Here is a 55701-nt window from a genome sequence, read left to right on the forward strand (position 1 = left end):
AGGACCTGACCCCCGTTTCCACGCTCGTGTCGCTGCCCATCGTGCTGGTGGTGTCGCCCGATACCCAGATGCATACGCTGGCCGACGTGAAGGCATACCTCAAGCGCGACAAACCGGGCAGCTATGCGTCCCTGGGCGTGGGCAGCCCCCATCACCTGGCCATGGAGCTGTTCCTGGATACCGTCCAGGGCCGCGCCACGGCCATTCCCTACAAGGGCACGCCGCCCGCCCTGCAGGACGTGGCGTCCGGCGTGGTGCCGATGATGATGGCCGATCTGGCCGCCGCCCGCCCGCTGATCCAGGCGGGCAAGCTGCGCGCCATCGCGGTGCCGGCCGCGCAGCGCTCCGGGCAATTGCCCCAGGTGCCGACCTTCGCCGAGGCGGGCGGCCCGGCATTCGAGGCTGCTGCCTGGCAGGGCGTGGTGGCGCCCGCGGGCACGCCGGCGCCGGTGGTGGAGAAACTCAGCCAGGCCATCGAGCAGGCCTTGCGTTCGCCAGAGGTGGCCGAGCAATTGAAGCTGCAGGGCATGGAGCCCACGGGCAGCACGCCGCAGGCCTTCGCGGACTATGCGCGCAAGGAATACGAGCGTTGGGGCGCGGTGATCCGGAGCAAGAACATTTCCGCCAACTGACGGCGGACGGTAACAGCCGCCGCAAGGTGTAACCGGCGCGTTCGCGCCCGCGCCGCGGGCGTACGATAAAGACACGTATATCCTGCCCGGCAGCCCGGGCAAGGAGCACATCATGTCTCTGATCGTAGCAGCCCGGTTCGAGGGTTTCGAAGCGGCGAACGCCGCGGCCGAGCGCCTGTCCGCCAGCGGTTTTCCAGACTGGGACATCAATACCTTCTACGTCAATCCGGCCGGCGAGCACGGCCGCTACCCCTTGGGCGGCGACCGCCGTTCCGACCCGGACTCGGGACGCGCCGATATCGGCGCTTTTCTGGGGGCGGGCGGGGTGGGCGCAGGTTTCGCGGTGTTTGGCGGGTTCGTGATGTCCGAGATCAGCGATTCCACGCCACTGATCCTGGCCGCGGCCGGGGTCGGCGCCTATCTGGGATCGCTCTTCGGCGCGCTTTGGGTGACGGGCCACGGCAGCACCCAGCATGGCCACTTCAATCCTGATTCCCATGCCGAGATCCGGCAGGCCGGCGTGATGGTTGCCGTGCGCACGCGGCCGCAGCGCGAAATGCTGGCGTGCCGCATCCTGCGCGATGCCGGCGGCGCGGACGTGGAACACGCCAACGGCCGCTGGCGCAACAACCACTGGGAAGACTTCGATCCGCTGGCGCCGCCCCGCCGCGAGATCGGATTCGGCTGAAACGGCCTTGGGCGGCGGCGCGCGTCCGCGCTCAGTCCGGCGCGGGCGTGGGGGCGGTGTTTTGCCGGCGGGCGGTGGCCGCGCAGCCTGCGGACGCGACGATGATCCCGCAGATGGCCAGCCATTGCGTTTGCGACAGCTGCTCGTTCAGTACGATCACGCCGGCCAGCGCGCCCATGGCGGGCTCCATACTGAGCAGCACGCCGAAGGTCTTTTGCGGCAGGCGCCGTAACGCCACCATTTCCAGCGAATAGGGCAAGGCGCTGGATAGCACGCCCACCGCGATGCCGGCCAGGATCAGGGTCGGATCCAGCAGGGCGGCGCCGGCATGCGCTGCACCTATGGGCAGCGCCACCAGCGTCGCCGCGGTCAGCCCAAGCGACGTGGCCTGTCCGCCATGCACGTTGCCGGCCATCTTGCCGAAGATGATGTAGAGCGCCCAGCACACCGCCGCGCCCAGCGCAAAGGCGATGCCGACGGGATCCAGGTCGTGCACCGATTGTCCCGTGGGAATCAGCAGTACCAAGCCGGCGATGGCGCAACCGATCCAGACGAAGTCGATGGCGCGCCGCGACAGCGCTACGGCCAGGGTCAACGGGCCGATGAATTCGATGGCAATGGCCACGCCCAGAGGCAGCGTGCGCAAGGCCATGTAGAACAGCAGGTTCATGCAGGCCAGCGTCACGCCATACAGCGCGATCTTGGCCGCCGCCTGGCGCGTCAGCGGAAAGCGCCACGGGCGCCAGATCGCCACCAGGATCAGCGCGCCGATGGCGATGCGGTAGGCAGTCGTGCCCTGCGCGCCGACCATCGGGAAGAGGGACTTGGCGAACGAGGTGCCGACGCATAGCGAGGCCATCGCGCCGATCAACGACAGGATGGGGAGCAGGGTGGAGGACGACGCGTTGCGTCCGGTATTCAGGGTTGCGGCGGTCATGGCGATGGCGGAAAAGCGGAATGCGTAGGGAACGGCGGCAGGTTCAGGGCGTCAGGTGTGCGGCGGTGGAGTAAAGCACATACAGCGCCAGCCCAAGCATGACGGCGCCAAGCAGGCCTTGCTGCATGCGCAGGAACCAGGGATTGCGCCCCACCCAGCCGCGGATGCGCGAGGCGCCGTAGGCAAAGAAACTGCCGTAGGGCAGGCTCAACACTTTCATCGTCACGCCCAGCACAAGCATCTGCACCCAGACCGGCCCGTTGTCCGGCGTGGTGAACTGCGGCAGGAAGGCGATCATGAACAGCAACACCTTGGGGTTCAGCAGGTTGGTCGTGAATCCTTGCCAGAAGGCGTCGCGCGCATCCCCGGGGCGTGCGGCCAGCGATACGTCGGCCGAGCGCGCGCAGCGGACGATGGCCTTGATGCCCAGGTAGCCCAGGTACAGGCCGCCGGCCGCCTTGATGCCCATGAACAGTGACGGAAACGCCTGCAGCACCGAGGCCAGGCCCAGTACCACCGCCGGCACCTGGATGAATCCGGCGGCGACGTTGCCCAGGACGCTGTGGAAGGCGGGCCGGAAGCCCTGCGTCATGCCTCGGGACAGGGTCAGCGCCATGTCGGGGCCAGGCGTGAGCTTGAGCGCCGCGTCGGCGGCGAGGAACAGCAGGAAAAGCTGGAGTGACGGCATGATACGAGGGGCGGACGTACCCGCGGCGCGGGCAGAGGGCTCTCAGTGTAAGCAAGCCTGCTGAATAATTCCTGCATCGCGGGACGCGGAAATGAAGTTTCCCGTCAAAATGGGGCCGGATTCCGGCGCGGCCGGGCTTAGAATCTGTTGGCGAGTCCTTTCCAGCCCGTTTCCAGCCGTTCCGAGACCCTTATGGAACTAGACGATTTCGACCTCCAGATCCTGCAAAGCCTGCAGGAAGACAACCAGCGCACCAGCCAGGAAGTCGCGCAGCGCGTGAACCTGTCGCCGGTTTCCTGCCTGCGCCGCATGAAGCGGCTGCGCGAATCCAAGGTGGTGCTGGGTGACGTTTCCGTGGTCGATCCCGCCGCCGTGGGCCGCGGCATCATGATGGTCGTGCTGGTGACGCTGGAGAGCGAACGCGCCGACAAGCTCGACCAGTTCAAGCGCGCCATGCAGTCCGCGCCGGAAATCATGCAGTGCCTGTCGGTGACGGGCGAGGTGGATTTCGTCCTGACCATCACCATGCGCGACATGGCCGAATACGAGGCCTTCGCCCAGCGCAATTTCTGGGGCAATCCCAACGTCAAGCGCTTTTCCACGCTGGTGGTGCTGAACCGCGCCAAGTACGGCATGGCGGTGCCGGTGGGCTGATTTCTCCGTATGTTTTCTGCGCCGGAACGCGGCGCGTTTTCGCGACATCCAACCCCATAAGCAGGCAAGATTCCTGGCCATTCCGGCCGCGCCTGCATCCAGGGTTTGGGGGATGAGATGAAAGCGATTCAAGCAAGATGGTTCTATGCGCTGGCCCTGGTGAGCTGCGGGGTATTTGCCCATGGCAACGGGCCGACGGATCCGCAGATCGCGGCGATCGTGGTGGTGGCCAACCAGGTCGACATCGACGCCGGCAAGCTGGCGCAGGATAAGACCGGCAACAAGGATGTCCGCGAGTTCGCCACGCTGATGGTGACCGACCATGCCGCCGTCAACAAGTCGGCCGGCGAACTGGTGCAGAAGCTGAAGGTCACCCCCGAACCGAACCCGACCAGCGACAGCCTGCAGCAGGGCGGCGACAAGAACCTTGCCGCGCTCAAGGGCATGAGCGGCGCCGCCTTCGACAAGGCTTATGTGGACCACGAAGTGGCCTATCACGAGGCGGTGATCCAGGCGCTGGACACGACCCTGATTCCGGGCGCCCACAACGCGGAGTTGAAGGCCTTGCTGGTCAAGGTGCGGCCCGCGTTCATCGCGCACCTGGAGCATGCCAAATCCCTGCAAAAGAGGCTCAACGGTGGCTGAAAGAACGACCCCCGGAGCGCGCGGGTCCGGACGCGCAAGCCTGGCCGCGCTGGCTGCGGGCCTGTTGCTGGCGGGCGGGTTGGCCGCCGCCCAACAGAACCCAGCCGGCACCCGGCTGGCCGAACATGTGGTGACCATCGAAGGGATGCAGTTCACGCCCGCGACGCTGGCCGTCAAGCGGGGCGACAAGGTCACATGGATCAACAAGGACCCCGTCCCGCACACCGCCACCGCGGTTTCCAAGGCCTTCGACTCAGGGGTGATCGCAGCCGGCGTGTCCTGGACCTACACTGTCCGAGAGGAGGGCAGCAGCGCCTACTTCTGCCTGTTCCATCCGACGATGCAGGGCACCTTGATTGCGCAATGACGCATGGCGGAGGTCAGACTCATGACTGCACTTGCGGCGCTGGCGTTACGGCGGGCCGAGGATGAAGACCTGGCGCTCGCGCACCGTATCGCGGCAGGCGAGCAGACCGCATTCGAATTGATGATGCGGCGGCACAACCGGCGGCTCTACCGCCTGGCGCGCGCCACCCTGCGCAACGATGCCGACGCCGAAGATGCCTTGCAGGAAGCCTACCTGGCAGCCTATCGGAACATGGCCGCGTTCCGCGGCGAGTCGACGCTGTACACCTGGCTGACACGGCTCTTGCTCAACGAATGCTACGGCCGGCTGCGCAAGCACAGCCGCCGCGAGGCGCTGTTGCCCATCGCCGACGACATCGAGAAAGAGGTTGATGCGATGACCATCAACGACTTCAACCCGCCTTACCACGCCGCTGCCCGAGCCGAGCTCAGGGGCCTGCTCGAAGCGCGGCTGGACGCCTTGCCGGTCTCGTTCCGGACCGTGTTCGTGCTGCGCTCGGTCGAGGAACTGTCCGTCGAGGAAACGGCGCACTGCCTGGGCATTCCCGAGGCCACCGTCCGCAGCCGCCACTTTCGCGCCAACGCACTGCTGCGCGAAGCGCTGGTGCGGGATGTGGGGGTGATGGAGAAGAGTCTGTTTGAGTTCGATGGGGATGATTGCGACAGGGTGGTGGCGGGGACGCTGGCGCGGTTGGGTGAGTGTTCCAAAAGCTAGGTAAATTTTGATAAGTACCGACTTGTTGGAACAACTCGTAGGCGCGGACGAACGACGTCAAGTAAAGAGATTTCCCTGCAGTGTGGGGCGCTTATTTTTCGCCCCGCAACCTTAGCGCATTGAATATCACCGAAGCCGAACTCAAACTCATCGCCAGCGCCGCGATCATCGGCGACAGCAGCCAACCCGTGAACGGATACAGGACGCCCGCCGCTATCGGCACGCCGATGCCGTTGTAGACAAAGGCGAACATCAGGTTCTGCCGCATGTTGCGCACGGTGTCGATCGAGATCTGGCGCGAGGCGGCGATCCCGCGCAGGTCGCCCTTGACCAGGGTCACCTGGCCGCTGTTCATGGCTACATCGGTGCCCGTGCCCATGGCCACGCCCACGTCGGCGCGCGCCAGCGCGGGGGCGTCGTTGATGCCGTCGCCCGCCATCGCCACCACGTGGCCGTCCTTCTGCAGTTTTTCCACCAGCGCCAGCTTGTCGGCCGGCTTGACCTCGCCGTGCACCTCGTCGATGCGCAGCGCGGCGCCGACGGCGCGGGCGGTGGTCAGGCCGTCGCCTGTCGCCATCACGATGCGCAGGCCGCTGTCGTGCAGGTTCTGGATGGCTTCATGCGTGCTGGGCTTGATCGGGTCGGTCACCGCCAGGATGCCGGCGAACTGGCCGTCCACGGCCAAATGCATGATGCTGGCGCCTTCGCCGCGCAGGCGCTCGCCGTCCGCGCGCAGCGCGTCCACCCGCACGCCTTCCTGCTCCATCAGGGCGGTGTTGCCCAGCGCCAGGCGCTTGCCTTCCACCGTGCCGCGCACGCCTATGCCGCTGCCGGAATCGAAGTCCTCGGCCTTGGCCAGCGCCAGGCCCTGGGCGCGCGCCGCGCTGACGATGGCGTCGGCCAGCGGGTGTTCGCTGCCCTGGTCCAGGCTGGCCGCCAGGCGCAGCACTTCGTCGGGCGTATATCCGGGGGCGGCGATGGCGGTGTCGAAGGCTGGCTTGCCTTCGGTGAGCGTTCCGGTCTTGTCCACGATCAGCGTGTCCACCTCGCGCATTTTCTCGATCGCGCCAGCGTCGCGGAACAGCACGCCCTGCGCCGCGGCGCGGCCCGTGGCCACCATGACCGACATGGGCGTGGCCAGCCCCAGCGCGCAGGGGCAGGCGATGATCAGCACCGCGACCGCGTTGATCAGGCCGTACACCCAGCTAGGCTCCGGCCCGAAAAAGCCCCACACCAGCAGCGTGGAGATCGCCACCAGCACCACGGCAATGACGAACTTGCCCGCCACCACGTCCGCCATGCGCTGCATGGGCGCCTTGGAGCGCTGGGCGTTGGCGACCATCTGCACGATCTGCGCCAGCATGGTGGCCGCGCCGACCTTCTCCGATCGCATCACCAGGGTGCCGCTGGTGTTGAGGGTGGCGCCGATCAGCTTGTCGTTCTCGCGCTTGCTGACGGGCACGGGCTCGCCGGTAAGCATGGACTCGTCCACGGCGCTGCGGCCTTCGGTGACGACGCCGTCCACCGGGATCTTCTCGCCGGGCCGCACGCGCAGCAGGTCGCCCACATGCACATGGTTCAGCGGCACGTCTTCCTCGCTGCCGTCAGCGTTGATACGCCGCGCCGTCTTGGGCGCCAGGCCGAGCAAGGCCTTGATCGCGGCGGACGTCTGCGAACGCGCCTTCAGCTCCAGGATCTGTCCCAGCATGGTCAGCGAAATGATGACCACGGCGGCTTCGAAGTACACCGCCACGCGGCCCATCGATACAAAGGAATCCGGGAACACGCCCGGCGCCAGCGTGGCGACCACGCTGTAGATGAAAGCCGCCGCCGTGCCCAGGCTGATCAAGGTCCACATGTTCGGGCTGCGATGCACAAGGGATTGCCAGCCGCGCACGAAGAAGGGCCAACCCGTCCAGAACACCACCGGCAGGGATAGCGCCAGCTCCAGCCAGCTCTGGGTCGCCATGTCGAACCAGCCCAGACGATGGCCAAACATGGCCATCACGGCGACGATGAGGGTCAGGGGCAACGTCCACCAGAAGCGGCGCTGAAAGTCCTTGAGTTCGCTGTTGTCTTCCTCGTCCAGCGGGATGAGCGGTTCGAGCGTCATGCCGCATTTGGGGCAGTTCCCGGGGTGATCCTGGCGGATCTCCGGGTGCATGGGGCAGGTGTAGATCGTGCCCGCGGGGACATCGGTGGCGGCATCGGCGGGCGCGGCTGGGAGCGCGGTGGCATCGTCGTGGCCCGCGTGGCGCTTGCCGTGATCATGATGCTGGTGCGCATCATGGCCGCCGTATGCATGCGCAGCCTGATCCTCTGGCTGTCCCTGCGGCACCAGATGCATCTGGCACTTCGGACAGCGTCCCGGATGGTCCTGGCGGATTTCCGGGTGCATGGGACACACGTAGAGCGTGCCGTCTTTCGATGCCGCGTCGCCGTGACGAGAGTGATTCATACCCATCCCTTTCGAGTACTGGTGTGATCCTTCGTGCGCCTATTATGCCCAGGCTGGGGTGTTTGCGGCGCAACCGCTGGCCGCAGTGGTATCGCCGCGGAGCCGGCCGCAGCGATGGCCCATGGCGATCAGCCCTTGGCCGCCGGGGAAGTCGCGGGTTCCGCCGCCGAGGGTGCATCACCCGCCGGGTTCATCATCGATCCCATCATCTGGCGGCAACCTTGCATGTCGGCGCCATTGGCGGGCATGGACTTCATGTGGGCGGCCATCAAGGCCTGGCGCTCTTCGGGCGTCTGGGCGGCGGCCATTTTCTGGTGCATGCCGTTCATGGCCTGCATGTGCGCCTCCATGTTCTTCATCATGCCGGCGTCCGGCGCCATTTGCGGCTTCGTGGCCGATTCGCCCGCCGCAGGCGACGCGGGATGATGCGTGGCATGGTCGCCGTTCCCCGCCTGAGCGTGGGCCGCGCCGAGCAATCCCAGGCTCAACGCGCACGCGCTGAACAAGGTGGTCAGGGTCTTCATGGTCAGCTCCTTTCTGTGGTCTGGAAGTGCATTAACTCCAGTTTGGAGTGCTGACCGGGGCGAGGAGGTTACGCGCGGATTACTTTTTTGTAATGTTGCGGGGCAGGCGGGCGTACATCCGACACGATGTGGCGGTCATTGGTTATCAGGCCATCGCGTAAAAATCGCATCCTGCTCCAGCGCGCGCTTGCGCCAAGCATTGAGCAGGTCGGCCAAAGCTTCGTGGGTCAGCCCGTAAGTTTCACCCAGGCTGGAATTGCGGCCGACGAAATGCTTGTTGAGCCCGGCAGTGCCGCTGCGTTCGACCGCAGCATCGTCGAAGACAATCAGCTTGGGCACCGCGCGGCTGGCTCTGATCACGTTGAACTCGCTGGTGTCTTGCCAGCGTATTGTCCTGCCGTTCCACACCTGTCGCGCTTGAAAGCCGTCGCGCCCCAGGCGCAGGCCGATGTCGTCCTTGGCGGCGCGCACCAGCAGCATGACCGCGCCGAGCAGAAAGAATGCGGCGCCCGGCCAGAGGATCAATTGCTTGAGAGGCGGCAGCGATTCCTGCAGCAGCATCCACAGGATCACGCCACCGAAGCCCGCGGACAGCAGCGAGAACGCCAGCAGCTTGCCTTTCGCGGCCTTGAGTTCCAGGGGGCCTGGGTACCGCGCCAGCAGTGTTGCGGCCGAGCGCGAGTCGCGCTGCAGCAGTTGCGGCCAGATCTGCAGGACGGCAGTCGCGGCGCAGACGCCGAAGAACAGCGTGACGGGAATGCCTGCATCGGCGCCGTCCCGGATCATTTGCGAGCCCAGGTAGACGAACGTCAGGCTGATCGCCAGGCAGACATAGAAGAGCAGATTCGCGAGCCGTCGACTGGGCTGGCGCTGTGCAGTTGGGGTGGCGGGCGGCTGTGTCATGGATGCTGAGTGTAGACGCCTGGTCGGCAGAGGGAGTTCATCAAGGCTGATGCCGGGCCAGCACTTCGTCGCGGGGGCCCGCATCCACCACGCGTCCGGCTTCCATCACCACGATGGTATCGAAACGGCTGAGCAGGCTGGGCCGGTGCACCGAGGCCACGATGCAAGCGGTCGGAAACGCGGCGTACATGCGGTCGAACACCCGGCCTTCGGCTTGCGGGTCGAGCGCGCTGGTGGGCTCGTCCAGCAGCAGCAAGGAGCTGCCCTGCGCGGCCAGCGCCCCGCGCGACAGGGCCAGGCGTTGGCGTTGCCCGCCGGACAGGTTGCTGCCCCGTTCATTCATCGGACTGGCGAGACCCTCGGGCATGCGTTGCAGCACTTCGTCGAACACGCCGGTATGCACGGCGGCTTGCAGCGCGGCCGCGTCGGCGGGTTCGCCGAAGGTGAGGTTTTCCTGCACGCTGGCTTCGAAGACTTCGGCTTCCTGCGGAATCAGCGTGGCCAGCGTGCGCAGTTCTGCCCAGTCCACCGGCTTGCCGTCGCGCAGCAGTTCGCCGTGTTGCGGCGGATAGAGTCCGGCAAGGGTGCGCAGCAGCGTGCTCTTGCCGCCGCCGCTGGCGCCGATCAGCGCGACGCGCGAGCCGCGCCGCAGCACCAGGTCGACGCCATGCAGGCCGCCGCGTCCTTCGTCCGAATAGCGCCAGGTGGCGCCGCGCAACTCCAGGGTCTGCCAAGGCGCGTCGGCTTGGACCGCGGGGACGGCGGCATTGGGGTTGCCCGGGGCCTGCCAGATGGGTTCGGCGCTGCTGTAGTCGGTGTGCATGCGCGCGAAGCTCTGGAAGTTGGAGGCGATGGCGCTGACCACGGACGCGGCCTGCTGGGCATATTGGTAGATCATGAAGATGGTGCCTAGCAATAGCGCCTGCCCGGGCTCGCGGTGCCGCAGCACGTACTCCACGACGAGGATCCAGGTGAGGCACATGCCCGCCAGGTCCACCACGCACCATTTCACTTCGTTGATCCACAGGGCGCGGCGCAAGGGCTTCATGACCGCCTGCAGGCGGCGGCCCAGGATCTTGCGCGAGGCGGCTTGCAGCCGCAGGCCGATCACGGTGCCGGCGTTGCTGACGAAATCGAGCAGCGCCGCGACGTAGCGGCGTTCCTGGTCGTTTTCGTCGCGGGCCAGCCGCATCAGCGCGAGGTCGAAGCGCAAGGTGACCAGGGCGATGATCAGGTAACCGCTTACGGCGATGATGCCGCTGACGTGGGACAGCAAGGTCAGCGCCACCAGCGGGCCGATGAAGTTCAAGGCGCTGTGCAGGTAGCCGTACATGCTGCGGGCAAAAGCGGCCAGTGCGCGGCTGGATTGCAATACGCGATGCTGCAGGTCGCCGGAATGCCTGCCGTCGCGCCAGGTCAACGGGGCGGCAGCGATGCGGGCATAAAGATCGTCGGCCTGCCGTTCGCGGACATGCACGCCCACATTGCCTTCGAGGACGCGTCCGGGGCCGTGGAATACCCAGGACATCATGTAGCTGCCAACCAGGAACAGGATCCACAAGCCGGCGGTGGGCATGTCGTTCTGCTGCAAGGCATTGATGGCGTGCGAGGCCAGCCAGGGCAGGGTCAGCTTGACCAGTTGCGCGCCCGACAGCAGCGCGATGGCGCCCATCAGCTGCCGCCGCGCGCCGTCGGCATAGTGCCAGAGCGCGCGACACAGCACGATCGCCGCGCGGCCCATGCCGACGGAGGAAGAGGGGGAAGAAGAATCAGGCTTCATCGCGTGGAGGGGAAGTCAGGGGGGGCACGGCATGATTATGCTATCCGACAGGCGCCACCGCGCTCCAAAGCAAAAAGCCCCGCCAAAGGCGGGGCCAAGTGCTTGAATTCATTGGTGGCCTGGGGCGGAATCGAACCACCGACACAAGGATTTTCAATCCTCTGCTCTACCGACTGAGCTACCAGGCCAACGCGAAAGTCCGCCACTATACACAATATCCGCGTCATGTGGGCGGCGGCCCGCCATCGGGCGCCGCGCGGCGGGCTTGCGCGAGGACGGCGCCGGCTTCCGGGGAAATGCTGCGCAGGTGCAGGTCGGTCTGCGGATAGGGGATCTCGATGCCGGCCTGCGTCAGCGCCTCGTACATCCGCGACAGCATGTCGCTGCGGATGGACATCCACTGATCGAAATCCGGCGTCCAGGCGCGGATGCTGAAATCCAGCGTGCTGGCGCCAAATCCCATGAAGAGCGCGATCGGAGCCGGCTGGGTGGAGACCCCCAGGGTGCCGCGCGCCACCGAGCCCAGCAGTTCGATGGCCTGCGCCGGGTCCGTGCCGTAGGCCAGGCCCACGTTGATCTCGATGCGGCGATTGCGGTCCAGCATGGTCCAGTTGGTCAGTTTTTCCGACAGCAGGGTGCCGTTGGGGACCACCACGTCGGCGCCTTCGAAAGTCCTGATGCGGGTCGCGCGCATCCCGATCTCGCGTACCTGACCGGAGGTTTCGCCGATTTCCACCACATCGCCGGGCTGGATGGGGCGCTCGAACATCAGGATCAGGCCCGACACGAAGTTGTTGACCACGTTCTGCAGGCCGAAGCCGATGCCCACGCCCAGGGCGCCCAGCACCAGGGCCAATTGGCTGGTCCTGACTCCGGCGGCCGACAGCGCCACTGCCAGTCCCAGCAGCAGCACCGAGTAGTAGGTCAGCGAGGCGATGCTGTTGCCCACGCCGCGCGGCAGCGGCATGCGCGCCAGCACTTCGTCGTGCAGCACCAGGCGGATCGCGCGCGCGGCCCAGAACGCGATCAGCACCGAGATCGCGAACACCAGGATGTTGCCCAGGCTGATGGTGATGTCGCCGAGCGCCAGCGTGTACGAAAGCACCTTCGTGGTGAAGGCGTAGGTCGCGCGCAGGATGCGGAAACGGTCCATCGTGTAGATGGCCCACCCCGCGACCGCGCTGGCCATCACCAGGCGGATCAACAATTGCACCAGCGGAGGAGCATGCTCGCGCGCGATGCGAAAGCGCGACACGCCGGGCCGCGCCAGCATCAGTTGCAGCAGGGTGACGATGATGGTGACCCCGGCGTAGAGCATCAGCCCGAAATAGCCGCTGCTGATGACGGCGCTGGTCAGCATCTCGGCCATCGACAGGTTGCCGATCAGGTTGGCGACGCCGGCAATGGCCAGCAGCGCCACCGCGGCCCAGGCGCCGATGCGCACGGCCCGGTGCAGCCGGCCGGGAGCCTGAGCAGCGCTGCCGCGGCGCTTGGCCCGGGCATGCAGCCACAGCGCCGTGGCCAGGGCCAGCAGGGTGATGACGAGGTTGTGCAGCCGGTACAGCGTTTCGCTGGCCAGGAAGAAAATGCCCAGCCGCTCGGCCAGATACAGGCCGGTGATGGCATAGGGCCACAGGTCCAACTGCTCGCGCGCGGTTGGCGGCAGCAGGCGCAGTACCGGGACGACCGCCAGCAGCAGGGCGATCTGCAGCACGATCAGCGGCGCGTCCGACTCCAGCAGCTGCACGCCCATCATGGCCAGCAGCAGCCAGGCTGACAGCGGGCGCCCAAGCACCCGCGCGGCCGTCTCGCTCATTTCGCCGGCCCGGATCGCGTGGCGGCTGTGCCAGGCCAGCCATAGCAACAGGGGTAGCAGCACCACTTGCAGCACGTGCAGGGCGAGCTGGTTGCCGGTATCGGCCGCCGCGTACTGGCGGGCGAAGCGCAATTCCATGTCCAGGCCGCTGCGCAGGTAGGCCTTTGCATCGCTGCGGGCGGTGGGCGTGAAGGTGGCGGCCCACAGCGGCGGTCCGTCCAGTTCGAGCAGGCGGGCATCGATGTAACGGATGGCGTCGGCCACCGAGCGCTGTCCGGCCTGGATGCGCTCTTCGACGGAGTTGGCGCGTTGGCCCAGCGCAATCTGGCGGCCCAGCGGCACCGATAACGCCTGTTCGGCCCGAGCCAATTGCGCGATGACCGAGTCCATCCGCGCGGTCAGGGCCGGCGGCAGATCGGCGGCGCCGGGGGCTCCCTTGAGCGCCTGCCAGGCTTCGCGGCGGCGCGCCAGCTCGGCGGCATCGCTGGCGTAGGCGGCGGTCGCCTGGCGCATGTCCTCCTGCCAGTCGGCGAAACGTCTCGCATCGAACATCCAGTGCCGCTCCAGGCTTTCCAGCCGCATGATCGGCAGGGTGCGCAATTGGGCCGGCAGGAATTGCTGGAGCTTTTCGTCCACGGACCGGGAAATCGATTCCAGGCGCGGCGCCAGCGAGTCGGTGGGGTCGGCCCCCGTGATGCGCTCCATGACGCTTTCGGCATAGCGGTGGTCGGTGTCCGCGCGCAGCGGGATCTCTGCCACCAGGATCGCGTGGGCTTGCGTGGAAGCCGGGGCGGGGGAGGTCGGCGCCGGCGCGGCGCCCTGCGCGTAGGGGGAACCGAGCAGGCTGGCCAGCAGTGCAATCAGACCGAAAAGCGCTTTTGCTCTTGCTGTTGCTTGGGCGCGCATGTCGCGGCTCCGGTGGATGGATGCGGCGGGCTACGGAGAGGGCGTCTTACGATATCGCGGAAGGCGTGCCAGGGAAAGAGGCGCGGGCATGGAATCCCTGGCCCATAGGCTGAGCGCGGCGGCGAATCCCAGCACGACCTGGCGGTCCTCGTCGGACCGGCGCATCAAATAGACGCTGGATGAAATCTGCGGCATATCTTTTTCATGGCCTAGTTCGCAGATCGCAACGGCATCGGCTCGCAGGCGCGCAATCGATTCGGGAACGATGGAGACGCCAAGCCCTGCCGCCACCAGATTGACCACGGCGGGCACTTCCACCACCTGTTGGACGATCTTCGGCTCGAAGCGCGAAAACAGGCAGGCTTGGTACACCGAGTCGGCAAAGATGGACGATCCAAGGCGGAAGAAGACGAAATCCTCGTTCTTCAATTCGTGCAGGCGCAGCCGCTTGCGATGCGACAGCGGGTGGCCGGGGGGCAGCACCACGACCGACGAATCGTGCCACAGCAGCTCGGCGGAGAACGCTGGATCTGCAGGGATGCCGCGCGAGAGGCACAGGTCCAGGCGCCTGTCCTGCAGCCCTGTCAGCTGATCGGCCGGCGGCATTTCCTTTAAGGACACGTCCACCCGCGGCCGCTCCTGTCGGAACTCGCGTATGAACTGCGGCAACGTGCCCAGGAAGTGCGACCCGGTCAGGCCCAGCGTCACGCACCCTTCCAGGCCCTGCGCCACGCGTTGTACCTGAAGCCTGGCTTCGTCCAGGCGATCCAGCACGGCGTGGACATGGGGCAGCAGCACGCTGCCCGCTTCACTGAGTTGGACGCTTCTGCTGGTGCGTATGAAAAGACGCACGCCGAGGTCGTCTTCGAGGTTGCTGAGTTGCTGGCTGAGCGGCGGTTGCGAAATGTGCAGCTTCTGGGCCGCTTTCGTGAAGCTCTGTTCTTCTGCAATCGCCGCGAAGTACCGAAGCTGCCGCAAGTCCATGGCTGGGCGTTCCGTCCAATTTATTTGGAAACACTATAGATGATTCCTTAATTCGTATTGGACGATATTGATCCCGGTGTCGAGAATTCCGATCAACCTGGTTGTTTCAGTCGCAGCATGGAAGTTCCACGTCAACTCGAACGAATGGGTAAAGATGAAAAAGACACTGAGTTTCTTTGCGCTGAGTTTTGCCCTGGCTATTACCCAGTCTGGCGCCGTCCATGCCCAGGGCTATCCGGCCAAGGCCGTTACGGTCATTGTTCCGCACGGACCGGGAGGGGCCAACGACGCGGTTGCCCGGCCCTTCGCCCAGAAAATCGGCGAGCGCCTGCATCAGGCCTTCGTGGTGGAGAACCGGGCGGGCGCCGGCGGCAATATCGGCATTGGCGTATCGGCGCGCGGCAGCCAGGACGGATACAACCTGCTGTTGACCGTGGGCAGCAGCTACACGATCAGCCCGTTCGTCTACAAGACCGTGCCGTTCGACCCCAAGAAGGACTTCGAGCCCATCGGCCTGGTGGCGACGGCTCCATATGTCTTGATCGTCAATCCGGAGTTGCCGGTAAAGACCGTGCAGGAGCTGATTGCATTGGCGAAAAGCAAGCCGGGCCAACTGCACATGGCGTCCGCGGGCAACGGCACGCTCGATCATCTGCTCGGCGAAATGTTCAAGCGGGCGGCAGGCGTCGACATGCTGCACATCCCTTACAAGGGGGCCTCTGCCGCCAATACGGACATGGTGTCTGGCCGGGTGTCGGTGACTTTCACGAGCTGGCCCAGCGTCATGTCTTTCGTCCATGCCGGCAAGCTGCGCCTGATCGCGGTCGCGTCGTCCGAGCGTTCGTCGTTGCTGCCGGACGTGCCGACCATTGCGGAGACCGTGCCCGGCGTTGCCGCCATGTCCTGGTATGGCCTGTTCGCCCCGGCCGGAACCCCGGCTGATGTCGTCGCAACGCTGCGCCGCGAGACTTCGGACGTACTTGCGGACAAGTCGTTTCAAGCCAGCTTGAAAGCCCAGGGCGCGGAAGCCGGGAAGGCAACTCCCGCTCAGTTCTCCGAACTGATCGACACGGACCTGAAGACGTGGTCCGGAATCATCGAGCAGACCGGCGCCCGCGTGGAATGACGGCGGCCAAATCCTTCTGTTTTGGAGTTTCGCATGAGCAGTGCAGCGGAAAACTACAAGGGCGTGTGGGGGCACCGAGTCGGCTTTGGCGACAAGGCGGCGCTACTGCTCGTCGACTTCGTGCAAGCCTACACGCGTGAAGAGTCGCCCATGTTTGGCGCGGGCGTCGTGGACGCCGTGGCGCATGGCGCGGAAATCCTGCGCGCGGCGCGCGATGCCGGCATGATGGTAATCCACACCACGATCACGCACCGGTCCGGCACGTTGGCCGACGCCGGCGCCTGGTATCGCAAGTCCCCCATTCTTGAACTGTTCCAGCACGCGCCCTACAACGAGTTCTGTGGCGGCGTGGAACCCTTGCCCGGCGAGATCGTCCTGCACAAGCAGTACGCCAGCAGTTTTTTCGGCACCAGCCTGGCCAGCACGCTGACGGCGGCCAGGGTCGACACCCTGATCGTGCTCGGCTGCTCCACAAGCGGCTGCGTGCGGGCGACGGCGGTGGATGGCGTGCAGTATGGCTTGAACGTGATCGTGGTGCGGGAGGGGGTCGGGGACCGCCATCCGGATCCGCATGAAGCCAATCTCTTCGATATCGACAGCAAGTACGGGGACGTAGTGGCCAAGCGGGACGCGCTCGAATTCATCCGCGCGCATCGGGCGGCGTAGCGATTCGGACTGCCGTCGGAGGGCCAGAAGGCGGAACGCTATCGGCGATAAAAACAAAAAGCCCCGCCAAAGCGGGGCTCGTTGCTTGAATCTTTTGGTGGCCTGGGGCGGAATCGAACCACCGACACAAGGATTTTCAATCCTCTGCTCTACCGACTGAGCTACCAGGCCAACGAAGTCCGCAACTATACACAATTTTTGAGGCTTGCGCCAGTCGGAGGAGAAAATCCTGAGATATGTCGTTTCCCGGCCGGGCCGCCGCATGAATCATGGGCTGACTGTTGGTCAGACGGCACGAAAGGTGCGACCCAGGGTCGCGCCCCGGGGGTGAAATGGCCTGGGGATAACCCGCAGGGGTATAATGATTAGCGGTCTGACGCTGCTCCAGGTTTGAATATCCCGGTGCGGCGCCTCGTTCTTAGTGGCAGTACTTAACGCTTACGCGCGGATGGCCCGGCCATCCTTCCCACATGTCGGTAGCTGTCCTTGCCTTCGGTCTGAATCACACGTCCGCGCCGGTTTCGGTCCGCGAGCGTGTTTCCATGCCCGTCGATCTGGTGAAGCCCGCGCTGGAAGGCCTGCGCTCGGCATTCGGCGGCTCGGTCCGCGAAGCCGCCATCCTGTCCACCTGTAACCGCACCGAAATCTATTGCGCCGCCGACGGCCACGTGGCCGATCAGCTGCCCGCCTGGCTGGCTGATTACAACCGCCTGGACGCCGGCACGCTGCGCCCGCATCTATACCGTCATCATCAGGACGACGCCGTGCGTCACGCTTTCCGCGTGGCCAGCGGCCTGGATTCCATGGTGCTGGGCGAAACCCAGATCGTGGGCCAGATGAAGGACGCCGTGCGCGCGGCCGGCGAAGCCGGCTCGCTGGGTACCTTGCTGCACCAGATGTTCCAGCGCACCTTCTCGGTGGCCAAGGAAGTCCGGTCGCAGACCGCCATCGGCGCGCAGTCGGTGTCCATGGCCGCCGCCGCGGTGCGCCTGGCCGAGCGCGTGTTCGGCAATCTGGACCAGGCCCGCACGCTGTTCATCGGCGCGGGCGAAATGATCGAATTGTGCGCCACGCACTTCGCCGCGCAGCGTCCGCGCAGCATGGTGGTGGCCAACCGCACGGCCGAACGCGCCGAGGTCCTGGCCAACCGCTTTGCGGCCAGCACCATGAAGCTGTCGGACCTGACCGACCGTCTGTCCGAGTTCGACGTCATCGTTTCCTGTACGGCAAGCTCCCTGCCCATCCTCGGTTTGGGGATGGTGGAACGGGCCACGCGCCTGCGCCGCCACCGCCCCATGGTCATGATCGACCTGGCCGTGCCGCGCGACATCGAACCCGAGGTCGGCCGCCTGGACGACGTCTATCTGTATTCGGTGGACGACCTGGGCCGGCTGGTGCAGACCGGCACGGACGCGCGCCGCGCGGCCGTGGTGCAGGCCGAAGCCATCATCGAAACCCGCGTCCAGGGCTTCATGCACTGGATGCAGTCCCGCGAAGTGGTGCCCGTCATCCGCGACCTGCACCAGGCCGCCGAGGACGTGCGCAGCGCCGAGCTGGAACGGGCCCGCCGCCTGCTGGCGCGGGGCGAATCGCCGGAAGCCGTGCTGGAACAACTGGCCCACGGCCTGACTCAAAAGTACCTGCACGGCCCGCTGGCGGCCCTGAACCGCAGCGAAGGCGACGACCGCAAGCAACTGCTTGCCTGGATGCCGCGCCTGTTCCCCGGCCGCGACTCCCGCCGTTAGCGACTCTGCCCCACGTCCCGCCTCCTGGCGGGCGTTCGTCTTTTGGGCGCCCGCTATCCGCTTTCCCGCTTTTCTTTTTGGTCATTCCCCATGAAATCTTCCATGCGCAGCCGGCTGGAGCACCTGTGTCACCGCCTGATCGAGGTCGACGCGCTGCTCGCCGAACCGGAAACCGCGTCCGACATGGACCGTTTCCGCAAGCTCTCGCGTGAACGCGCTGAACTGGAACCCGTGGTTGAGGCGTTCACCGCCTTTGCCCGCACCGAGGATGATCTGGCCGCGGCGCAAGAAATGCTGTCCGACCCGGACCTGAAATCCATGGCCGAGGACGAGATCAAGTCCGGCCGCGTCAAGCTCGAGGAACTGGAAGGCGCATTGCAGTTGCTGCTGTTGCCGCGCGACCCCAACGACGGGCGCAGCGTGTTCCTGGAAATCCGCGCCGGCACGGGCGGCGATGAAAGCGCGCTGTTCTCGGGCGACTTGCTGCGCATGTATACGCGCTACGCGGAACAGCGCGGCTGGCGCGTGGAACTGATGTCCGAAAGCGCATCCGAGCTGGGCGGCTACAAGGAAGTGATCGCACGCATCGACGGCGATGGCGCCTATGGCCGCCTGAAATTCGAGTCCGGCGCGCACCGCGTGCAGCGCGTGCCTGCCACCGAGGCGCAGGGCCGCATCCACACCTCCGCCTGCACGGTGGCCATCATGGCTGAAGCGGACGAGATGTCGGAAATCGTCATCAACCCCAGCGACCTGCGCATCGACACCTTCCGCGCCAGCGGCGCGGGCGGCCAGCACATCAACAAGACCGATTCGGCGGTGCGCATTACCCACTTGCCGACGGGGCTGGTGGTGGAATGCCAGGATGACCGGTCCCAGCACCGCAACAAGGACAAGGCCATGCAGGTGTTGGCCGCGCGCCTGAAGGACAAGGAAACCCGCGAACGGCAGAGCAAGGAAGCCGCCGAGCGCAAGAGCCTGATCGGTTCGGGCGATCGCTCCGAGCGCATCCGCACCTACAACTTCCCGCAGGGCCGCGTGACCGACCACCGCATCAACCTGACGCTGTACAAGCTGCAGCAGATCATGGAAGGCGATCTGGAAGAGCTGACCGGCGCCTTGATCTCCGAACACCAGGCCGAGCAGCTGGCGGCCCTGGGCGACGACATCTGAGCCCGGCCATGACGCCGCCCCAGCTGAAAAGCCTGCTGCTCGACACGCGCCTGCCCCGCCTGGAGGTGCGCATGCTGCTGGAGCACGTGCTGGCCAAGCCGCGCGCCTGGCTGCTGGCGCACGATACCGACCCCTTGCTGCCTGAAACGGCCGCGGCCTACGAGGCCCTGGCCCAGCGGCGCCTGGCCGGGGAACCCATGGCCTATCTGCTGGGCCACCGCGAATTCATGGGTCACCGCTTCCGCGTGACCCCGGACGTGCTGATTCCGCGCCCGGACACCGAGGTGCTGGTGGAGACCGCGCTGGAATGCCTGGCCGGCCTGGCCGCGCCCGCGGTGCTGGACCTGGGTACGGGAAGCGGCGCGATCGCCATTTCGATTGCGCTGGCGCGCCGCGACGCCCGGGTGATGGCGTCCGACGTCAGCTCCGCCGCGCTGGCGGTCGCCGCCGGCAACGCCTGGGACCTGGCCGCATCCGTGCGCCTGGTCGAAGGCAGCTGGTACGAGGCCGTGCCAGCCGGCGAGGGCTTCGACCTGATCGTGTCCAATCCGCCCTATGTGGCCTGCGACGACCCGCACCTGGACCAGGGCGACGTGCGCTTCGAGCCGCGCGGGGCGCTGACCGACGGCGCGGGCGGTCTGGAAGACCTGGCCCGCATCGTCCAGGGCGCCGGCCGTCACCTGAAACGGGGGGGATCCCTGTGGATGGAGCATGGCTGGGACCAGGCACAAGCCGTGCGGGGCCTGCTGGCCGCGGCCGGATTCCAGGACGTGCACAGCCGCCAGGACCTGGCCGGCATCGAGCGTATTTCCGGCGGCCGGCTGCCCGCCTGACCGCATTCCCGGCGGGACGCCCGGGGTATCCGGGCGAATTTTCCCGCTGTACCTATAATTGGCGTATTCCGTTATGCCTGTCCAAGAGACCACCATGAGCGACGTTCAAGAATTCATCCGCGAAACCGTGACCCAGCACCCCGTCGTGCTGTTCATGAAGGGCACCGCCCAGTTCCCGCAATGCGGCTTTTCCGGCAAGGCCATTCAGATCCTGAAGGGCTGTGGCGTGAAGAAGCTGGTCACCGTCAATGTGCTGGAGGACGACGAAGTCCGCCAGGGCATCAAGGAATTCTCCAACTGGCCCACGATTCCGCAGCTGTACGTGGCCGGCGAGTTCATCGGCGGCTCGGACATCATGAACGAGATGAACGAATCCGGCGAACTGAAGACGCTGCTGGACCAGTCCGGCGCAACGGCCTGATCAGCCCATGCGGCGACTGGTCATCGGCATCACGGGCGCCACGGGCTCCCTGTACGCCGTGCGCATGCTGCAGGCATTGCGCGGCGTGGACGATGTCGAAACGCATCTGGTGGTGTCGGCCTCCGGCGTGCTGAACATCAAGCACGAGCTGGACGTCAGCCGCCATGATGTCTATGCCCTGGCCGACCACGTGCACAGCGTGCGCGACGTGGGCGCTACGCTAGCCAGCGGCGCGTTCCAGACGGCCGGCATGGTCATCGTGCCGTGCTCCATGCGCACGCTGGCGGCCGTGGCCCACGGCCTGTCGGATAACCTGATTACCCGCGCCGCCGACGTGACCCTCAAGGAGCGCCGGCGCCTGGTGATGATGGTGCGCGAGACGCCCTTCAACCTGGCGCACCTGCGCAACATGACTGCCGTCACCGAAATGGGCGGCATCGTGTTTCCGCCGCTGCCCGCGTTTTACCACCGGCCCGCCTCCATCGAAGAGATGGTGGACCATACCGTGGCGCGGGTGCTGGAGCTGTTCGACATCATCGTGCCCGGACCGCATTGGGAAGGCATGAAGTAGCGATCGCCGCATCAAAAAAAAGAGCTCCAGGTCTGGAGCTCTTTTCATTTGCGCGATGGCGCCGGGTTGCTGGCGATTACACCGTTGCGATCGGCGTGACCGGCGAACCGATTGCATGCGGCAGGCGCAGGGGCGGGGCGGTCAGCATGAAGTGGTGCCGGCCGTTGGCGTGCAGCCAGTCCGCCAGGTCCTTCAGGTACCAGAGTTCCGCCAGCGGCAGTCCCAGCTTGAACAGGCAATGGTGGTGCAGCGGCAGCATGGCGCGCGGGCCAGTTTTCTCGCGCGCGGGATAGGCTTCCACGGCGTAGTTGTCGGCGCAGATGGCGGCGATGCCGCTGTCCGTGATCCATTGCAGCAGCGCCTGGTCGGTGCCGTCCAGCGCGGCGCCGTAGGTGTGCAGCGTCTCGGCGTCGGGCGTGCCGTTCATGGCGACCACCGCTTCGGCGTAGCCGGTGCGCAGCACCAGCATGTCGCCGGTTTCGACGCTGATGCCGTCCGTCTTCAGTACATGCATCAGTTCCGCATGGCCGATCAGTGTGCGGCCGGGGCCGTAGTGGCGCAACAGGTCCACCAGCACGCCGCGGCCCTGCATGCCCTTCTGCGCCAGGTTTTCCACGCCCAGCTTCAGCGCCGCCGACGGGCCGCCGCTGTTGCAGCCGCAGCCGGTATGGTCGCCGTCGGCCGGGCCGACGACGTCCACGCCGGCCTGGTAGCCGTTGTAGTAGCGCAGTTCGGGCTTGCCGTCGCCGTCGGCGTCGAACAAGGCGCCCACGTGGGCCAGCGCGTCCCATTGCGTCGAATACTGCATCGACAGCAGCACCTGGTCATCGCTGAGCACGTCCACCGCGTCCGGGTTGACGTTGCGCAGCGGGAAGTTCAGGTAGGGCGTGTCCGCCAGGCGCGTGGGGCTCAGTTGCGGCGGATGACGGCGCGGGTTGAGCACGTTGCCGCCGGGCAGGTCCAGCGGCAGCGACAGGCAGAAGGTCTTGCCGGCGCGGATTTCACGCGCGCCTTTCAGGACTTGTTCTTCGGTAATGAGGTTCAGGCGGCCGAGTTGGTCGTCGTGCCCGAAGTCGCCCCAGTTGGAGCCTTCGGGCCGGTTTTTCCAGCGCTGCATGCCGCTTACCCCTTCAGGAAGTCGACGACCGTGCGGGTGAAGACTTCGGGTTGCTCCCAGTTCGAGATATGGGAGGTGTTCATTTCGAAGTAGCGCGCGCCGGGGATGGCCTCAGCCAGTTCACGGCCTTGGGCCGGGGTGGCGGCCAGGTCGTGCGTGCTGCTGATGACCAGCGTGGGCGCCTTGATCGAGGCCACTTGTTCGCGGAAGTCGGCGTCGCGCAGCGCGGCGCAGTTGCCCGAGTAGCCAGCGTCCGGCGTGCGTCGCAGCATGTCGATCAGCACCTGGGTCAGGCCAGGCTCGGCCGCGCGGTAGCTGTCGGTGAGCCAGCGTTCGACCAGCGTGGGCGCCATCTTTTCCAGGGTCTGTTCGGCGACCGCGGCGATGCGGGCGCTCCAGCCTTCGGCCGAGCCGATGCGCGCGGCGGTGTTGCAGAGGATCAGCTTGTCCAGCAGTTCGGGACGCGCCAGCGCCAGCCACAGGCCGGTGGGGCCGCCCATCGACAGGCCGCAGAAGTGCGCGCGCTTGATGTTCAGGTGCGCCAGCAGTTCGGCGACGTCGTTGCCCAGCTGCTCGAAGCTGTATTCGCCCTCGGGGATCGACGACTTGCCGTGGCCGCGGGTGTCGTAGCGCAGCACGCGGAAGTGCTTGCTCAGTTCGGGAATCTGGCGGGCCCACATGTCGGAGCAGGTGCCCAGCGAGTTGGAGAGCACGAGCACCGGCGCGTCGGCGGGGCCATCGATGACGTAGTACAGCCGTGCCTGGCTGAGATCGGCGTAAGACATGCGGGTTTATTCCTTGCGTTTACAGGTGGCAGACGCCGTCGACATAGGCCTTGCGCCAGCGCGTGATGGTCACGCGCTCGAACAGATTGGCCTGGGAGAACGGGTCGGCGTCGATGAACTGCTGCGCGGCTTCGCGCGTTTCCAGGGCCACGATGTAGAGGCCGCCGCCGGCGTCCTTGCCGTCGTCCTGCAGCTTGGCGCCGCAGGCCAGCAGCAGCTGCTTGTTCGCGTCCAGGTATTCCAGGTGCGCGGCGCGATGCTGCTGGCGCACTTCCTGGTGGCCGGGCTTGTCGAAGGTTTCGATGATGTAGGGCATCAGCCGCTCCTGGTCAGATTGCCGAGGGGTGGCGCGCCAGCGCCGTGACGTTGATGTCCATGTACGGGAACAGCGGCAGCGAGGACAGCAGCGTGTGCAGCTCGTCGTTGCTTTCGACCTCGAAGATGCTGACGTTGGCGTAGCGGCCGGCCACGCGCCACAGGTTCTTCCACTTGCCGTCGCGCTGCAGCTGCTGCGCCAGGGCCTTTTCGTCGGCCTTCAGCTTGTCGGCGCGGTCGGCGGGCATGTCGACGGGAAGATTGACTTGCATTTGAACCATGAACAACATGATGACTCTCTCCTGTAAAGCCGCTCCGGCGATGCCGGAGCGCGCACAAAATTCAGCGGGAAAACTTCAGCGGCAGGCCGGTAAGGCGCAGCAGCTCGTCGGCGGTGGTGTCGCCGAACATGTCGATGACGGTCACGCCGTCGGCGCGGATGTCGAACACCGCCACGTCGGTGTACACGCGCGACACGCAGCGCACGCCGGTCAGCGGATAGGTGCAGGCCTCGACCAGCTTGCTCTGGCCTTCGCGGGTCTGCAGTTCCATCATCACGAACACGTCCTTGGCGCCGATCGCCAGGTCCATCGCGCCGCCCACGGCGGGAATCGCGTCGGGCGCGCCGGTGTGCCAGTTGGCCAGGTCGCCGTGCTGCGAAACCTGGAAGGCGCCCAGCACGCAGATGTCCAGGTGGCCGCCGCGCATCATCGCGAACGAGTCGGCGTGATGGAAGAACGAGCAGCCGGGCAGTTCCGTCACGGGCTGCTTGCCGGCGTTGATCAGGTCGTAGTCTTCCTCGCCCTTGGCGGGGGCGGGGCCCATGCCCAGCATGCCGTTTTCGGTGTGCAGGATGACTTCGCGGTCCGCCGGCAGATGGTTGGCTACGAGCGTGGGCAGGCCGATGCCCAGGTTCACGTAGGCGCCTTCAGGAATGTCCTGCGCCACGCGGGCGGCGATCTGGTCGCGGGTCAGTTTGGTGCTCATTGCTGCTCCTTGGCGGCCGGGGTGGCTGCGATCTGCACGACGCGTTTCACGAAGATGCCGGGGGTCACGACGGTTTCCGGGTCCAGCTCGCCCAGTTCGACCACTTCACGCACCTGCGCCACGGCCACGCGCGCCGCGCTGGCCATGATGGGGCCGAAGTTGCGGGCGGTCTTGCGGTAGACCAGGTTGCCCCAGCGGTCGCCGCGTTCGGCTTTGATGAGCGCGTAGTCGGCGTGCAGCGGGTACTCCAGCACGTACTGGCGACCGTTGATCTCGCGGATTTCCTTGCCGTCGGCCAGCGGCGTGCCGTAGCCGGTGGGCGTGAAGAACGCGCCGATGCCGGCGCCGGCGGCGCGGATGCGCTCGGCCAGGTTGCCCTGGGGCACCAGTTCCAGCTCGATCTTGCCGCTGCGGTACAGGCCGTCGAAGATCTGCGAATCCACCTGGCGCGGGAACGAGCAGATGATCTTGCGCACGCGGTTGGCGCCCAGCAGGGCGGCCAGGCCGGTGGTGCCGTTGCCGGCGTTGTTGTTGATGATGACCAGGTCCTTCGCGCCCTGCTCCAGCAGGGCGTCGATCAGTTCCATGGGCTGGCCGGCGGTGCCGAAGCCGCCGATCATGACGGTGGCGCCGTCGGGTACGTCCGCCAGGGCGGCCGCCGCGCTTGCAACAAGCTTAGAAATCATGATGTTTGCTCATAGGTGGCGTGTCATAATTTGTTCTTAATTAGAACTTTCGTTCTTCTGAAGAACATCGTTTCATGGGGATGAGCCGGGCGTCAAGGCGAGCCGGCGCGGCGTCATCCCCATTTACTCTTTTCGCGGTAGACGGATGGCCGAGCAAGATACCCAGCAACCCAGCGACAGCTACGTGCAGTCCTTCGCGCGCGGCTTGTCCGTGATCCGGGCCTTCGGCCCCGACCGTTCCGAGATGACTTTGTCCGAGGTCGCGGCCGTGACCGGGCTGACTCGCGCCGGCGCGCGCCGCATCCTGCTGACGCTGGAGCACCTGGGCTACGTCACCGTCGACGACCGCAAGTTCTCGCTGACCCCGCGCATCCTGGAGCTGGGCTACGCCTACCTGTCCGGCACGCCGCTGTGGAACCTGGCGTTGCCGTACATGGAAGAAGTGGCCGAGCAGACGCGGGAGTCGTGTTCCGTTTCGGTGCTGGAAGGCGCGGACATCGTCTACATCCTGCGCCTGTCCACGCACAAGGTCATGACCATCAACCTGGCCGTGGGCAGCCGCCTGCCGGCCTGGGCGACCTCGATGGGCCGCGTGTTGCTGGCGGGGCTGACGGAGCCGGAGCTGGACCGGGTGCTGGCGCTGAGCCAGATCCAGTCCTACACCCCGCACACCGTCACGGACATCGCGGAGTTGAAGCGCGTGCTGGCCGGCGTGCGCGCCGACGGCTACGCCTGCGTCGCGCAGGAGCTGGAGCCGGGGCTGCAGTCGGTGGCCGTGCCCATCATGGACCGCAGCGGCCGCGTGATCGCCGCGATGAACGTCAGCGGCCATGCCAACCGCTTTACGCGCGAGGAAATGCTGGCGGCGTTTCTGCCGCCATTGCGCCGCGCGGCCGACCAGATCAACCACGCCCTGCTTCGCCGTTAGGCGGGGCAGGGGAGAGACGAGGGCGGCTGGCGTGCGCATGGCGGATCTCAGATGGGCGCGACGCCCAGCGTCGTGCCGCCGCAGACGTACAGCATCTGGCCGGTGACGAAGCCGTTGTCCGGCGACAGGAAGAACATCGCGGCGCGCGCCACGTCTTCGGGCGTGCCCAGGCGCTTGACCACGATGCTGTTGATGATGCGTTCGGTCTGCGGCGCGCCTGCCGGATTGCTCTTGGTGAACAGATCGGTGGCGATGGGGCCGGGACCGATGGCGTTGACGGTGATGCCGTCGCCGCCCAGTTCCATGGCCAGCGTGCGGGTCAGGCCCACCAGGCCGGCCTTGGTGGCCGAATAGACCACGCGGTCCGGCTTGCCCAGCGCGGCGCGCGACGACATGTTCACGATGCGGCCGAAGCCGGCTTCGCGCATGGCGGGCAGCGCGGCCTGCACCAGGATCAGCGCGGTGCGCAGGTGCAGGTTGACCACGTAGTCCAGGTCCGCGAGCGTGGCCGTGTCGGCCGTGCCCGGGCGGGTCGCGCCGGCGTTGTTGACCAGGCCCACGATGTTGTAGGCCGCGGTCACTTCGCGGGCCACTTCCTTGGTGCGCGCTTCGTCGGTCAGGTCGGCCTGATAAGACACCAGCCCCGCGGGCGGATTCTCGGGCAGCTTGTAGTCGATGTTGACGACCTTGTGTCCCGCATCCAGCAGCATGCGGATGATCGCAGCCCCGATCCCGGCGCTGCCGCCGGTCACGAGATACGCAGTAGGTTTGCTCATATCGGTTCCGTTCCTAGAGTAAGCGCGCCGGTCAGTGGGTCAGATAACCCCAAAGGAGGACGGCGGTGATGTGGATCACGCCGACCCACAGCATCATGATGACGGTATAGCCCATCACGTCGCGCAGCTTGAGCTTGGACAGCGCCAGCGCGGGCAGGATCCAGAAGGGCTGCACCAGGTCGTTCCAGGCGTTGCCCAGCATGACGGCCATGGTGGTCTGGTTCAGCGCGCTGCCGATTTCCTTGGCGGCGTCGATCATGAACGGACCCTGGATGACCCAGTGGCCGCCGGCCGAAGGCGCAAAGAAGTTGATGACGAACGAGCTGATCAGGCCCCAGAACGGCAGCGACTCGGGCGTGGCCACGTCGACGAACACTTGCGAGATCGTGGTGACCAGGCCGGAGGCGGCCATGATGGCCATGATGCCGGCGTAGAAGGGGTACTGCAGGATGATGCCGGAGATCGTCTTGATGCCTTCGGTCAGCTTGGCCACGTAGGCGGCCGGCGTGCCCAGCAGGATGATGCCCAGGAACAGGATGATGAAGTTGATCAGGTTCAGGTCCAGCGAACCGCCGTCCATGAAGTGGAAGGTCACGTAGGCGATGCCCAGCGCGCCGATCAGCAGGCTCAGGATGCGGCTGTTGTTCAGCTTGGAGGCGATGGTGCCTTTTTCCAGCATGTCTTCGGCGGCGCTGGACGTGTTGGCGTCGCGGTCGATGGCCGGGTCCACTTCAACGATCTTCTCGCCCTTCTTGGGGTGCAGCCAGGCGTTGAGCAGCGGCAGCGTCACGATGATCACCAGGCTGGTGATCAGCATCGGCACCGAGAAAATGGTTTCCGACAGCGGGATGGTGCCCATCTGCTTGGCGGTGGGGTGATTGGGGGTGGCGACCAGCACGGGGATGCTGGCCGACAGGCCCAGGCCGTACATGGTGAAGCCGCTGTAGGCCGCGGCGATGATCAGGGGGTAGTGCACGCCCTTGACCTTCAGCGCCAGCTTCTTGGCGACGATGCCGCCGATGACCAGGCCGAAGCCCCAGTTCAGGTAGCTGCCGATGCCGCCGACCAGCGTCGCCACGATGATGGCGGTGTGCGGCTTGTGCACGTGGCTGACGATGCGGTTGAGCATGCGGTCGGTGAGCGGCGCCGTGGCCAGCACGTAGCCCATCGCCAGGATCACGGCCATCTGGGTCGTGAAGGCCAGGAGGCTCCAGAAGCCGTTGCCCCAGGCGCGCGTGATGTCGCCGATGCCCTTGCCCTCGACGCCCATGGCCAGCAGCACGGTGAGCAGGGTCAGCGCGATCGCGAAGACGAAGGGGTCGGGCAGATACTTGCGCATCAGCTCCGTAAAGAATGAAGCCAGTTTATTCATGGTGCCTCCTACAAACTCCGGTAAGGCTAAGTTTTCTCGCGTCTTGCGCCGCCCGGCGCCGGGTGTCGGCGGGGGCGGGTGGGACGATTGCTTTCTTTGTGTGGTTGGGCTTGTGGCCCGCTGGCGCTGGTGGCGGGATGCCCCGCGCCTTATGTAGTGAATGCTTTGCTTGCGCGGCCGTCAGGAGCTGCTGGCCTTGCCGTTGAGCCAGTCAGCCAGTTCGCCTAGCGCGGCGCTTTTCTCGCGCAGCACGCGCTCGCGGCGTTCGCGGCTCCAGGTGTAGAAGCCCTGGCCGCTCTTGGCGCCGATCTGGCCGCTTTCGACCTTGCTCTTCAGGAGTTCGGAAGGTTCGGTGCGGTTTTCCAGGTCTTTGTAGAGATAGCTGGCGATCGCGTAGTGCACGTCGATGCCGTTCATGTCGCGCTGTTCCAGCGGTCCCGACAGGGCCAGGCGGATGCCCAGGCTCCACTTGACCACTTCGTCGATGTCCTCGGCGCTGGCCACGCCTTTCTCCAGCAGCGAGATGGCCTCGCGTGCCAGGGCGTGCTGGATGCGGTTGGCGATGAAGCCGGGGATGTCCTGGCGCACCAGCACCGGACGCTTGCCGGCGTAGCGCAGCGTGGCCATCACCCGGGCGACCGTGTCCTCGGAGGTGCCGTTGTTGCGCACCACTTCCACCAGCGGAATCACGTCGGCGGGCGTAAAGAAATGGGTGCCCACGAAACGGTCGCGCCGCACTACCGCGCTGGCGATGGCGTTGATGGACAGGCCGGAGGTGTTGGTGGCGAAGAGGGTGTGCGCGGGGCACAGGGAATCGAGCTTGGCGAAGATGCCGCGCTTGAGCTCCAGGTTCTCGGGCACGGCCTCGATCACCAGGTCGCTGTTGCAGGCCGCTTCCAGCCCCGGTGCGACTTGAATGCGCTGCATCGCTTCCTGGACGTTGCCCGGGGCATAGACATTCAACTGGCGGTCTATGGTCTGCAGCGCGCGGTCCAGCGCGCCTTCCATCGGGTCGATCAGGACGACGTTCAATCCCTTCGAGGCGAACAGCGCGGCGATGCCGCTGCCCATGGCGCCTGCGCCGACGATGGCGAGATTCTTGAGGGGAGTATCCATGATGGTTCGCTCGGTGCTGACACGCCGGGCTTGCGGGCGGGCACGTGCGGAACCAGGATGCTTTCTGTCTCTTCCGGGTGTGCCTTCCTGTGCGCCTGGCCAGAAAAATCTTTATGTTCTATATACGAACATTTGTGCGTATATAGAATTTCTGAAAGAGATAGTACTAAAAGTCGCGGGGGGCGGACAAATGGGGGATTTTGGGTGTCCGGCTGGTGGACGGTGCGCAGGCAGGGGACGCCGGCCCGCGCTCTGGCGCGAGCGCGGGCCGGCCTGACCTCACCAGCGGTAGGTGGCGGTGCCGATCACCCGGCGCGGTTCGCCGTAGAAGCAGCCGTAGGTGCAACTGCCGATATAGGTCTTGTCGGTCAGGTTGGACGCGTTCAGCGCGAACTTCCATGGCCCCGTCGCGTAGCTGATCATGGCGTCGAACAAGGTGAAGGATGGCACCTCCACCGGCATGCCGTGCGCCATGCCGCGGGTGCTGCCCACATAGCGCAGGCCAGCGCCGATTCTCAAGCCAGGCAGGCCGAAGTCGCCGAAACCATAGTCGCCCCATAGCGAGAACTGGTTGTAGGGGACCGAGCTCAGGCGCTTGCCTTCCTCGTCGGGTTGCAGGGGGCTGGCCTTGAGCGTGCGCGCGTCGGTGTAGGCGTAGGCGGCGATCAGGTTGGCATTGCGGCCGATGCGGGTGCGCGCCTCCAGTTCCAGGCCGCGGGTCCGCGCCTCGCCGGCCTGTATCTGATAGGACGTGTCCAAGGGGTCGGTCACGGTCATGTTCTTGCGGGTCAGTTGGTAGACCGCCGCCGACAGCATTGTGTCCGAGCCGGCGGGCTGGTAGCGCAGCCCGGCTTCGTACTGCTGGCCGGTGGTGGGCTGGAAGCGGCTGCCCTGGCGGTCCTGGCCGCTGGTAGGCTCGAATGACTCGCTATAGCTGAGGAACGGCGCCAGCCCGTTGTCGGCCAGGTAGACCAGGCCGGCGCGGCCGGTGAAGGCCTTGCTCTTTTCGCCGTCCGCATATTTTTCGTCGGTGAAGAAGTTGTGCTCGTCGACCGTGACCCAATCCTGTCGTCCGCCCAGCAGGACGACCCATTTGTCGGCGATCTTGATCTGGTCCTGAACGTAGATGCCCAGGCGCTTCATGTCGGTGACGGAGGAGGACCCGGGGAACGGCGCGACGGGGCCTAGCGGCATGCCATACACAGGATCGTAGAGGTCGATGTTGTTGTTGCTGCGGATATAGCGTTCGGTTTCGTGTTTGGGCAGCGAGTAATCGATGCCCGCCAACAGCGTGTGGCGCACCATGCCGCTGCCCACCTCGTATTGCAAGGACGTATCGGAGATCAGGGCGGAGGAGCGATCCCAGCGTGGCATGGCGCCGCGATCGGCGGTCCAGCGCTGGTCGGGCGCGAGCTGCCAGATGTCGGTGGAGTGATAGGTGCTGTCCGCATGGAAATAGCGCGCACTGTTGCGCAGCTTAAGCTGGCTGTTGAAGGCGTGTTCGAACAGATAGCCGATCGAATAGCGTTCCATGTTGAACTTGTCGAAACCAGGCTCGCCGGTAAAACGATTGCGTGGGATCCGGCCGTTGACGTTGGGGAGCACCGTGCCTTGCGCCGGCAGGCCATAAACGTAGACGGTGTGGTCCTTCTGGTATTCCGCAAGCAGGGTCAGCGAGGTGGCGGCGCTTGGCTGCCACGTGATGGCAGGCGCGATGTAGGTCCGATCGTCAGGAACATGGTCGATGAACGTATCGCTCTCGCGCAGCAAGGCGGTCAATCGGTACGACCACTTGCCATCTTCATCGAGCGCGCCGCCGAAATCGCCGGAGATCTGCTTGCGGCTGTAGTTGCCCGCTTCAACGTTCAGTTCGCGCAGCGGCTCCACGGTGGGGCGTTTGCTGACCGTATTGATGATGCCGCCGGGCGACGCGGAGCCGTAGAGGACGGAGGATGCGCCCTTGAGGAACTCGATGCGCTCCAGCCCATACACCTCCTGCCGCCCGTTGTAGATGTTCACGGTGTACAGCATGCCGTCGCGGTAGTAGTTGCCCAGGTTGCTGCGGAAGCCCCGCAGGAACAGGCTGTCAGACGTGCGGTCCATGCCTTCAGCGCGGCTGACGCCCGCCACGTAGCCCAGCGCATCTTGAATGCTCTGCGATTTCAGGGTGTCGATTTCCTCCGCGCCCACGACCGAGATCGATTGCGGCGTTTCGATGATGGGCGTGTCGGTGCGGGTGCCGGTCGCGCTGAGCCGGGCCGCGTAGCCATGCAGGGGGCCGGTGGCGGTCTCCGCGGCCTGCGCGGTGACGGTCACGGCTTCGAGAGTGGTGGCGTCGTGGTGCGACGCCGGCGCGGGGCGCAGCGTGTAGCTGCCGTTGCTTTCCGGCAGGGCTTGCAGGCCTTGACCGCGCAGCAATTCACCGAAGCCTTCGCGCACCGAATAGCTGCCTGACAGGCCGTTGCTGCGCTTTCCATGCAGCAGCGCGGCGTCCATGCTCAGTTCTACGCCGGCCGCGCTGGCGTAGGCATTGAGCACCTGGCTCAGCGGGCCGCCGGCGATGTCGTAGCTGCGCCTGGTCTCGACGCTCTGCGCCTGCGCGGTGGCGGTCGCGCCAGGGATGACGCAGAACGCCACGCTGAGAAACAGCGCCAGGCGCATCAGGCGGGGAATCGCGGGGCGGAGCGCTGGCGTGGCTGGCGCGTGGGAATGGGACCTGGGCTGCGGGTGACGGGACATTGGGTGATGCCTTGCGGTTCGTGCTGGAGATGAAAGGGGGTCACCCTATATCCCGAGCAAGAACGCCGAATCCGCAATTGCCGCCTCGAAAAGTTTGTAACGGCGACAGCCGATTGGCCGTCATTGCGCTGCCTGCACTGTCACCCAGTAGCGCGTCCGGTAGCTCACCGCCACCGGCAGAGCCCGCGTGAGGTTGTCCAGCGCCCGGCCCGTGTTGCGTACGGAAAAGACGCCGCTCACCAGCAGGCCCGCAACCTCGGGATCGCAGCGCAGCAGGCCTGGCCGGTAGCGGGCCAGTTCTGCCAGGAATTCGTCCAGGCGCATGGCATCGGCCACCAATACCCCGCGGCTCCAGGCCGCCGCGCTTTCCTGCGCAGGACTAGGTGCCGCGGCCCCGCCTGACGAAAAGCGCGAACCCTGGCCGGCTTGAAGCAGGACTGCCTGTTCCGGTGCGCCGAGGGGACGGATTTCCACGGCGCCTTCGAACACGGCCACGCGGGAGGTTTCGGTATCGTCCCTGACCGAGAATCGGGTGCCCAGGGCCTGGATGGAGCCGTGGCGGCTGCGCACCCGGAACGGCCGGGCCATGGCTGCCAGATCTGGCGCGGTTGCTACCAGGATTTCTCCGGCGTGCAGCACCACCACGCGTTCGTCCGCGGTGAACCTGAGGTCGATGGCGGTCGCGGTGGACAGCGTCACGCTGGACCCATCCGGCAGGGTGATGGTCCGGATTTCGCCAGTGCCGCTGCGGTAGTCGGCCGTTGCGGTTTGCCAGGAGTCGGTGCCGCGCAGGATGTAGCCCACGCCCACGATGGTTGCGCCCAGCCCCAGCAGGCTGATCGCGCGGCGCCGCGAGACGCCAGCCGGGCGTTTGCGCAGAGCGTGGCTGGCGGCCTGCGGCGATACGCTGCCGAGCTTGTCCTCGAATTCCAGCAGCCGTTGCCAGGCCAGTTCATGGTCGGCATGTTGCGCGCGCCAGCGGGCGCAGTCGGACTGGTCGGTGGGGTTGACGTCTTCCGACCACAAGCGCGCCATCCATTCGGCTGCCCGCTGCACGATGGCGGGGTCGATGGCCCGATTCAAGCCCTGGGGATTTGACGGAATGCCGGGCGTGGCGGACATGCCCGGTCAGCCGCCAGGGGGCGCGTGCAGGGCCTGGTAGCAGGCCAGCAGCGCGGAAGCCACGTATTTCTCCACCGACGACACCGACACGGCCAGCCGCGACGCGATGTCGCGGTAGCTCAAACCGTCCAGTTTGCGCAGCAGCAGCGCCTCGCGCGCCTTGGCTGGCAGGCTCTGCAGCACGGCGTCGATCTCGACCAGGGCTTGTACCGCCATGGCGCGGGCTTCTTCCGACGGCGCATGCGCCTGCGGCAGACCGGCGAGGGCTTCGAGATAGGCGGCCTCGATCTGGCGGCGGCGGTAGAGGTCGATCACCAGGCCGCGGGCGACCTGCGCCAGATGCTGGCGCGACTGGTGCGGTTCGGGCAGCCGGCCAGTGTGCAGGATGCGCAGATAGGTGTCGTGCGCCAGATCCGCCGCGTCGAACGCATTGCCCAGCCTTCGACGCAGCCAGCTTCTCAGCCAGCTGTGATGATCGGCATACAGGCCTTCGATGCCCTGCTGCGCTGCGGATTGGTTGGTCGACATGCGGGCCCCTGCAACGCGCGAAGGCGGCAAAAATGGCGCGGGTAAAGGATGAGAATCAGACTCATTCTATACCGCGCGCCATTTCACCAGCAATCGCTAGCCCGAGTTGCGCAGCCCTGCCGCAATCCCGTTGATGGTCAGGTGGATGGCGCGCTGCACGCGCTTGTCGACCTCGGCCTCGGGATGCTTCTGCGCCGCGCGGTGGCGGCGGATCAGGTCGATCTGCAGGTAGTTGAGCGGATCGATGTAGGCGAAGCGCTCGCGCAACGACGCCTGCAGCGTGGGGTTGTCGGCCAGCAGTTCGCGCTGGGTCAGCAGCTTGAGCATGGCCAGCGTGCGGCCGTGCTCGGCGCTGATGGCGCCGAAGATGCGTTCGCGCACGCCGCGCTGCGGCACCAGCTGCGCGTAGCGCGCGGCGATCGCCAGGTCGGACTTGGCCAGCACCATTTCCATGTTGGACAGCAGCGTGCGGAAGGCGGGCCAGTCGCGCGCCATTTCGCGCAGCTGGGCCAGGCGGCCGCGGCGCGAGCGGGGCGCGTCGGGGGCGCCGGTTTCCAGATAGGCCTCGATGGCCGACCCCATGCCGTACCAGCCGGTCAGCATCAGGCGGCATTGCGCCCAGGAAAAGCCCCAGGGGATGGCGCGCAGGTCTTCGATGCGCTGGCCTTTCTTGCGCGAGGCGGGACGCGAGCCGATGTTCAGGCCTGCGATTTCGCTGATGGGCGTGGCGGCGAAGAAGTAATCGGCAAAGCGCGGGGTGTCGTAGACCAGGCCGCGGTAGGTGCGCTGCGCGGTTTCGGACATGAAGGACATGGCCGGGCCGTGCTGGGCCATGTGCGCGTCTTCCGCGCTGGTGGCTTCGGCGCGCGGCGCCAGGCTGGATTCCAGCGTGGCCGCGACCAGCAGTTCCAGGTGCCAGCGGCCGACCTCGGCGTCCTTGTACTTGCTCTGGATGACTTCGCCCTGTTCGGTCAGGCGGATCTGGCCGGCCACGGTCCCCGGGGGCTGTGCCAGGATGGCGTCGAAGCTGGAGCCGCCGCCGCGGCCTACCGAACCGCCACGGCCATGGAACAGGCGCAGCCGCACGTTGCGGGCCGAGAACACGTCGACCAGCGCGCGCTCGGCCTGGTAGAGCGACCAGTTGGACGTGAGGAAGCCGCCGTCCTTGTTGCTGTCCGAATAGCCCAGCATGACTTCCTGCGCGCCGTTCTGCGCCAGCTTCACGCGCTGGCGGATTTCGGGCAGGTCCAGCCAGGCAGCCATGATCTCGGCGCCGCGCTGCAAGTCGGGAATGGTCTCGAACAGCGGCACGACCATCAGGCCGTCCTCGGGCTGGATCTCCTGGCCCGCCGGGGCGATGAGGCCGGCTTCCTTTTGCAGCACCATGACTTCCAGCAGGTCGCTCAGCGTTTCGGTGTGCGACACGATGGTCTGGCGCACGGCCTGCTTGCCGTAGCGCGCGCGGCCGGCGGCGGCGGCGCGCAGCACCGCCAGTTCGCGCGTGGTGTCTTCGCTATAGGCGATCCAGGGCGAGGCCAGCGGACGGGCCTGCGCCAGTTCGGCGCGCAGCAGTTCGACGCGTTGCTCTTCGGTGAGCGCCAGGTAGTCCAGCGGCTTGCCGTCGCGTTGCGTGCCGGCGAGGGTGAACAGCTCGGCCAGCGCGCGCTCATGCACGTCGGAACTCTGGCGCAGGTCCACCGTGGCCAGATGAAAGCCGAATACTTCCACGGCCTGCTGCAAGCCGGCCAGGCGCAGCTTGGCGATGGGCGAGCCATGGTGGGCGGCCAGCGACGCGGCGATCACGGCCAGATCGGCGGACAGCTCTTGCGGACCTTCGTAGGGGGCTGCCGCGACGGTGCTGCGCCGCGCCAGGTCCTGGCCCGTCAGGCGCTGCGCGGTGGCGGCCAGGCGGGCGTACACGCCGACCAGCGCGCGGCGATAGGGCTCATCGCGGCGGTGGGGCGAATCGTCGCCGCTGGCGTCGGCCAGGGCCAGCAGTTCGGCATCCACGCCAATCAGCAAGGTGGTGACGGACAGCTCCGCGCCCAGCGCATGGACCTCTTGCAGATAGTGTTCGAACAGCACGGTGGCCTGGCGCAGCAGCGCGCGTTCCAGGGTGCTGGCATCCACGTTGGGGTTGCCGTCGCGGTCGCCGCCGATCCAGCTGCCCATGCGCAGGAAGGGCTCCAGCGGCGCGGGCGGAGCGGCGAAGGGCTTGGCGGACTCGCGGCTCAGCAGCTTGGACAGGTCGCCGTACACGCGCGGAATGACTTGCAGGAAGGTGCTGCGGTAGTACGACAGCGCGTTCTCGATTTCGTCGGCCACCGTGAGGCGCGTGTAGCGCAGCATGCGGGTCTGCCACAGCGTGGCGACGCGGCCGAGGAGGGAGGCGTCCAGGTCGGCCAGCTCTTCCGGCGTGAGCGTGCCTTCGCGCTGCGTCAGCGCGCCGGCGATCTCGCGGTGCACGTCCAGCGTGCTCTTGCGCTGCACTTCGGTGGGGTGCGCGGTCAGCACCGGCATGACGCAGGCTTCGGCCAGCAGCCGGCGGATGCGGGCTACGCCCACGCCCTGGCGGCCCAGGGTCTGCACCGCGTCGCGCAGGCTGCCGCGCTCGGGCGCGCCGCTGGCGATGGCGCGGGCGCGCTGGCGGCGATTCTGGTCGCGGTCTTCGGCGATATTGGAAAGGTGCAGGAAGTAGCTGAAGGCGCGCGCCACCGAGTTGGGGTCGCTGCCTTGCAGGCGCTTGACGCGCTGCTCCAGCAATTTGCCGTCGGCGTCGTTGCCTTCGCGGCGGAACTTCACGGCCGTGCGGCGCAGGGTTTCGATGGTGTCGAAGACGCGTTTGCCCTCACATTCCTCGATGACGGTGCCCAGTAATCGGCCTAATAGCCGGATATCGTGACGCAAGGGTTCTGCTGAATCGGACTGCGGGCGCATGGCATTCATCTGGCGGGGATCCGTCGAGGCTGCTGAGAGAGGGGAAGGGGTAGGAAAGAAGAGGCGTTGCAGGTAAACCGGGAAAGAGAATCTGGAAGATTTTACGCAGACTTTTTACGCCAGCCGCCGGCATCGGTTTAAAGTCCGCCAGCAGCATGTTTACACTAAAGGCAGGCCGTCACCTGTGCGTACAAGCCTTCAGTCCCTTCGTCTTTCCAGAAGCCCCCATTTATGCAAAATCATCAACGTCGCGCGCTCGTGCTGTTTTCGGGCGGCCAGGATTCCACCACTTGCCTGGCCTGGGCGCTGGACCGCTACGCCCATGTGGAAACCGTGGCGTTCGACTACGGGCAGCGCCACCACATTGAACTGACTGCGCGGCTGAACGTGCTGCGCGAGATCCGCAGCAATTTCCCCGACTGGGCGCCGCGCCTGGGCGAGGATCATCTGCTGGACCTGAAGGTGCTGGGCCAGGTGGGCGATACCGCCATGACCAGCGACCGCGCCATCGAAATGCAGGCCAACGGCCTGCCCAACACTTTCGTGCCTGGGCGCAACCTGCTGTTCCTGACGCTGGCCGCCGCGCTGGGCTACCGCCGTCAGCTGGACGTGCTGGTGGGCGGCATGTGCGAAACCGATTTTTCCGGCTATCCGGATTGCCGCGACGACACCATCAAGGCGCAGCAAGTGGCGCTGGGCCTGGGCTTGGGCTCGCGGGTCACGATCGAGACGCCGCTGATGTGGATCGACAAGTCCGAGACCTGGGCGCTGGCGCATCGGCTGGGCGGCGACGCGCTGGTGGAAACCATCGTCGAGGAAAGCCACACCTGCTATCTGGGCGAGCGCGGCGCGCGCCACGACTGGGGCTACGGTTGCGGCGAGTGTCCCGCCTGCAAGCTGCGCAAGATCGGTTGGGAAAAATGGGTGGTGGCCTCCGCCGCCGAGGGTTGAGACGCCGGCCGCCGCCATCGCGGGGCCGGCGCTTCAGGCAAACGCCGCGCGCGTCCTGGCGATGAACTTCCACCTTAGCGCGAACGCTGCCGCACCGATAGCCGCGGCCAAGCCCACCGACAGCGCCATCGCGCCGCGTGCGCCGTAGCTGTCCACGATGTAGGCATAGGCGACCGGAGAGGCGGCGGTGACCAGGAAGCTGGGGATCAGCAATGAACCCACCAGCGTGCCATAGCTGCGGAAATCGAAGAGCGCCAGCGGCAGGGTGCCGCGCGTGATGGTCAAGAGGCCATTGCAGGCGCCGTAAAGCAGCGCGTAGGCGGCGGTGGCATAGAGGTTGCCGCCGGACAGCAGAGCCAGCAGGAAGCACAGGGGCAGCAGCGCGCCGACCGCCAGCGTCAATGTCAGCGGATGCAGGCGCGAGCCCAACGCCACGTCGGCCAGACGGGCCGCGAACTGGCCGACGCCCCACAGGGCCGCGACGCTGACCGCGGCGGCCGCGGCCAAGCCCAGGCCCGACAGCAATGAAATCAGATGGGCCGCGTTGCCCGCCGCCAGAAAGTTGGTCAGCATGGCGACCAACGCGTACAGTCCGCCCGCCAGGCGGCGCTCGGCGGCGTTGCGGGTGAGGCCGGCGGGCGCCTTGTCCTTGCCGCCGGGGGCCGCTGCATAGCGTGCACGCGGCAGCGCCAGGTAAAGCGGCACCGTGGCCAGCGCCAAACCGGCATAGGCCAGCGCCGCGCCGCGCCAGCCCAGCCAGCCCGACAGCGCATGGCCTACCGGCCACATCACCGTGGACGCGAGTCCGCCGAACAACGTGATCTGCGACATGGGCCGGCGCGCCAAGGGGCCGGCCGCGCGCGCCAGCGAGGCGAAAGCCGCGTCGTACAGGCTCAGCCGCATGCCAACGCCCAGCACGGCCCAGGAAAGGAAGTACCAAGGTATGGCGTGCGCGATCGACAGGCCCGCGCAGCCCAGCGCGCCCAGTAGCGCGCCCAGCGGCATGACGCGATGGCCGCCCCAGCGGTCCACGGCCATGCCGGCCAGCGGCGACACCAGAGCCATCACCACGATGGCCGCCGAAAAACCGCCGTAGACGGTGGCGGCGTTCCAGCCCAGGTCGGCGGCCATTGCGGGTCCCAGGGCGCCGATCAAGTAGTACGTCACGCCCCAGCCGACCAGTTGCGTCAGCCCCAGGCAGACGATGGCGCGCGGCGCAATCACGGCCGTTGCGGCGGCGTGGCGTCGCCTTCGCCCAGCGCGCGCTGCATCAGCACCGTGTCGCGCCATTCGCCATGCTTGTGCCCCACCGAACGCAGGGTGCCGGCGGGATGGAAGCCCTGGCTGGCGTGCAGCGCCAGCGATGCGGCGTTGCGGCTGTCGCCCACGACGGCCAGCATCTGGCGCCAGCCGGCGGCGGTGCAGCGCTCGATCAGCTCGGCCAGCAGCTTGCCGCCGATGCCCAGGCCGGAGCGGCCCGCCTTTACGTACACCGAATCTTCGACCGTGTGGCGGTAGGCCGGGCGCGGGCGGTAAGGCGTGACGTAGGCGTAGCCCACGACCTCACCGTTGATCTCGGCCACCAGATAGGGCATTTCCTTTTCCAGTACGGCGCCGCGGCGCTGGCGCATTTCCTGGATGGACGGAGGCTCCAGCTCGAACGAGGCGGTGCCGTGCTGTACATGGTGGGCGTAGATGGTCTTGATGGCGGGAAGATCGGCTTCCGCGCTGTCGCGGATGAGGACGGTGGGGCGGGGGGACGACATGGGCGGGCCGTGAGCAGGAAAGGAAAACAGAAGCCGCCAGTGTCGCGCAAGCTTATTTATTAATAAAGCTTTGGTCCATTATGATTTGTATAAGTAAAACTTTGGATTCAACGATGCGTGGCCTTAACCTGGATCACCTGCGCACCTTTGCGCAGGTGATCGAACTGGGCAGTTTTTCCGCCGCTGCGGAGCGGGGCGGCGTGACGCAGCCCGCCGTCAGCCTGCAGATCCGCCAGTTGGAGCGGCGCTTCGGCCTGAAGCTGGTGGAACGCATCGGCCGCCGCGCCGGCCCGACAGCGGCCGGGCTGGAGCTGCTGTCGCACGTGCGCGTCATCGACGCGGCGCTGGCGCAGGCCGAACTTGCCATGACCGCGCATGCGTCGCAGGTGTCCGGCCGTATCCGGCTGGGCACGGGCGCCACCGCCTGCACCTATCTGCTGCCGCCGATCCTGGCGGACCTGCGGCGGCGCTTTCCGGCATTGGATATCGTGGCCAGCACCGGCAATACGGCGGACATGCTGCGCGGGCTGGAGAACAACACGCTCGATATCGGCCTGGTCACCTTGCCCGCGCCGGGACGCATGTTCCAGGTCACGCCGGTGCTGGATGACGAGTTCGTGGCGATCTTTCCCGCCCGCGATTTGGCCGCCATACCCGCGGCCGCCACGCCGCAGGCGCTGGCGCAGCTGCCGCTGGTGCTGTTCGAACCGGGCGCGCGCACCCGCCGCCTGGTGGACGACTGGTTCGAGGACGCCGGGTTGGCCGCCAAGCCCGTGATGGAGCTGGGCAGCACCGAGGCCATGAAGGAGATCGTCGCCGCGGGCCTGGGTTGCGCGATCCTGCCCAGGCTGGCGGTGTCGGGCGCGGGCCAGCGCCAGGCGCTGGAGGTGCGCTCGCTGGCGCCGCGCCTGTCGCGCAGCCTGGCCATCGTGCTGCGAAGGGACAAACCGCTCAGCCGGGGATTGCGGCATCTGCAGGACTCGCTGCTGGCGTTGCGTGGATGAACCCAAGGACGTGGGTACACTGGCGCAGACCATTCCTCGCCACTTGAATCGCAATCATCGCAAAATGGACAAGCCTGCTGCCCGCAAGCCCTATAAGCCCGCAGAGCTGGACCTGTTTCCTTATGAGTCCTCGCGGCGTCCGGTGGCCGGATTGGCGGTGGACTACGAAGACGGCCACCGCGTGCGCCGCCACCGGCACCGCCGCGCCCAGTTGCTGTACGCCATCTCCGGGGTCATGGTGGTGGATACCGACGCCGGGATCTGGGTGGTGCCGCCCACGCGCGGCGTCTGGGTGCCGGCCTGGGTGTCGCACGGCCTGCGCATGAGTGGCGAGCCGCGCATGCGCACCGTGTTTGTGGAGCCGGGCGCGGCCGCGCACTTGCCGTCCAGCTGCTGTGTGTTGTCGATTTCCCCTTTGCTGCGCGAGCTGATGGTCGCGGCGGCCGAGGTGCCGCTGGACTGGGCGCCCGACACGCGCGACGGCCGGCTGATGATGTTGCTGCTGGACGAATTGCGCCAGGAGCCGGTGCTGCCGCTGCACCTGCCGCAGCCTTCCGAACCCCGCCTGGCGCGCATTTGCCGCGCCATCGTGCGCCACCCGGAACGCCAGGACGGCGCGGCCGACTGGGGGCGCGCGCTGGGAGTGGACCCGAAGACGGTGCACCGGCTGTTCCTGCGGCACACCGGCATGACCTTTGGCCGGTGGCGCCAGCAGGCGCGGCTCCTAGCGGCAATGGAGCGGCTGGCGCGCGGCGAACGTGTGCTGGAGGTGGCGCTGGACCTGGGCTACGAAAGCCCCAGCGCTTTCGCGGCCATGTTCCGCAAGGCCGTGGGCGAGCCGCCCAGCGCCTTCGCGGCCCGCGGCATGGCGTCCGCCTGATGGCCGCGGCCGCGTCCCGGGGGCGGCCGACGGGCGAGGGCGGCCCGAACCAGCGTATTATTTAACGTTTTGCCGCCTACGCTAACAGCTACAGCCAGAGACAAACCATGCCGCACTACCGCTCCCGCACCTCGACCCACGGCCGCAACATGGCCGGCGCCCGCGCCCTGTGGCGCGCCACCGGCATGAAGGACGGCGACTTCGGCAAGCCGATCATCGCGGTAGTGAACTCGTTCACGCAGTTCGTGCCGGGCCACGTGCACCTGCGCGACCTGGGCGCGCTGGTCGCCAAGGAAATCGAGGCCGCAGGCGGCGTCGCCAAGGAATTCAACACCATTGCCGTGGACGACGGCATCGCCATGGGCCACGGCGGCATGCTGTATTCGCTGCCCTCGCGCGAACTGATCGCCGACTCGGTTGAATACATGGTCAACGCGCATTGCGCCGACGCCATGGTCTGCATCTCGAACTGCGACAAGATCACCCCGGGGATGCTGATGGCGGCGATGCGCCTGAACATCCCGGTCGTGTTCGTGTCGGGCGGTCCGATGGAAGCGGGCAAGGTCAAGTCGCCCACCGACGGCAAGGTCATCGCCAAGATCGACCTGATCGACGCCATGATCAAGGCCGCCGACCCCAAGGTGTCGGATGCGGAAGTGGCGGAAGTCGAACGCAGCGCCTGCCCGACCTGCGGCTCCTGTTCCGGCATGTTCACCGCCAACTCGATGAACTGTCTGACCGAAGCCATCGGCCTGGCGCTGCCGGGCAACGGCACCATCGTTGCCACGCACGCCTGGCGCAAGGGTCTGTTCGAACAGGCCGGCCGCCTGGTGGTGGACCTGTGCCGTCGTTACTACCAGGAAGAGGACGCGTCGGTCCTGCCGCGCAGCATCGCCACCAAGAGCGCGTTCCAGAACGCGATGGCGCTGGACGTGGCCATGGGCGGCTCGACCAACACCGTGTTGCACTTGCTGGCCGCGGCGCAGGAAGCTGGCGTGGACTTCACCATGGCCGACATCGACCGCATTTCGCGCAAGGTGCCGTGCCTGTGCAAGGCGGCGCCCGCCACCGACAAATACCACATCGAGGACGTGCACCGCGCTGGCGGCATCCTGGGCATCCTGGGTGAACTGGCGCGCGCGGACCTGCTCGATCTGTCCTGCGGCAACGTGCACAGCGGCACGCTGGGCAATGCGATCAAGCAATGGGACGTGGCCGGCGGCGCTGGCGAAGAGGCGCAGAAGTTCTACCGGGCGGCTCCGGGCGGCATTCCGACCACGGTGGCGTTCAGCCAGGACGCAACCTTCCTGACGCTGGATACCGACCGCAAGACGGGCTGCATCCGCAGCAAGGAAAGCGCCTATTCGAAGGACGGCGGCCTGGCCGTGCTTTACGGCAACCTGGCTGAAAAGGGCTGCATCGTGAAGACGGCGGGCGTGGACGAGTCGCAATGGGTCTTTACCGGCCGTGCGCGCGTTTTCGAAAGCCAGGACGATGCAGTGGAAGGCATTCTGGGCGACAAGATCGTTCCGGGCGACGTGGTGGTGATCCGCTACGAAGGCCCGAAGGGCGGTCCGGGCATGCAGGAAATGCTGTACCCGACGTCGTACTTGAAGTCCAAGGGCCTGGGCAAGACTTGCGCGCTGTTTACCGATGGCCGTTTCTCTGGCGGTTCGTCGGGTCTGGTGATCGGCCATGCTTCGCCGGAAGCGGCGGAAGGCGGCACGATCGGCCTGGTGGAAGAGGGTGACGTGATCGAGATCGATATCCCGAACCGCAAGATGCATCTGGCGGTGTCCGACGAGGAACTGGCGCGCCGCCGGGCGGCGATGGATGCTCGTGCCGATGGCTGGGAGCCGGTCGGTCGCGAACGTGTCGTGTCGCAGGCGCTGCAGGCGTATGCGGCGTTGGCGACTTCGGCGGATCGCGGGGCTGTGCGGGATTTGTCGCAGCTGAAGCAGAAGGGCAAGCGTTGATTTTGCTTGCTGTTGGGTAAGAGGGCGGCGCTTTTTAGCGCCGCTTTTTTTTTGGCGTCTGATGAGTGCTGGTTGGTGTTGACGTCGTGCGTGCGTGCGGGTGCGGGTGCCGGTGCCGGTGCCGTAGTGCTTCGTAGGCCGCCCGTCGGCGCCGGCGCGTGGGAGGCGAGCGCCCACGATTGCGGTCCGGAGCCTTCGCTCCGGACTGCCCCTTCGTCATCTTCGTCCAGGCCTTCGGCCTTCCCTTCAGATTCCCTCGGGCGCATCGAGGTTGCTCGCCTCCCACGCGCCGGCGCCGACGGGCTACTTGAGTCTTGGTTTGGGGCGCTGCTGCGTCCGTGGTCGGGGGCGGGGCTTGTGTTGCCCGTCATTGTCGGCCGCGCAGGCGGCCGACAATGACATACGTGATTGCTTTCATTGCTATTGTGTTCGCTGGCGCGAATGCGGTGGGGCGGCAAGCGCGTCCCTATTTAGGTCCAAAGTATCTAGATACTTTCCCCATTTGCGCCTCGGGACCTTCAGGTATATATTTCAAGCCTAAACTATCCAGGTTTAAATATCTGCGGCCGCCAGCTCCAGGAATTCAGAGCGGATGTCGCTTACCACGGAGCGCTACGGCAATGAAAATAGTCTGCATCGGCGGGGGCCCCGCCGGCCTGTATTTCGGTCTGCTCATGAAGCTGCAAGACCCCGCCAACGAAGTCACCGTGATCGAGCGCAACCGCCCTTACGACACCTTCGGCTGGGGGGTGGTGTTCTCCGACGCCACCATGCAGAACCTGCGTGAAGCCGACCCCGTTTCCGCCCAGACCATCGGCGACGCCTTCAACCACTGGGACGACATCGACATCAACTTCAAGGGCCGCAGCATCCGCAGCGGCGGCCACGGCTTCATCGGCATCGGCCGCAAGAAGCTGCTGAACATCCTGCAGGCGCGCTGCGAGGACGTGGGCGTGAAGCTGGTGTTCGAACAGTTCATCCAGGACGACCAGGCCATCGCCCGCGAATACGACGCCGACCTGGTCATCGCCTCGGACGGCATCAACAGCCAGGTCCGTACCCGCTACGCCGACACTTTCCATCCGGACATCGACCAGCGCCGCTGCCGCTTCGTGTGGCTGGGCACCAAGAAGGTGTTCGATGCCTTCACCTTCGCCTTCGTCCAGACCGAGCACGGCTGGTTCCAGGCGCACGCCTACCGCTACGAAGACGGCATGTCCACGTTCATTGTGGAGACGCCCGAGGAAACCTGGCAGGCCGCCGGCATCGAGCAGATGAGCCAGGAAGAGGGCATCGCCTACTGCGAAAAGCTGTTCGCGCCCTGGCTGGATGGCAATCCGTTGATCAGCAACGCCACGCACCTGCGCGGCTCGGCCATCTGGATCCGCTTCCCGCGCGTCATCTGCAATACCTGGGTGCACTGGAACAAGCTCGACACCGCCCGCGGCGAGCGCCGCGTGCCGGTGGTGCTGATGGGCGACGCAGCCCACACCGCGCACTTCTCGATCGGCTCCGGCACCAAGCTGGCCCTGGAAGACGCGATCGAGCTGGCGCGCTGCCTGAGCGGCGCCGAAGGCAGCGTGGAAGCCGGCCTGAAGCACTACGAGGAAGTGCGCAGCGTCGAAGTGCTGAAGATCCAGAACGCCGCCCGCAACTCGACCGAATGGTTCGAGAACGTCGAGCGCTATGCCGACCTGGAGCCTGAGCAGTTCGCCTATTCGCTCCTGACCCGCTCGCAGCGGATTTCGCATGAAAACCTGCGCCTGCGCGACCCCGCCTGGCTGGAAGGCTTCGAGCGCTGGATCGCGGAACGCGCCGGCGCTGCCGCCGCGCCGGGCCAGCGGCCTGCGATCCCGATGCTGACGCCCTATCAGGCGCGCGGCGTGCGGCTGAAGAACCGCATCCTGGTGTCGCCGATGGCCATGTATTCGTGCACCGATGGCGTGCCGGGCGATTTCCACCTGGTGCACCTGGGCGCGCGCGCCATGGGCGGCGCGGGCCTCGTCATGGTCGAGATGACCTGCGTGTCGCCGGACGGCCGCATCACCCCGGGCTGCCCGGGCCTCTGGAACGACGAGCAGCGCGACGCGTTCGCCCGCATCGTCGGCTTCGTGCATGGCAACAGCGATGCCCGCATCGGCCTGCAGCTGGGCCACGCCGGCCGCAAGGGTTCCACGCAGCTGGGCTGGCAGAAGATCGATCATCCGCTGGCCGAAGGCAACTGGCCGCTCTTGTCGGCGTCGGCCCTGCCTTACATCGAAGGCGTGTCGCAGACGCCGCGCGCCATGACGCGCGCCGACATGGACGATGTGCGCGACAACTTCGTGGCCGCCGCCCGCCGCGCCGAGCAGGCTGGCTTCGATTGGCTGGAGCTGCACTGCGCGCACGGCTACCTGCTGTCCAGCTTCATCTCGCCGCTCACGAACCACCGCAGCGACGAATACGGCGGCAGCCTGGAGAACCGCCTGCGCTTCCCGCTGGAGGTGTTCCATGCCGTGCGCGCGGTATGGCCCGAGAACAAGCCCATGTCGGTGCGGATCTCCGCCAGCGACTGGGTGGAAGGCGGCATCACGGCCGATGACGCGGTGGAGATCGCGCGCCACTTCAAGGCAGCCGGCGCCGACATGATCGACTGCTCGTCCGGCCAGGTCAGCAAGGAAGAAAAGCCGGTCTACGGCCGCATGTTCCAGACCCCGTTCGCGGACCGCGTGCGCAACGAGGCCGGCATTCCGACGATCGCGGTGGGCGCCATCTTCGAGGCCGACCACGCCAACGGCATCATCGCCTCGGGTCGCGCCGACCTTTGCGCGCTGGCGCGTCCCCATTTGGCTGACGCCTCCTGGACGCTACGCGAAGCGGCGCGAGTGGGCTACCGTGATGTTTCATGGCCGAGCCAGTACTTCGCAGGCAAGCGCCAACTGGAAACCAACTTCGAACGCGCCGCCGCCATGGCGCAACTGGATATCAAATGAACGCAACTCCGCTCCCGCTGGCCGGACGCCACGCCCTGGTGACGGGCGGCGCCCGCGGCATCGGGCTGGCCTGCGCCCGGGCGCTCTTGCAGCGCGGCGCGCGCGTCACGCTGCTGGGCCGCGATGGTGCGGCCCTGGACGCCGCGGCCGACAGCCTGGCCAGCCTGGGTCAGGTGCAGGCCGTCAGCGCCGACATCGCCAACGAAGCCTCGGTGCGGGCGGCCTTCGCCCAGGCCGAGGCCGAGTTCGGCCCCGTGCTGGTGCTGGTGAACAACGCCGGCCAGGCCGTCAGCCAGCGATTTGACCGTACCGACGCGGCGCTGTGGCAGTCCATGCTGGACGTCAACCTGACCGGGACCTTCCACTGCATCCAGGCCGCGTTGCCCGGCATGCTGCAGGAAAAATGGGGCCGGGTAATCAACGTGGCCAGCACGGCCGGCCTGATCGGCTACGGCTATGTCAGCGCCTATTGCGCGGCCAAGCACGGCGTGATCGGCCTGACCCGCTCGCTGGCGCTGGAAACCGCGCAAAAGGGCGTCACGGTCAACGCCGTGTGCCCCGGCTACACCGAAACCGACATCGTGCGCGGCGCGGTGTCGAACATCGTCGAGAAGACCGGCATGACGCCGGACGCCGCGCGCGCCAAGCTGGCCGAGCGCAACCCCCAGGGCCGCCTGGTGCAGCCCGAGGAAGTGGCCGAGACGGTCGCCTGGCTGGCCCTGCCGGCCTCGGCCTCGGTCAATGGCCAGGCCATCGCCGTCGACGGCGGCGAAGTGATGACCGGCTGAAGCCGGCGCCCCATCCACCCCAATTCACGAACGGAGACACCATGAGCACCCAGCCCGAAGAGCACACCATGAAACACCACAAGCGTCCGTTTGCCGGCTACCAGGCCAAGACGTTCCTGTGGCAGGTGTCGGCCGACGGCAAGATCGGCACGGTGACGCTGAATCGCCCCGAGCGCAAGAACCCGCTGACGTTCGACTCCTACGCCGAGCTGCGCGATCTGTTCCGCGCGCTGGTGTACGCCACCGACATCAAGGTCGTGGTGGTGACGGGCGCGGGCGGCAACTTTTGCTCGGGCGGCGACGTGCACGAGATCATCGGTCCGCTGACCAAGATGAGCATGCCCGAGCTGCTGGACTTCACCCGCATGACGGGCGATCTGGTCAAGGCCATGCGCGCTTGCCCGCAGCCCATCGTGGCGGCGGTCGACGGCATCTGCGCCGGCGCGGGCGCGATGGTGGCCCTGGCCTCGGACATGCGCCTGGGCACGCCCGCCGCGCGCACCGCCTTCCTGTTCACGCGCGTCGGCCTGGCGGGCGCCGACATGGGTGCCTGCACCTTGTTGCCGCGCATGATCGGCCAGGGCCGCGCGTCCGAACTGCTCTACACGGGCCGCGCCATGACGGCGGAAGAAGGCGCCAGCTGGGGCTTTTTCAATGCCCTGCATGAGCCCGGCGCGCTGGCCGATGCCGCGCAGACGCTGGCCGCGCAGCTGGCCGCGGGCCCGACCTTCGCCCACGGCGTGACCAAGAAGCTGCTGCACCAGGAATGGAACATGGGCGTGGACGAGGCCATCGAGGCCGAAGCCGAGGCCCAGGCCATCTGCATGCAGACGCGCGACTTCCGCCGCGCCTACGAGGCCTTCGTGGCCAAGCAAAAACCGGTGTTCCAAGGGGACTGAGCATGCGCGACGCAAGCTGGCTGGATTGGCCTTTTTTCGACGATGCGCACCGCAAGCTGGCGCACGAGGTCGACGCCTGGTGCGAGGCGTCCCTGGGGGACGTGGATCACCATGACGCCGACGGCGCCTGCAAGAAGCTGGTGCGCGCCATGGGCGAGGCCGGCTGGCTGCGCTACGCGGTCGCGGGCGGCCCTGGCGGCGCCTGGGGCGGCGCGCTGCCGGAAGTGGATTCCCGCGCCGTGTGCATTCTGCGCGAAACCCTGGCGCGCCACGAAGGGCTGGCCGATTTCGCCTTCGCCATGCAGGGGCTGGGCAGCGGCGCGATTTCGCTGATGGGCTCGGACGAACTGCGCCAACGCTATCTGCCGCGCGTGGCCCGCGGCGAGGCCATCGCGGCCTTCGCGCTGTCGGAACCCGACGCCGGCTCCGACGTGGCCGCGCTGGCCTGCGAAGCCAGGCTGGAAGGCGACCACTACGTGCTGAATGGCGCCAAGACCTGGATTTCCAACGGCGGCATCGCGGATTTCTATTGCGTGTTCGCGCGCACCGGCGAAGCCCCCGGCGCGCGCGGCATCAGCGCCTTCGTGGTGGATGCCGACACGCCGGGCTTCGAGGTCAGCGAACGCATCGACCTGATCGCGCCGCACCCGCTGGCGACCATCACGTTCGACAACTGCCGCATTCCAGCATCGCACCGGCTGGGCGACGCTGGCCAGGGCTTCAAGCTGGCCATGATGACGCTGGACATCTTCCGCGCCTCGGTGGCGGCTGCCGCGCTGGGTTTTGCGCGCCGCGCGCTGGACGAAGGGCTGGCGCGTTCCAAGTCGCGCCGCATGTTTGGCCAGACGCTGTCGGACCTGCAACTGACGCAGGCCGCGCTGGGCGACATGGCGACCGCCATCGACGCGTCTGCGCTCCTGACCTACCGCGCGGCCTGGATGCGCGACGTGCTGAAGCAGCGCACCACGCGCGAAGCGGCCATGGCCAAGATGACGGCCACGGAATCGGCGCAGACCGTGATCGACCGCGCACTGCAGATGTTCGGCGGCGCGGGCGTGGTGTCGGGGATGCCGGTGGAGAAGCTTTACAGGGAAATAAGAGCGCTGCGGATCTACGAAGGCGCGACAGAAGTGCAGAAGTTGATCATTGCCCGTGAACTGCTGAAGGCGTAAGGCAGCCATCGAGCTCCGTCGTCCCGGCACAGCAACTACACCGCAATAGCAAGGGGAATTCCATGGAAGCATCCGCCCACATCGACACTTTCGCCCGGGACAATCTGCCCCCGGGCGAACAATGGCCAGAGTTCCTGCTCGACGGCCCCGACGTGGCCTATCCGAAACGCTTCAATTGCGCGGTCGAACTGGTGGACGCCATGGTCGAGCGCGGCCATGGCGAGCGCGTCGCGCTGCGCTGGAGCCAGGACGGCAAGCAGGCCACGATGACTTACCGCGAGCTGGCCGCGCTGACCAATCGCATCGCCCGGGTGCTGGCCGAAGACATGGGGCTGGTGCCGGGCAACCGCCTGCTGCTGCGCGGGCCGAACAATCCCATGATGGCCGCCTCGTGGCTGGCGGCGATCAAGGCCGGTCTGGTGACGGTGCCGACGATGCCGCTGTTGCGCGCCAAGGAACTCAAGCAGATCATCGACAAGGCGCAGATCCAGGCCGTGTTGTGCGATGCCCGCCTGAAGGACGAGGCGGAGTTCTGCACCCAGCCCAGCCATGAGCATCATTGCCCCGGCCTGACGAAGGTCATGTACTTCAACGACAAGGCGCCCGATGCGCTGGATGCGTTGGCGGCGGCCAAGCCGGACGATTTCAAGGCCTGCGATACGGCGGCGGACGACGTGTGCCTGATCGCCTTCACCAGCGGCACCACGGGCGCGCCCAAGGGCTGCATGCACTTCCACCGCGATGTGCTGGCGATGTGCGACCTGTTCCCCAAGCACGTCATCAAACCGGGTCCGGACGACATCTTCTGCGGCACGCCGCCGCTGGCCTTCACCTTCGGCCTGGGCGGCCTGTTGTGCTTCCCGCTGCGCGTGGGCGCGAGCACGGTGCTGGCCGAGAAGCTGTCGCCGGAAAGCCTGCTGCAGCTGATCCAGGATTTCCGCGCCACTATTGTGTTCACGGCGCCCACGTTCTACCGCCAGATGGCGGCGCTGGTGGGCAAGTTCGACCTGTCGTCGCTGAAGAAGAGCGTGTCGGCGGGCGAGGCGCTGCCGGACGCGACGCGCCAACTCTGGAAAAAGGCCAGCGGCATCGAGATGATCGACGGCATCGGCGGCACGGAAATGATCCACGTGTTCGTGTCGAGCCCGCCGGAGTCGGTCAAGGCCGGCGCCATCGGTCGGGTGGTGCCGGGCTATGTGGCGCAGATCGTCGATGACGACATGAATCCCGTGCCCAACGGCACGGTGGGCCGCCTGGCGATCAAGGGGCCGACCGGCTGCCGCTATCTGGCGGACGAACGCCAGCGGCGCTTCGTGCAGAACGGCTGGAACCTGCCGGGCGATACGTTCCTGCAGGATGACGACGGCTACTTCTTCTATCAGGCGCGCAACGACGACATGATTGTTTCGGCGGGCTACAACATTGCCGGCCCCGAGGTCGAGGACGCGTTGCTGCGCCACGAAGCCGTGGCGGAGTGCGGCGTGGTGGGCGCGGCGGACGACGAGCGCGGCCAGGTGGTCAAGGCTTTCGTGGTGCTCAAGCCGGGCTATGAGGCCGGCAGCGAGCTGGTCGCAGCGCTGCAGCAGTTCGTGAAGGCCAATATCGCGCCCTACAAGTATCCCCGTGCCATCGAGTTTGTCGATGCGCTGCCGCGCACCGAAACCGGCAAGCTGCAGCGCTTTGCGCTGCGCAAGATGGCCTGAACCGGCAACAAGGAAATTCCATGGCAGCCCCTTTCATCAGCCAGGTCGAAGTCCGCTTCCGTCATTGCGATCCGGCGGGCATTGTTTTCTACCCTCGCTATTTCGAGATGATCAACGACTTTGTCGAGGAGTGGTTCGACAAGGGCATGGGGTTGCCGTTTCATGCGCTGCACGTGGAGCGGCACATCGGCACGCCGATGGCGTCGGTGCAGTGCGATTTCAGCGCGCCCAGCCGCTGGCACGAGCGTTTGCGCCAGGTGCTGGAAGTACAGCGCATCGGCGGCGCGTCGTTCAAGGCGCTGGTGCGTTTCGAGGGGCCGGATGGCCAGTTGCGCTTGTCGGCGACGCTGACGATCGTGACGGTGGATTTGCGGACGATGAAGTCCATGCCGCTGCCTGCGGATCTGCGGGAACGCATGCAGGCTTATCTGGTTCCCGCGGCGTAAGCGGCGGGGATCGTTTGCTTTTCTTAAATATAGGATGACGTTATGAAGATTCTGCAACCGCCGGATTGGATGGCGCCCCGGGGCTATTCGAATGGCGTGCTCACCGAGATGCAGGTGGGCAGCAAGCTCGTATTTGTGGGCGGACAGGTGGGGTGGAATGGCCAGCAGCAGTTCGAGACCGACGATCTGGCGGAGCAGGTGCGCCAGACGCTGGCGAACATTGTTGCGATTCTGGCCGAAGGCGGCGCCAAGCCTGAGCATATCGTCCGGATGACGTGGTACGTGACGGACAAGAACGAGTACGTGGCGGCGTATCCGGCCATCGGCAAGCACTACCGCGAGTACATCGGCCGGCATTTCCCGGCGATGACGGCCGTGGAGGTCGCGGACCTGGTCGAGGACCGCGCCAAGGTGGAGATTGAGGTTACTGCCGTGGTGCCGGCGCAGTAACCGCCGGTTGCTCCTGAGCGCCGAGGGCCGGCTGTCGTCCGGCCTTCGGCGTTTTTTTGCAGGCTCTGCGTGCTGTGGGCTCTATACAATCGACCCATAAACCAAGGAGCCAGCCTCATGTCCCTGAACTCTGACGCGGTACGCCTGTTCCTGGGTGTGGTGGATGCCGGCTCCCTCAGCGCCGCCGCCGAGCTGCTGGGCCACACGGCGTCGGGCGTCAGCCGCGGCCTGTCGCGGCTCGAGGAAGACCTCGGTGTCATCCTGATCAACCGCACCACCCGGCGCATGGAGCTGACCGAGGAGGGCAAGCACTTCCTGCCCAAGGCCCGGCACATCGTCGCGTCGCTGGACGAAGCCGAGGACTGCATGCGCATGGTGCATCAGCGCCCGGCCGGCCGCCTGCGGGTGGACGCGTCGGTGCCCGTCATGCTGCATTGCGTGGTGCCGCTGGTGGCGGAGTTCCGGCGGGAATACCCGGCGATCGCGCTCGAACTCACCAGCAACGACCGCATCGTGGATCTCATGGAGCATCGCACCGACGTGGCGCTGCGCATGGGACCGCTGACGGATTCCACCCTGCATGCGCGCACGCTGCGGCCGTCGCCCCGCTGGGTGATGGCCAGCCCGGATTACGTGGCCCGGCGCGGCGCGCCGCAGACGGTGGAGGACCTGGCGACGCATGAAGTGCTGGGTTTCACCCAGCCTGAAAGCCTGAACGTCTGGCCCTTGCGCCACGCTGGCGGGTCCAGCTATCTGGCGGTGCCGACGCTGGCGACGTCCAGCGGCGAGACGCAGCGGCAACTGGCGGTGCGCGGCGTGGGCATCGCCTGCCTGTCCGATTTCGTGGTGCGCGAGGACGTCAAGGCCGGCCGGCTGGTGAAGCTGATGGAAGACGTGCACACGGACTATCTACAGCCCATGCACGCGGTGTATCACCGCAACACGCAGCTCTCGCGGCGCATCGCCTGTTTCCTGGATTTCTTCGCGGCGCGGATCTGAACCCGCGCCGCGTTTGGCATGACGCCTAGGCGTGCAAGGCGCGGCCAAAGGCCGACAGCACCGATTCGTGCAGCGTTTCCGACAAGGTCGGGTGTGCGAACACGGTGTGCATCAGGTCTTCCTCCGTGGCTTCCAGCGAGGCCGCCACGCCGTAGCCGGTAATCAGCTCGGACGCTTCCGGGTGGATGATGTGCGCGCCCAGCAGCTCGCCGCTCTTGGCGTCGAACACCGTCTTTACCAGCCCCTGGTCCTCGCCCATGGCGATCGCCTTGCCGTTGCCGGCGAAGGTGAACTTGCCCACGCGGATGTCGCCGCCGGTCTTGGCGGCGTGTTCGCGGGCGCGGGCTTCGCTCATGCCGATGCTGGCGACCTGCGGATACGAGTAGGTGCAGGCCGGGATGCGCAGCGGATCGATGGGATGCGCGGGCTTGCCGGCGATGGCCTCCACGCACAGCACGGCTTCATGGCTGGCCTTGTGGGCGAGCCACGGCGCGCCGGCCACGTCGCCGATGGCATAGACGCCGGGCTCGGCCGTGCGGCACAGGCTGTCGGTGACGATGTGGGTCCTCTCCACCTTGACGCGGGTCTGCTCCAGGCCCAGGTTCTCGACGTTGCCGACGATGCCGGCGGCGACGATGACACGGTCCACTTCCAGCTCGCTGCGCTTGCCTTGCCGGTCCAGCGTCACCTTCACGCCGGTCGCGGTCAGCGACGATGAGGTCACGGCGCATTGCGTCAGCACGCGGATGCCCTGCTTCTCGAAAGCTTTGCGGGCCAGCGCCGAGATCTCGGCGTCTTCCTGCGGCAGGATTTCCGCGGTCATGTCGATCAGCGTGACCTCCGCGCCCACGGCGCGGTAGAAGCTGGCGAACTCCGCGCCGATGGCGCCTGCGCCCACCACCAGCAGCGACTTCGGAATCTCGGCCGGGACCAGCGCCTGGCGGTAGGCCCAGACGCGTTCGCCCAGGGGCAGCGCCGGCAACTCCCGGGCGCGCGCGCCCGTGGCCAGGATGATGTGCTTGGCCGACAGCGTGCTGCCATTGTCCAACGCCAGCCGGCCGCCGCCCGCCAGCTTGGCGCTGGCGGCGAACACGGTCACGCCGTTCTTCTTCATCAGGTGCGCCACGCCCTGGCCCAGGCGGCCCGCCACCTTGCGTGAACGCGCCACCATGGCGGCCAGGTCCGGACGCGCTTCGCCCGCGCCCGCCACGCCATAGTGCGCCGCCTCGCGGCAGGCGCGCAGCACGGTGGCGCTGTGCAGCAGCGCCTTGGTGGGGATGCAACCCCAGTTCAGGCAGATGCCGCCGAGTTCGGCGCGCTCCACCAGCGCGACCGACATGCCCAGCTGGGCGGCGCGGATGGCGGCGACATAGCCGCCGGGGCCGCCGCCCACCACGACGAGATCAAACGTAGTCTTGGTCATGGCGGGGCTCACAGCAGGATGCGCACGGGGTTTTCGATCAGCGTGCGGAAGGCGGCCAGCCAGCGCGCGCCCACCGCGCCGTCCACCACGCGGTGGTCCGCGGACAGGGTCACGGTCATGACGGTGGCGGCGGCCAATTGGCCGTCGCTGTCCACCACCGGACGCTTCTCGGCCGCGCCCACCGCCAGGATGGCGGCCTGCGGCGGATTGATGATGGCGGCGAACTGGCTGATGCCGTACATGCCCAGGTTGCTGACGGTCAGCGAGCCGCCGGTGAATTCCTCGGGCTTGAGCCGGTTGATCTTGGCGCGGCCGGCCAGCTCGACGATTTCGCCGGCAATGGCGGACAAGGATTTCCCGTCGGCATCGCGCACGATGGGCGTGACCAGGCCGCCGTCGGTGGCCACTGCCACCGAGATATCGGCGCCGGCATGGTATTCGACCGCGTCCTCGTGCCAGCTGGCATTGACCTCCGGCACTTCGCGCAGGGCCAGCGCAGCGGCGCGCACGATGAAGTCATTGACCGACAGCTTCACCGCGCCGCCCTGGTTGGCCTGGGCGCGCAGCGCCAACAGCGCGTCCATCCGGCAGTCCACCGTCAGGTAGAAGTGCGGCACGTTCTGCTTGCTTTCGGTGAGACGGCGGGCGATGGCGCGGCGCATGCCGGTATGCGGCACGCGGCGTGCGGCCGGGCGGCCGGCCAGCGGCACGGCTGCCGCGGCCGGGGCGCGGTCTCGCGCCGCTTCCACGTCGCGGCGCACGATGCGGCCGTGCGGGCCGGTGCCGGTCACGCCCAGCAGATCCACATGCCATTGCGCGGCCAGGCGGCGCGCCAGCGGACTGGCGAACAAGCGGCCGCCGGGGATCGGGGCGTTGCTGGCGGCAGCGGCTGCCTGCGACGCGGCCGCAGTGGCAGGGACGGCGGCCGCAGGCGTGGGTTCGGCGGTTGGCGCGGCCGCGGGCTGCGCGGCGGCGCCGGCCTCTGCCAGCGCGCGGTCGATGGCCGAAGCGTCCTCGCCCTGCGCCAGCAGCACGCCGATCACGGTGTTCACCGGCACGGAGGCGGCGCCGGCCTGGACCACGATACGGCCCAGCACGCCGGCCTGCTCGGCATTGATCTCGACAATGGCCTTCTCGGTTTCGATTTCGGCCAGTGCGTCGCCCACGGCGACGGTGTCGCCTTCTTTCTTGAGCCACTGGTGCAGCGTGCCGCCCGAGGTGTCGGCCGCAACGGAGGGGAGCTTGATAAGGTGTGCCACGATGTTCGTCCTATTCAGCGGCGCCGGCCAGGTCTGGCCGGTAGGTGGCGGGATCGTCGTATTCGACCAGTTCCAGCACATTGCCTTCCGGGTCGCGGAAGAACGCCAGCCAGGTGCCGGGGCGCACTTCCATCGGCGCGGGCTTGCTGTCGAAAACCACGCCCCGGGCTTCCAGTTCGCGCACCACGCCGGACAGGTCGCGCACGATGAAGGTCAGGTAGGTTGCGCCCTGGCGGTCCAGGATGGCCGAGCCGCGCGCGGCGGCCTCGGGCGCGGCGGCGGGTTGCAGCAGCTTGATGCGCTCGCCATAGCTGGTCTGCAGGCGCGCCACGTCGTAGCCATGGCGCGTGAGGCCGGTGGCCTGGGCCTTGTCG

General features: G+C 66.8%; 52 protein-coding genes and 2 tRNA genes (2 of these 54 running past the window's edge). 26 read left to right on the plus strand and 28 right to left on the minus strand.

From position 1 onward, the window contains the following. Both HV793_RS10005 and HV793_RS10010 read left to right on the plus strand, forming a co-directional pair. Positions 1-632, plus strand: partial view of a Bug family tripartite tricarboxylate transporter substrate binding protein gene (locus tag HV793_RS10005; protein WP_175213077.1) — the 3' portion only. It extends 349 nt beyond the left edge of the window; the window shows 632 of its 981 coding nt (coding positions 350-981); its start codon lies off the left edge, out of view; the stop codon is at positions 630-632. Between the two features lie 112 nt (positions 633-744). Next, positions 745-1320 carry a hypothetical protein gene (locus HV793_RS10010; protein ID WP_054457639.1) on the plus strand — a complete coding sequence of 192 codons (576 nt, stop codon included), beginning with the start codon at positions 745-747 and terminating at the stop codon, positions 1318-1320. A 31-nt stretch (positions 1321-1351) separates the two neighbouring features. Here HV793_RS10010 and HV793_RS10015 read toward each other — a convergent pair whose 3' ends face one another. Continuing rightward, positions 1352-2257, minus strand: a complete 906-nt coding sequence (locus HV793_RS10015) for an EamA family transporter (RefSeq protein ID WP_082401233.1) — start codon at positions 2255-2257, stop codon at positions 1352-1354. 43 nt (positions 2258-2300) lie between these two features. Beyond that, positions 2301-2945 carry a LysE family translocator gene (locus HV793_RS10020; protein ID WP_082401232.1) on the minus strand — a complete coding sequence of 215 codons (645 nt, stop codon included), beginning with the start codon at positions 2943-2945 and terminating at the stop codon, positions 2301-2303. A gap of 192 nt (positions 2946-3137) precedes the next feature. Between HV793_RS10020 and HV793_RS10025 the strand changes: the two genes are divergently transcribed. From HV793_RS10025 to HV793_RS10040, 4 genes are all read left to right on the plus strand, one after another. Beyond that, a complete protein-coding gene (locus HV793_RS10025; RefSeq protein WP_054457638.1) occupies positions 3138-3599 on the plus strand; it encodes an Lrp/AsnC family transcriptional regulator in 462 nt (153 codons plus the stop codon). 117 nt (positions 3600-3716) lie between these two features. Further along, a complete protein-coding gene (locus tag HV793_RS10030) occupies positions 3717-4244 on the plus strand; it encodes a DUF4142 domain-containing protein (protein WP_054457637.1) in 528 nt (175 codons plus the stop codon). Next, complete coding sequence (locus HV793_RS10035) at positions 4237-4611, plus strand: cupredoxin domain-containing protein (protein ID WP_054457636.1); 375 nt, start codon at positions 4237-4239, stop codon at positions 4609-4611. Before HV793_RS10030 ends, HV793_RS10035 begins: the two co-directional genes overlap by 8 nt. A gap of 21 nt (positions 4612-4632) precedes the next feature. Next, positions 4633-5325: an RNA polymerase sigma factor gene (locus HV793_RS10040; RefSeq protein WP_175160886.1), complete on the plus strand. Its 693-nt coding sequence runs from the start codon at positions 4633-4635 to the stop codon at positions 5323-5325. A 91-nt stretch (positions 5326-5416) separates the two neighbouring features. On the opposite strand, the gene HV793_RS10045 is transcribed toward HV793_RS10040, so the two are convergent. From HV793_RS10045 to HV793_RS10075, 7 genes are all read right to left on the minus strand, one after another. Beyond that, positions 5417-7783 carry a copper-transporting P-type ATPase gene (locus tag HV793_RS10045; RefSeq protein ID WP_425321799.1) on the minus strand — a complete coding sequence of 789 codons (2367 nt, stop codon included), beginning with the start codon at positions 7781-7783 and terminating at the stop codon, positions 5417-5419. Positions 7784-7911: 128 nt separating this feature from the next. After that, positions 7912-8307, minus strand: coding sequence for a hypothetical protein (locus HV793_RS10050; protein WP_175182012.1), 396 nt, complete (start codon positions 8305-8307; stop codon positions 7912-7914). Between the two features lie 135 nt (positions 8308-8442). Next, positions 8443-9210, minus strand: a complete 768-nt coding sequence (locus HV793_RS10055; RefSeq protein WP_125470470.1) for a hypothetical protein — start codon at positions 9208-9210, stop codon at positions 8443-8445. A gap of 40 nt (positions 9211-9250) precedes the next feature. Beyond that, the gene (locus HV793_RS10060) at positions 9251-10990 is read right to left on the minus strand and encodes an ATP-binding cassette domain-containing protein (protein WP_225591442.1); all 1740 of its coding nucleotides are present in this window, start codon (positions 10988-10990) and stop codon (positions 9251-9253) included. A 112-nt stretch (positions 10991-11102) separates the two neighbouring features. Beyond that, positions 11103-11178, minus strand: a tRNA-Phe gene (locus HV793_RS10065). 35 nt (positions 11179-11213) lie between these two features. Then, entirely contained in the window at positions 11214-13712 is a 2499-nt protein-coding gene (locus tag HV793_RS10070) for a mechanosensitive ion channel family protein (protein ID WP_119450263.1), read from the minus strand. A 30-nt stretch (positions 13713-13742) separates the two neighbouring features. Next, on the minus strand, positions 13743-14696 hold the full coding sequence (locus tag HV793_RS10075; protein ID WP_125470468.1) for a LysR substrate-binding domain-containing protein: 954 nt from the start codon (positions 14694-14696) through the stop codon (positions 13743-13745). Between the two features lie 154 nt (positions 14697-14850). Here HV793_RS10075 and HV793_RS10080 point away from each other — a divergent pair, with 154 nt between their 5' ends. Further along, positions 14851-15822 (plus strand): Bug family tripartite tricarboxylate transporter substrate binding protein, encoded by a 972-nt coding sequence (locus HV793_RS10080; protein ID WP_244958613.1) that lies wholly within the window; start codon positions 14851-14853, stop codon positions 15820-15822. Between the two features lie 33 nt (positions 15823-15855). Next, complete coding sequence (locus tag HV793_RS10085; protein WP_175213079.1) at positions 15856-16488, plus strand: isochorismatase family protein; 633 nt, start codon at positions 15856-15858, stop codon at positions 16486-16488. Positions 16489-16583: 95 nt separating this feature from the next. On the opposite strand, the gene HV793_RS10090 is transcribed toward HV793_RS10085, so the two are convergent. Further along, positions 16584-16659, minus strand: a tRNA-Phe gene (locus HV793_RS10090). A 299-nt stretch (positions 16660-16958) separates the two neighbouring features. Between HV793_RS10090 and hemA the strand changes: the two genes are divergently transcribed. From hemA to HV793_RS10115, 5 genes are all read left to right on the plus strand, one after another. Further along, positions 16959-18233 (plus strand): glutamyl-tRNA reductase, encoded by a 1275-nt coding sequence (gene hemA, locus HV793_RS10095; RefSeq protein ID WP_042796220.1) that lies wholly within the window; start codon positions 16959-16961, stop codon positions 18231-18233. A 90-nt stretch (positions 18234-18323) separates the two neighbouring features. Continuing rightward, positions 18324-19406 (plus strand): peptide chain release factor 1, encoded by a 1083-nt coding sequence (gene prfA / locus HV793_RS10100; protein ID WP_054457628.1) that lies wholly within the window; start codon positions 18324-18326, stop codon positions 19404-19406. Between the two features lie 8 nt (positions 19407-19414). After that, entirely contained in the window at positions 19415-20239 is an 825-nt protein-coding gene (gene prmC, locus HV793_RS10105; RefSeq protein WP_054457627.1) for a peptide chain release factor N(5)-glutamine methyltransferase, read from the plus strand. Positions 20240-20333: 94 nt separating this feature from the next. Beyond that, the gene (gene grxD / locus HV793_RS10110) at positions 20334-20660 is read left to right on the plus strand and encodes a Grx4 family monothiol glutaredoxin (RefSeq protein WP_042797530.1); all 327 of its coding nucleotides are present in this window, start codon (positions 20334-20336) and stop codon (positions 20658-20660) included. A 7-nt stretch (positions 20661-20667) separates the two neighbouring features. Then, positions 20668-21231, plus strand: a complete 564-nt coding sequence (locus HV793_RS10115) for a UbiX family flavin prenyltransferase (RefSeq protein WP_054457626.1) — start codon at positions 20668-20670, stop codon at positions 21229-21231. A gap of 76 nt (positions 21232-21307) precedes the next feature. On the opposite strand, the gene HV793_RS10120 is transcribed toward HV793_RS10115, so the two are convergent. Genes HV793_RS10120 through HV793_RS10145 form a run of 6 tightly spaced genes read right to left on the minus strand, consistent with a single transcriptional unit; the run spans position 21308 to position 25121 of the window. Continuing rightward, positions 21308-22348: a cyclase family protein gene (locus tag HV793_RS10120; protein ID WP_088159054.1), complete on the minus strand. Its 1041-nt coding sequence runs from the start codon at positions 22346-22348 to the stop codon at positions 21308-21310. 5 nt (positions 22349-22353) lie between these two features. After that, positions 22354-23133 (minus strand): 3-oxoadipate enol-lactonase, encoded by a 780-nt coding sequence (gene pcaD, locus HV793_RS10125; protein ID WP_175160896.1) that lies wholly within the window; start codon positions 23131-23133, stop codon positions 22354-22356. A 19-nt stretch (positions 23134-23152) separates the two neighbouring features. After that, complete coding sequence (locus tag HV793_RS10130; RefSeq protein ID WP_054459424.1) at positions 23153-23449, minus strand: YciI family protein; 297 nt, start codon at positions 23447-23449, stop codon at positions 23153-23155. Between the two features lie 13 nt (positions 23450-23462). Further along, on the minus strand, positions 23463-23738 hold the full coding sequence (gene catC, locus HV793_RS10135) for a muconolactone Delta-isomerase (RefSeq protein ID WP_175213080.1): 276 nt from the start codon (positions 23736-23738) through the stop codon (positions 23463-23465). Positions 23739-23790: 52 nt separating this feature from the next. Beyond that, complete coding sequence (locus HV793_RS10140; RefSeq protein WP_013396545.1) at positions 23791-24435, minus strand: 3-oxoacid CoA-transferase subunit B; 645 nt, start codon at positions 24433-24435, stop codon at positions 23791-23793. Further along, complete coding sequence (locus HV793_RS10145) at positions 24432-25121, minus strand: 3-oxoacid CoA-transferase subunit A (protein WP_013396544.1); 690 nt, start codon at positions 25119-25121, stop codon at positions 24432-24434. The genes HV793_RS10140 and HV793_RS10145 overlap by 4 nt, the downstream gene beginning before the upstream one ends. 145 nt (positions 25122-25266) lie before the next feature. Between HV793_RS10145 and HV793_RS10150 the strand changes: the two genes are divergently transcribed. Further along, positions 25267-26049: an IclR family transcriptional regulator gene (locus HV793_RS10150; protein ID WP_054459426.1), complete on the plus strand. Its 783-nt coding sequence runs from the start codon at positions 25267-25269 to the stop codon at positions 26047-26049. A gap of 47 nt (positions 26050-26096) precedes the next feature. Here the strand turns inward: HV793_RS10150 and HV793_RS10155 are convergent, their stop codons facing one another. The 7 genes from HV793_RS10155 to ppc form a co-directional block, all read right to left on the minus strand. Next, positions 26097-26825: an SDR family NAD(P)-dependent oxidoreductase gene (locus HV793_RS10155; RefSeq protein WP_054459427.1), complete on the minus strand. Its 729-nt coding sequence runs from the start codon at positions 26823-26825 to the stop codon at positions 26097-26099. A gap of 31 nt (positions 26826-26856) precedes the next feature. Next, the gene (locus HV793_RS10160) at positions 26857-28197 is read right to left on the minus strand and encodes a short-chain fatty acid transporter (protein ID WP_054459429.1); all 1341 of its coding nucleotides are present in this window, start codon (positions 28195-28197) and stop codon (positions 26857-26859) included. A gap of 180 nt (positions 28198-28377) precedes the next feature. Continuing rightward, entirely contained in the window at positions 28378-29313 is a 936-nt protein-coding gene (locus tag HV793_RS10165; RefSeq protein WP_175213081.1) for a 3-hydroxyacyl-CoA dehydrogenase NAD-binding domain-containing protein, read from the minus strand. A 279-nt stretch (positions 29314-29592) separates the two neighbouring features. Further along, a complete protein-coding gene (locus HV793_RS10170; protein ID WP_175160900.1) occupies positions 29593-32052 on the minus strand; it encodes a TonB-dependent siderophore receptor in 2460 nt (819 codons plus the stop codon). Between the two features lie 120 nt (positions 32053-32172). Beyond that, complete coding sequence (locus HV793_RS10175; RefSeq protein WP_175213082.1) at positions 32173-33174, minus strand: FecR domain-containing protein; 1002 nt, start codon at positions 33172-33174, stop codon at positions 32173-32175. A gap of 6 nt (positions 33175-33180) precedes the next feature. Further along, a complete protein-coding gene (locus tag HV793_RS10180) occupies positions 33181-33702 on the minus strand; it encodes a sigma-70 family RNA polymerase sigma factor (protein WP_054459437.1) in 522 nt (173 codons plus the stop codon). Positions 33703-33798: 96 nt separating this feature from the next. After that, positions 33799-36648 carry a phosphoenolpyruvate carboxylase gene (ppc, locus tag HV793_RS10185; RefSeq protein ID WP_054459439.1) on the minus strand — a complete coding sequence of 950 codons (2850 nt, stop codon included), beginning with the start codon at positions 36646-36648 and terminating at the stop codon, positions 33799-33801. Positions 36649-36870: 222 nt separating this feature from the next. Here ppc and queC point away from each other — a divergent pair, with 222 nt between their 5' ends. Beyond that, on the plus strand, positions 36871-37590 hold the full coding sequence (gene queC, locus HV793_RS10190) for a 7-cyano-7-deazaguanine synthase QueC (protein ID WP_054459441.1): 720 nt from the start codon (positions 36871-36873) through the stop codon (positions 37588-37590). A 33-nt stretch (positions 37591-37623) separates the two neighbouring features. Here the strand turns inward: queC and HV793_RS10195 are convergent, their stop codons facing one another. Beyond that, a complete protein-coding gene (locus tag HV793_RS10195) occupies positions 37624-38814 on the minus strand; it encodes an MFS transporter (RefSeq protein ID WP_119450274.1) in 1191 nt (396 codons plus the stop codon). Further along, on the minus strand, positions 38811-39356 hold the full coding sequence (locus tag HV793_RS10200) for a GNAT family N-acetyltransferase (protein ID WP_054459444.1): 546 nt from the start codon (positions 39354-39356) through the stop codon (positions 38811-38813). The genes HV793_RS10195 and HV793_RS10200 overlap by 4 nt, the downstream gene beginning before the upstream one ends. Before the next feature lie 113 nt (positions 39357-39469). On the opposite strand from HV793_RS10200, the gene HV793_RS10205 reads away from it, so the two are divergent. The 11 genes from HV793_RS10205 to HV793_RS10255 all read left to right on the plus strand — a co-directional run bounded on the left by HV793_RS10205 (position 39470) and on the right by HV793_RS10255 (position 52645). Then, positions 39470-40360 (plus strand): LysR family transcriptional regulator, encoded by an 891-nt coding sequence (locus tag HV793_RS10205; protein ID WP_175213083.1) that lies wholly within the window; start codon positions 39470-39472, stop codon positions 40358-40360. Between the two features lie 64 nt (positions 40361-40424). Beyond that, a complete protein-coding gene (locus HV793_RS10210) occupies positions 40425-41240 on the plus strand; it encodes an AraC family transcriptional regulator (protein ID WP_175160906.1) in 816 nt (271 codons plus the stop codon). Between the two features lie 107 nt (positions 41241-41347). After that, positions 41348-43216: a dihydroxy-acid dehydratase gene (gene ilvD, locus HV793_RS10215; RefSeq protein ID WP_054459450.1), complete on the plus strand. Its 1869-nt coding sequence runs from the start codon at positions 41348-41350 to the stop codon at positions 43214-43216. 620 nt (positions 43217-43836) lie between these two features. After that, positions 43837-46188 carry a bifunctional salicylyl-CoA 5-hydroxylase/oxidoreductase gene (locus HV793_RS10220; protein ID WP_054458914.1) on the plus strand — a complete coding sequence of 784 codons (2352 nt, stop codon included), beginning with the start codon at positions 43837-43839 and terminating at the stop codon, positions 46186-46188. Then, positions 46185-46976 carry an SDR family NAD(P)-dependent oxidoreductase gene (locus tag HV793_RS10225; protein WP_054458915.1) on the plus strand — a complete coding sequence of 264 codons (792 nt, stop codon included), beginning with the start codon at positions 46185-46187 and terminating at the stop codon, positions 46974-46976. The genes HV793_RS10220 and HV793_RS10225 overlap by 4 nt, the downstream gene beginning before the upstream one ends. A gap of 41 nt (positions 46977-47017) precedes the next feature. Next, positions 47018-47875, plus strand: a complete 858-nt coding sequence (locus HV793_RS10230) for an enoyl-CoA hydratase family protein (RefSeq protein WP_042796271.1) — start codon at positions 47018-47020, stop codon at positions 47873-47875. Positions 47876-47877: 2 nt separating this feature from the next. Next, the gene (locus HV793_RS10235) at positions 47878-49047 is read left to right on the plus strand and encodes an acyl-CoA dehydrogenase family protein (RefSeq protein WP_054458917.1); all 1170 of its coding nucleotides are present in this window, start codon (positions 47878-47880) and stop codon (positions 49045-49047) included. 62 nt (positions 49048-49109) lie between these two features. Beyond that, positions 49110-50750, plus strand: a complete 1641-nt coding sequence (locus HV793_RS10240; RefSeq protein ID WP_054458919.1) for an AMP-binding protein — start codon at positions 49110-49112, stop codon at positions 50748-50750. 20 nt (positions 50751-50770) lie between these two features. Beyond that, on the plus strand, positions 50771-51196 hold the full coding sequence (locus HV793_RS10245; RefSeq protein WP_013391343.1) for an acyl-CoA thioesterase: 426 nt from the start codon (positions 50771-50773) through the stop codon (positions 51194-51196). A 42-nt stretch (positions 51197-51238) separates the two neighbouring features. Further along, positions 51239-51646: a RidA family protein gene (locus tag HV793_RS10250; RefSeq protein WP_042796274.1), complete on the plus strand. Its 408-nt coding sequence runs from the start codon at positions 51239-51241 to the stop codon at positions 51644-51646. A gap of 117 nt (positions 51647-51763) precedes the next feature. After that, positions 51764-52645: a LysR family transcriptional regulator gene (locus tag HV793_RS10255; RefSeq protein WP_175160912.1), complete on the plus strand. Its 882-nt coding sequence runs from the start codon at positions 51764-51766 to the stop codon at positions 52643-52645. Between the two features lie 25 nt (positions 52646-52670). Here HV793_RS10255 and lpdA read toward each other — a convergent pair whose 3' ends face one another. The 3 genes in view from lpdA to HV793_RS10270 are tightly spaced (at most 10 nt apart) and all read right to left on the minus strand, a layout consistent with a single transcriptional unit that may run on beyond the window. Then, positions 52671-54068 carry a dihydrolipoyl dehydrogenase gene (gene lpdA, locus HV793_RS10260; protein WP_175213084.1) on the minus strand — a complete coding sequence of 466 codons (1398 nt, stop codon included), beginning with the start codon at positions 54066-54068 and terminating at the stop codon, positions 52671-52673. An 8-nt stretch (positions 54069-54076) separates the two neighbouring features. Further along, the gene (locus tag HV793_RS10265) at positions 54077-55327 is read right to left on the minus strand and encodes a pyruvate dehydrogenase complex dihydrolipoamide acetyltransferase (RefSeq protein WP_054458925.1); all 1251 of its coding nucleotides are present in this window, start codon (positions 55325-55327) and stop codon (positions 54077-54079) included. Between the two features lie 10 nt (positions 55328-55337). After that, a protein-coding gene (locus HV793_RS10270) for a VOC family protein (protein ID WP_054458926.1) crosses the window boundary here: on the minus strand, positions 55338-55701 show its 3' portion. 128 nt of this gene lie beyond the right edge of the window; 364 of the gene's 492 nt are visible here — the last part of the coding sequence; the start codon falls outside the window, past its right edge — the gene reads right to left on this strand; the stop codon is at positions 55338-55340.

The sequence above is a fragment of the Achromobacter aegrifaciens genome, from assembly GCF_902859965.1.
Classification (GTDB): Bacteria; Pseudomonadota; Gammaproteobacteria; order Burkholderiales; family Burkholderiaceae_B; genus Achromobacter; species Achromobacter aegrifaciens.

Excerpts from the sequence above, each read along its gene's own strand:
- HV793_RS10075 (WP_125470468.1), bottom strand. The coding sequence starts at position 14,696 with ATGGACTTGCGGCAGCTTCGGTACTTCGCGGCGATTGCAGAAGAACAG.
- prmC (WP_054457627.1), top strand. The coding sequence starts at position 19,415 with ATGACGCCGCCCCAGCTGAAAAGCCTGCTGCTCGACACGCGCCTGCCC.
- HV793_RS10255 (WP_175160912.1), top strand. The coding sequence starts at position 51,764 with ATGTCCCTGAACTCTGACGCGGTACGCCTGTTCCTGGGTGTGGTGGAT.
- lpdA (WP_175213084.1), bottom strand. The coding sequence starts at position 54,068 with ATGACCAAGACTACGTTTGATCTCGTCGTGGTGGGCGGCGGCCCCGGC.
- HV793_RS10150 (WP_054459426.1), top strand. The coding sequence starts at position 25,267 with ATGGCCGAGCAAGATACCCAGCAACCCAGCGACAGCTACGTGCAGTCC.
- HV793_RS10080 (WP_244958613.1), top strand. The coding sequence starts at position 14,851 with ATGAAAAAGACACTGAGTTTCTTTGCGCTGAGTTTTGCCCTGGCTATT.
- HV793_RS10045 (WP_425321799.1), bottom strand. The coding sequence starts at position 7,783 with ATGAATCACTCTCGTCACGGCGACGCGGCATCGAAAGACGGCACGCTC.
- HV793_RS10160 (WP_054459429.1), bottom strand. The coding sequence starts at position 28,197 with ATGAATAAACTGGCTTCATTCTTTACGGAGCTGATGCGCAAGTATCTG.
- HV793_RS10235 (WP_054458917.1), top strand. The coding sequence starts at position 47,878 with ATGCGCGACGCAAGCTGGCTGGATTGGCCTTTTTTCGACGATGCGCAC.
- HV793_RS10060 (WP_225591442.1), bottom strand. The coding sequence starts at position 10,990 with ATGAAGCCTGATTCTTCTTCCCCCTCTTCCTCCGTCGGCATGGGCCGC.
- HV793_RS10220 (WP_054458914.1), top strand. The coding sequence starts at position 43,837 with ATGAAAATAGTCTGCATCGGCGGGGGCCCCGCCGGCCTGTATTTCGGT.
- HV793_RS10050 (WP_175182012.1), bottom strand. The coding sequence starts at position 8,307 with ATGAAGACCCTGACCACCTTGTTCAGCGCGTGCGCGTTGAGCCTGGGA.
- HV793_RS10250 (WP_042796274.1), top strand. The coding sequence starts at position 51,239 with ATGAAGATTCTGCAACCGCCGGATTGGATGGCGCCCCGGGGCTATTCG.
- HV793_RS10240 (WP_054458919.1), top strand. The coding sequence starts at position 49,110 with ATGGAAGCATCCGCCCACATCGACACTTTCGCCCGGGACAATCTGCCC.
- HV793_RS10055 (WP_125470470.1), bottom strand. The coding sequence starts at position 9,210 with ATGACACAGCCGCCCGCCACCCCAACTGCACAGCGCCAGCCCAGTCGA.
- HV793_RS10085 (WP_175213079.1), top strand. The coding sequence starts at position 15,856 with ATGAGCAGTGCAGCGGAAAACTACAAGGGCGTGTGGGGGCACCGAGTC.
- HV793_RS10120 (WP_088159054.1), bottom strand. The coding sequence starts at position 22,348 with ATGCAGCGCTGGAAAAACCGGCCCGAAGGCTCCAACTGGGGCGACTTC.
- queC (WP_054459441.1), top strand. The coding sequence starts at position 36,871 with ATGCAAAATCATCAACGTCGCGCGCTCGTGCTGTTTTCGGGCGGCCAG.
- HV793_RS10145 (WP_013396544.1), bottom strand. The coding sequence starts at position 25,121 with ATGATTTCTAAGCTTGTTGCAAGCGCGGCGGCCGCCCTGGCGGACGTA.
- HV793_RS10020 (WP_082401232.1), bottom strand. The coding sequence starts at position 2,945 with ATGCCGTCACTCCAGCTTTTCCTGCTGTTCCTCGCCGCCGACGCGGCG.
- HV793_RS10230 (WP_042796271.1), top strand. The coding sequence starts at position 47,018 with ATGAGCACCCAGCCCGAAGAGCACACCATGAAACACCACAAGCGTCCG.
- HV793_RS10155 (WP_054459427.1), bottom strand. The coding sequence starts at position 26,825 with ATGAGCAAACCTACTGCGTATCTCGTGACCGGCGGCAGCGCCGGGATC.
- HV793_RS10210 (WP_175160906.1), top strand. The coding sequence starts at position 40,425 with ATGGACAAGCCTGCTGCCCGCAAGCCCTATAAGCCCGCAGAGCTGGAC.
- HV793_RS10130 (WP_054459424.1), bottom strand. The coding sequence starts at position 23,449 with ATGCCCTACATCATCGAAACCTTCGACAAGCCCGGCCACCAGGAAGTG.
- grxD (WP_042797530.1), top strand. The coding sequence starts at position 20,334 with ATGAGCGACGTTCAAGAATTCATCCGCGAAACCGTGACCCAGCACCCC.
- prfA (WP_054457628.1), top strand. The coding sequence starts at position 18,324 with ATGAAATCTTCCATGCGCAGCCGGCTGGAGCACCTGTGTCACCGCCTG.
- ilvD (WP_054459450.1), top strand. The coding sequence starts at position 41,348 with ATGCCGCACTACCGCTCCCGCACCTCGACCCACGGCCGCAACATGGCC.
- HV793_RS10030 (WP_054457637.1), top strand. The coding sequence starts at position 3,717 with ATGAAAGCGATTCAAGCAAGATGGTTCTATGCGCTGGCCCTGGTGAGC.
- HV793_RS10245 (WP_013391343.1), top strand. The coding sequence starts at position 50,771 with ATGGCAGCCCCTTTCATCAGCCAGGTCGAAGTCCGCTTCCGTCATTGC.
- HV793_RS10170 (WP_175160900.1), bottom strand. The coding sequence starts at position 32,052 with ATGTCCCGTCACCCGCAGCCCAGGTCCCATTCCCACGCGCCAGCCACG.
- HV793_RS10015 (WP_082401233.1), bottom strand. The coding sequence starts at position 2,257 with ATGACCGCCGCAACCCTGAATACCGGACGCAACGCGTCGTCCTCCACC.
- HV793_RS10010 (WP_054457639.1), top strand. The coding sequence starts at position 745 with ATGTCTCTGATCGTAGCAGCCCGGTTCGAGGGTTTCGAAGCGGCGAAC.
- HV793_RS10175 (WP_175213082.1), bottom strand. The coding sequence starts at position 33,174 with ATGTCCGCCACGCCCGGCATTCCGTCAAATCCCCAGGGCTTGAATCGG.
- pcaD (WP_175160896.1), bottom strand. The coding sequence starts at position 23,133 with ATGTCTTACGCCGATCTCAGCCAGGCACGGCTGTACTACGTCATCGAT.
- HV793_RS10180 (WP_054459437.1), bottom strand. The coding sequence starts at position 33,702 with ATGTCGACCAACCAATCCGCAGCGCAGCAGGGCATCGAAGGCCTGTAT.
- HV793_RS10225 (WP_054458915.1), top strand. The coding sequence starts at position 46,185 with ATGAACGCAACTCCGCTCCCGCTGGCCGGACGCCACGCCCTGGTGACG.
- HV793_RS10040 (WP_175160886.1), top strand. The coding sequence starts at position 4,633 with ATGACTGCACTTGCGGCGCTGGCGTTACGGCGGGCCGAGGATGAAGAC.
- catC (WP_175213080.1), bottom strand. The coding sequence starts at position 23,738 with ATGTTGTTCATGGTTCAAATGCAAGTCAATCTTCCCGTCGACATGCCC.
- HV793_RS10165 (WP_175213081.1), bottom strand. The coding sequence starts at position 29,313 with ATGGATACTCCCCTCAAGAATCTCGCCATCGTCGGCGCAGGCGCCATG.
- HV793_RS10140 (WP_013396545.1), bottom strand. The coding sequence starts at position 24,435 with ATGAGCACCAAACTGACCCGCGACCAGATCGCCGCCCGCGTGGCGCAG.
- HV793_RS10025 (WP_054457638.1), top strand. The coding sequence starts at position 3,138 with ATGGAACTAGACGATTTCGACCTCCAGATCCTGCAAAGCCTGCAGGAA.
- ppc (WP_054459439.1), bottom strand. The coding sequence starts at position 36,648 with ATGAATGCCATGCGCCCGCAGTCCGATTCAGCAGAACCCTTGCGTCAC.
- HV793_RS10205 (WP_175213083.1), top strand. The coding sequence starts at position 39,470 with ATGCGTGGCCTTAACCTGGATCACCTGCGCACCTTTGCGCAGGTGATC.
- hemA (WP_042796220.1), top strand. The coding sequence starts at position 16,959 with ATGTCGGTAGCTGTCCTTGCCTTCGGTCTGAATCACACGTCCGCGCCG.
- HV793_RS10200 (WP_054459444.1), bottom strand. The coding sequence starts at position 39,356 with ATGTCGTCCCCCCGCCCCACCGTCCTCATCCGCGACAGCGCGGAAGCC.
- HV793_RS10115 (WP_054457626.1), top strand. The coding sequence starts at position 20,668 with ATGCGGCGACTGGTCATCGGCATCACGGGCGCCACGGGCTCCCTGTAC.
- HV793_RS10070 (WP_119450263.1), bottom strand. The coding sequence starts at position 13,712 with ATGCGCGCCCAAGCAACAGCAAGAGCAAAAGCGCTTTTCGGTCTGATT.